49 protein-coding genes and 1 pseudogene are annotated in these 56,635 nt (G+C 72.5%); 21 read left to right on the forward strand and 29 right to left on the reverse strand.

The window, feature by feature from the left end; all coding sequences use genetic code 11:
* Positions 1-51: 51 nt before the first annotated feature.
* Positions 52-1,152, reverse strand: a complete 1,101-nt coding sequence (locus SZN_RS10730; RefSeq protein ID WP_007494164.1) for a citrate synthase 2 — start codon at positions 1,150-1,152, stop codon at positions 52-54.
* Positions 1,153-1,521: 369 nt separating this feature from the next.
* On the opposite strand from SZN_RS10730, the gene pdxH reads away from it, so the two are divergent.
* Positions 1,522-2,229, forward strand: a complete 708-nt coding sequence (pdxH, locus tag SZN_RS10735) for a pyridoxamine 5'-phosphate oxidase (protein ID WP_007494166.1) — start codon at positions 1,522-1,524, stop codon at positions 2,227-2,229.
* Positions 2,230-2,244: 15 nt separating this feature from the next.
* Here pdxH and SZN_RS10740 read toward each other — a convergent pair whose 3' ends face one another.
* The 7 genes from SZN_RS10740 to SZN_RS10770 form a co-directional block, all read right to left on the reverse strand.
* A complete protein-coding gene (locus SZN_RS10740; protein WP_043729880.1) occupies positions 2,245-2,868 on the reverse strand; it encodes a TetR/AcrR family transcriptional regulator in 624 nt (207 codons plus the stop codon).
* Positions 2,856-3,590: an enoyl-CoA hydratase family protein gene (locus SZN_RS10745; RefSeq protein WP_007494171.1), complete on the reverse strand. Its 735-nt coding sequence runs from the start codon at positions 3,588-3,590 to the stop codon at positions 2,856-2,858. The genes SZN_RS10740 and SZN_RS10745 overlap by 13 nt, the downstream gene beginning before the upstream one ends.
* Before the next feature lie 290 nt (positions 3,591-3,880).
* Positions 3,881-5,020, reverse strand: coding sequence for an acyl-CoA dehydrogenase family protein (locus SZN_RS10750; protein WP_007494173.1), 1,140 nt, complete (start codon positions 5,018-5,020; stop codon positions 3,881-3,883).
* A gap of 82 nt (positions 5,021-5,102) precedes the next feature.
* Complete coding sequence (locus tag SZN_RS10755) at positions 5,103-6,947, reverse strand: acetyl/propionyl/methylcrotonyl-CoA carboxylase subunit alpha (RefSeq protein ID WP_007494175.1); 1,845 nt, start codon at positions 6,945-6,947, stop codon at positions 5,103-5,105.
* Between the two features lie 10 nt (positions 6,948-6,957).
* Complete coding sequence (locus SZN_RS10760) at positions 6,958-8,556, reverse strand: acyl-CoA carboxylase subunit beta (protein WP_007494177.1); 1,599 nt, start codon at positions 8,554-8,556, stop codon at positions 6,958-6,960.
* Positions 8,553-10,238, reverse strand: coding sequence for an acyclic terpene utilization AtuA family protein (locus tag SZN_RS10765; RefSeq protein ID WP_007494179.1), 1,686 nt, complete (start codon positions 10,236-10,238; stop codon positions 8,553-8,555). Before SZN_RS10765 ends, SZN_RS10760 begins: the two co-directional genes overlap by 4 nt.
* On the reverse strand, positions 10,235-11,029 hold the full coding sequence (locus SZN_RS10770) for a TIGR03084 family metal-binding protein (protein ID WP_043729886.1): 795 nt from the start codon (positions 11,027-11,029) through the stop codon (positions 10,235-10,237). The genes SZN_RS10765 and SZN_RS10770 overlap by 4 nt, the downstream gene beginning before the upstream one ends.
* A gap of 471 nt (positions 11,030-11,500) precedes the next feature.
* On the opposite strand from SZN_RS10770, the gene SZN_RS10775 reads away from it, so the two are divergent.
* The 4 genes from SZN_RS10775 to SZN_RS10790 are packed head-to-tail and all read left to right on the forward strand — an operon-like array spanning position 11,501 to position 15,090.
* Entirely contained in the window at positions 11,501-12,340 is an 840-nt protein-coding gene (locus tag SZN_RS10775) for a transporter substrate-binding domain-containing protein (protein WP_007494183.1), read from the forward strand.
* Positions 12,341-12,362: 22 nt separating this feature from the next.
* A complete protein-coding gene (locus tag SZN_RS10780; RefSeq protein ID WP_007494185.1) occupies positions 12,363-13,010 on the forward strand; it encodes an amino acid ABC transporter permease in 648 nt (215 codons plus the stop codon).
* The gene (locus tag SZN_RS10785) at positions 13,007-13,855 is read left to right on the forward strand and encodes an amino acid ABC transporter ATP-binding protein (protein ID WP_007494187.1); all 849 of its coding nucleotides are present in this window, start codon (positions 13,007-13,009) and stop codon (positions 13,853-13,855) included. The genes SZN_RS10780 and SZN_RS10785 overlap by 4 nt, the downstream gene beginning before the upstream one ends.
* Positions 13,852-15,090, forward strand: a complete 1,239-nt coding sequence (locus tag SZN_RS10790; RefSeq protein WP_007494189.1) for an aminotransferase class V-fold PLP-dependent enzyme — start codon at positions 13,852-13,854, stop codon at positions 15,088-15,090. Before SZN_RS10785 ends, SZN_RS10790 begins: the two co-directional genes overlap by 4 nt.
* Positions 15,091-15,281: 191 nt before the next feature.
* On the opposite strand, the gene SZN_RS10795 is transcribed toward SZN_RS10790, so the two are convergent.
* From SZN_RS10795 to SZN_RS10815, 5 genes are all read right to left on the reverse strand, one after another.
* Positions 15,282-16,307: a C40 family peptidase gene (locus SZN_RS10795; protein ID WP_007494191.1), complete on the reverse strand. Its 1,026-nt coding sequence runs from the start codon at positions 16,305-16,307 to the stop codon at positions 15,282-15,284.
* 255 nt (positions 16,308-16,562) lie between these two features.
* Entirely contained in the window at positions 16,563-17,537 is a 975-nt protein-coding gene (locus tag SZN_RS10800) for an EamA family transporter (RefSeq protein WP_007494193.1), read from the reverse strand.
* A 183-nt stretch (positions 17,538-17,720) separates the two neighbouring features.
* Positions 17,721-18,692: an FAD-dependent oxidoreductase gene (locus tag SZN_RS10805; RefSeq protein ID WP_007494196.1), complete on the reverse strand. Its 972-nt coding sequence runs from the start codon at positions 18,690-18,692 to the stop codon at positions 17,721-17,723.
* 4 nt (positions 18,693-18,696) lie between these two features.
* Positions 18,697-19,266, reverse strand: a complete 570-nt coding sequence (locus SZN_RS10810; RefSeq protein ID WP_007494197.1) for a cysteine hydrolase family protein — start codon at positions 19,264-19,266, stop codon at positions 18,697-18,699.
* A 22-nt stretch (positions 19,267-19,288) separates the two neighbouring features.
* On the reverse strand, positions 19,289-20,422 hold the full coding sequence (locus SZN_RS10815) for a helix-turn-helix domain-containing protein (protein WP_007494198.1): 1,134 nt from the start codon (positions 20,420-20,422) through the stop codon (positions 19,289-19,291).
* Between the two features lie 208 nt (positions 20,423-20,630).
* On the opposite strand from SZN_RS10815, the gene SZN_RS10820 reads away from it, so the two are divergent.
* Genes SZN_RS10820 through SZN_RS10855 form a run of 8 tightly spaced genes read left to right on the forward strand, consistent with a single transcriptional unit; the run spans position 20,631 to position 27,943 of the window.
* A complete protein-coding gene (locus SZN_RS10820) occupies positions 20,631-21,098 on the forward strand; it encodes an NUDIX hydrolase (RefSeq protein ID WP_007494199.1) in 468 nt (155 codons plus the stop codon).
* A gap of 3 nt (positions 21,099-21,101) precedes the next feature.
* Positions 21,102-21,749, forward strand: coding sequence for a hypothetical protein (locus SZN_RS10825; RefSeq protein WP_007494200.1), 648 nt, complete (start codon positions 21,102-21,104; stop codon positions 21,747-21,749).
* A complete protein-coding gene (locus SZN_RS10830; protein WP_043729892.1) occupies positions 21,746-23,545 on the forward strand; it encodes a DUF4254 domain-containing protein in 1,800 nt (599 codons plus the stop codon). The genes SZN_RS10825 and SZN_RS10830 overlap by 4 nt, the downstream gene beginning before the upstream one ends.
* Positions 23,546-23,592: 47 nt before the next feature.
* Positions 23,593-24,168: a phosphoribosyltransferase domain-containing protein gene (locus tag SZN_RS10835; protein ID WP_007494202.1), complete on the forward strand. Its 576-nt coding sequence runs from the start codon at positions 23,593-23,595 to the stop codon at positions 24,166-24,168.
* Positions 24,165-25,325, forward strand: coding sequence for a glycosyltransferase family 9 protein (locus tag SZN_RS10840; protein WP_007494204.1), 1,161 nt, complete (start codon positions 24,165-24,167; stop codon positions 25,323-25,325). The genes SZN_RS10835 and SZN_RS10840 overlap by 4 nt, the downstream gene beginning before the upstream one ends.
* Positions 25,322-26,458, forward strand: a complete 1,137-nt coding sequence (locus SZN_RS10845) for a hypothetical protein (protein ID WP_007494206.1) — start codon at positions 25,322-25,324, stop codon at positions 26,456-26,458. Before SZN_RS10840 ends, SZN_RS10845 begins: the two co-directional genes overlap by 4 nt.
* The gene (locus SZN_RS10850; protein ID WP_007494208.1) at positions 26,443-27,204 is read left to right on the forward strand and encodes an SDR family NAD(P)-dependent oxidoreductase; all 762 of its coding nucleotides are present in this window, start codon (positions 26,443-26,445) and stop codon (positions 27,202-27,204) included. The genes SZN_RS10845 and SZN_RS10850 overlap by 16 nt, the downstream gene beginning before the upstream one ends.
* On the forward strand, positions 27,197-27,943 hold the full coding sequence (locus SZN_RS10855) for a histidine phosphatase family protein (protein WP_007494210.1): 747 nt from the start codon (positions 27,197-27,199) through the stop codon (positions 27,941-27,943). The genes SZN_RS10850 and SZN_RS10855 overlap by 8 nt, the downstream gene beginning before the upstream one ends.
* Here the strand turns inward: SZN_RS10855 and SZN_RS10860 are convergent.
* On the reverse strand, positions 27,940-30,825 hold the full coding sequence (locus SZN_RS10860; RefSeq protein WP_007494212.1) for an FAD-binding and (Fe-S)-binding domain-containing protein: 2,886 nt from the start codon (positions 30,823-30,825) through the stop codon (positions 27,940-27,942). The genes SZN_RS10855 and SZN_RS10860 overlap by 4 nt on opposite strands.
* Before the next feature lie 133 nt (positions 30,826-30,958).
* Between SZN_RS10860 and serC the strand changes: the two genes are divergently transcribed.
* On the forward strand, positions 30,959-32,077 hold the full coding sequence (gene serC, locus SZN_RS10865; protein ID WP_007494214.1) for a phosphoserine transaminase: 1,119 nt from the start codon (positions 30,959-30,961) through the stop codon (positions 32,075-32,077).
* An 85-nt stretch (positions 32,078-32,162) separates the two neighbouring features.
* Here the strand turns inward: serC and SZN_RS10870 are convergent, their stop codons facing one another.
* Complete coding sequence (locus tag SZN_RS10870; protein WP_007494216.1) at positions 32,163-32,984, reverse strand: ABC transporter permease; 822 nt, start codon at positions 32,982-32,984, stop codon at positions 32,163-32,165.
* Positions 32,981-33,955 carry a daunorubicin resistance protein DrrA family ABC transporter ATP-binding protein gene (locus SZN_RS10875; RefSeq protein ID WP_007494219.1) on the reverse strand — a complete coding sequence of 325 codons (975 nt, stop codon included), beginning with the start codon at positions 33,953-33,955 and terminating at the stop codon, positions 32,981-32,983. The genes SZN_RS10870 and SZN_RS10875 overlap by 4 nt, the downstream gene beginning before the upstream one ends.
* Positions 33,956-34,041: 86 nt before the next feature.
* Here SZN_RS10875 and SZN_RS10880 point away from each other — a divergent pair, with 86 nt between their 5' ends.
* The gene (locus SZN_RS10880) at positions 34,042-34,839 is read left to right on the forward strand and encodes a TetR/AcrR family transcriptional regulator (protein ID WP_007494220.1); all 798 of its coding nucleotides are present in this window, start codon (positions 34,042-34,044) and stop codon (positions 34,837-34,839) included.
* A 5-nt stretch (positions 34,840-34,844) separates the two neighbouring features.
* On the opposite strand, the gene SZN_RS10885 is transcribed toward SZN_RS10880, so the two are convergent.
* The gene (locus SZN_RS10885; protein ID WP_007494223.1) at positions 34,845-35,819 is read right to left on the reverse strand and encodes a hypothetical protein; all 975 of its coding nucleotides are present in this window, start codon (positions 35,817-35,819) and stop codon (positions 34,845-34,847) included.
* Between the two features lie 126 nt (positions 35,820-35,945).
* Here SZN_RS10885 and SZN_RS10890 point away from each other — a divergent pair, with 126 nt between their 5' ends.
* Together SZN_RS10890 and SZN_RS39685 are read left to right on the forward strand one after the other, a co-directional pair.
* On the forward strand, positions 35,946-36,623 hold the full coding sequence (locus tag SZN_RS10890) for an SGNH/GDSL hydrolase family protein (protein WP_007494225.1): 678 nt from the start codon (positions 35,946-35,948) through the stop codon (positions 36,621-36,623).
* A gap of 42 nt (positions 36,624-36,665) precedes the next feature.
* Positions 36,666-36,818 (forward strand): annotated as a pseudogene (locus SZN_RS39685) (aldo/keto reductase); the annotation flags it as partial.
* Positions 36,819-36,963: 145 nt separating this feature from the next.
* Here SZN_RS39685 and SZN_RS10895 read toward each other — a convergent pair.
* The 5 genes from SZN_RS10895 to SZN_RS10915 form a co-directional block, all read right to left on the reverse strand.
* Entirely contained in the window at positions 36,964-37,953 is a 990-nt protein-coding gene (locus SZN_RS10895) for an aldo/keto reductase (RefSeq protein WP_007494229.1), read from the reverse strand.
* A gap of 56 nt (positions 37,954-38,009) precedes the next feature.
* A complete protein-coding gene (locus tag SZN_RS10900) occupies positions 38,010-38,594 on the reverse strand; it encodes a recombinase family protein (protein WP_007494230.1) in 585 nt (194 codons plus the stop codon).
* A 588-nt stretch (positions 38,595-39,182) separates the two neighbouring features.
* Positions 39,183-39,734, reverse strand: a complete 552-nt coding sequence (locus SZN_RS10905) for a P-loop nucleotide/nucleoside kinase family protein (RefSeq protein ID WP_043729940.1) — start codon at positions 39,732-39,734, stop codon at positions 39,183-39,185.
* Positions 39,735-40,426: 692 nt separating this feature from the next.
* Positions 40,427-40,630, reverse strand: a complete 204-nt coding sequence (locus SZN_RS40020; protein WP_007494232.1) for a hypothetical protein — start codon at positions 40,628-40,630, stop codon at positions 40,427-40,429.
* Between the two features lie 252 nt (positions 40,631-40,882).
* On the reverse strand, positions 40,883-42,532 hold the full coding sequence (locus SZN_RS10915) for a recombinase family protein (RefSeq protein ID WP_043729901.1): 1,650 nt from the start codon (positions 42,530-42,532) through the stop codon (positions 40,883-40,885).
* Positions 42,533-42,616: 84 nt separating this feature from the next.
* Between SZN_RS10915 and SZN_RS10920 the strand changes: the two genes are divergently transcribed.
* Positions 42,617-43,471, forward strand: a complete 855-nt coding sequence (locus SZN_RS10920; RefSeq protein ID WP_078508528.1) for an aldo/keto reductase — start codon at positions 42,617-42,619, stop codon at positions 43,469-43,471.
* A gap of 146 nt (positions 43,472-43,617) precedes the next feature.
* Here the strand turns inward: SZN_RS10920 and thpR are convergent, their stop codons facing one another.
* From thpR to SZN_RS10935, 3 genes are all read right to left on the reverse strand, one after another.
* Positions 43,618-44,190, reverse strand: coding sequence for an RNA 2',3'-cyclic phosphodiesterase (thpR, locus tag SZN_RS10925; protein ID WP_007494235.1), 573 nt, complete (start codon positions 44,188-44,190; stop codon positions 43,618-43,620).
* 132 nt (positions 44,191-44,322) lie between these two features.
* On the reverse strand, positions 44,323-45,678 hold the full coding sequence (locus SZN_RS10930) for an MFS transporter (protein WP_086021361.1): 1,356 nt from the start codon (positions 45,676-45,678) through the stop codon (positions 44,323-44,325).
* 46 nt (positions 45,679-45,724) lie between these two features.
* A complete protein-coding gene (locus SZN_RS10935; RefSeq protein WP_007494237.1) occupies positions 45,725-46,162 on the reverse strand; it encodes a MarR family winged helix-turn-helix transcriptional regulator in 438 nt (145 codons plus the stop codon).
* Positions 46,163-46,317: 155 nt separating this feature from the next.
* Here SZN_RS10935 and SZN_RS10940 point away from each other — a divergent pair, with 155 nt between their 5' ends.
* Entirely contained in the window at positions 46,318-46,500 is a 183-nt protein-coding gene (locus SZN_RS10940) for a ribbon-helix-helix protein, CopG family (RefSeq protein WP_043729906.1), read from the forward strand.
* 27 nt (positions 46,501-46,527) lie between these two features.
* Here the strand turns inward: SZN_RS10940 and SZN_RS10945 are convergent, their stop codons facing one another.
* Positions 46,528-47,979: an NCS2 family permease gene (locus SZN_RS10945; RefSeq protein ID WP_007494241.1), complete on the reverse strand. Its 1,452-nt coding sequence runs from the start codon at positions 47,977-47,979 to the stop codon at positions 46,528-46,530.
* Positions 47,980-48,097: 118 nt separating this feature from the next.
* Between SZN_RS10945 and SZN_RS39690 the strand changes: the two genes are divergently transcribed.
* Entirely contained in the window at positions 48,098-48,460 is a 363-nt protein-coding gene (locus SZN_RS39690) for a DUF2530 domain-containing protein (RefSeq protein WP_007494242.1), read from the forward strand.
* Between the two features lie 192 nt (positions 48,461-48,652).
* Positions 48,653-51,049 carry an HAD-IC family P-type ATPase gene (locus SZN_RS10955; RefSeq protein ID WP_043729910.1) on the forward strand — a complete coding sequence of 799 codons (2,397 nt, stop codon included), beginning with the start codon at positions 48,653-48,655 and terminating at the stop codon, positions 51,047-51,049.
* A 16-nt stretch (positions 51,050-51,065) separates the two neighbouring features.
* Here the strand turns inward: SZN_RS10955 and SZN_RS10960 are convergent, their stop codons facing one another.
* From SZN_RS10960 to SZN_RS10970, 3 genes are all read right to left on the reverse strand, one after another.
* Complete coding sequence (locus SZN_RS10960; protein WP_007494244.1) at positions 51,066-51,980, reverse strand: hypothetical protein; 915 nt, start codon at positions 51,978-51,980, stop codon at positions 51,066-51,068.
* 180 nt (positions 51,981-52,160) lie between these two features.
* Entirely contained in the window at positions 52,161-52,919 is a 759-nt protein-coding gene (locus SZN_RS10965) for a hypothetical protein (RefSeq protein WP_043729914.1), read from the reverse strand.
* Positions 52,920-53,164: 245 nt separating this feature from the next.
* Positions 53,165-56,287, reverse strand: a complete 3,123-nt coding sequence (locus SZN_RS10970) for a sacsin N-terminal ATP-binding-like domain-containing protein (RefSeq protein WP_007494246.1) — start codon at positions 56,285-56,287, stop codon at positions 53,165-53,167.
* Between the last annotated feature and the right edge of the window lie 348 nt (positions 56,288-56,635).

Consider the following 56,635-nt stretch of genomic DNA (forward strand, 5'->3'; position numbering starts at 1 on the left):
CGGCCCGGCGTGGGGCCGCCGGGCCGCGGGGCGCCGGGCGGCCGGGCGGGCTCAGTGCGCGATGTCGGCGTAGCCCTCGACCTCGCGCGGGTCGCGGGTGCCGGGGCCGACGTAGCGGGCGGAGGGGCGGACGAGGCGGCCGGTGCGCTTCTGCTCCAGGATGTGCGCCGACCAGCCCGCCGTACGGGCGCAGCTGAACATGGACGTGAACATGTGCGCCGGGACCTCGGCGAAGTCCAGGACGATGGCCGCCCAGAACTCGACGTTGGTGGCGAGGACGCGGTCGGGACGGCGGCTGTGCAGCTCGGCCAGGGCCGCCTTCTCCAGGGCCTCGGCGACCTCGAAGCGCGGGGCCCCCAGCTCCCGCGCGGTGCGGCGCAGGACGCGGGCGCGCGGGTCCTCGGCGCGGTAGACGCGGTGGCCGAAGCCCATCAGGCGCTCGCCGCGGTCGAGGGTCCGGCGCACATAGGCGTCGGCGTCTCCGGTGCGCTCGATCTCCTCGATCATGTGCAGGACCCGCGAGGGGGCGCCGCCGTGCAGCGGGCCGGACATCGCGCCCACGGCGCCGGAGAGCGCCGCGGCCACGTCGGCGCCCGTGGAGGCGATCACGCGGGCGGTGAAGGTGGAGGCGTTCATGCCGTGCTCGGCGGCGGAGGTCCAGTAGGCGTCGACGGCGGCGACGTGCCGGGGGTCCGGCTCGCCGCGCCAGCGGATCATGAAGCGCTCGACGACGGACCGCGCCTTGTCGATCTCGCGCTGCGGGACCATCGGCAGCCCCTGGCCGCGCGCGGACTGGGCCACGTAGGACAGGGCCATGACGGCGGCGCGGGCCAGGTCGTCGCGGGCCCGGCCCTCGTCGATGTCCAGCAGGGGCCTCAGGCCCCAGACCGGCGCGAGCATGGCGAGGGCGGACTGGACGTCGACGCGGATGTCGCCGGAGTGCACGGGGATCGGGAACGGTTCGGCGGGCGGCAGGCCGGGGCGGAAGGCGCCGTCGACGAGCAGGCCCCAGACGTTGCCGAACGAGACGTGGCCGACCAGATCCTCGATGTCGACGCCCCGGTACCGCAGCGCGCCGCCCTCCTTGTCCGGTTCGGCGATCTCCGTCTCGAACGCGACGACTCCCTCTAGTCCGGGTACGAAGTCGGACATCAGGCGGCTCCTCGTGATGGGTGCGACGGATGGGGTTGCGGATGGTGCGAGCTGCGGGTGGTGCGAGTGGTGGGTGGTGCGAGCGGTGGGTGGTACGGGCACGGGTGGGCGGGCGCACGCGGGACGCACGCCCGGTGGATCCACGGTCACGGACCCGGACTCCGGCGCACCGGCCGGTCCGGGCCTCTGCGGACTCGCGGTCCGGGGCGTACCCCTGTGATGCCCCGTACGGCCCGCGCTCATCCGACCGGAACGTCATCGGGTCACCACAAGATATCCCTGAGTGCCACCTTTGGGGAGCCCTTGCGGCACTCAGTGCCACTCAATGCCACTCATTGACGTGGAACACCGGCGGACGGCGCGCGCCGCATGAGGCAGGATGACGGCGTGACCGACCGAGACGACCTCCCCCTCGATCCCGCCGAGCCGGTGCCCGACCCGGCCGCCATGCGCAAGCACTACCGCGCCGAGGGCCTCGCGGAGACGGACCTGGCCGCCACCCCGGTGGGGCAGTTCGCGCGCTGGTTCCGGCAGGCCGCGACGGAGGCCCGCCTCTTCGAGCCGAACGCGATGGTCGTCTCGACCGCGGACGCCGAGGGGCGCCCCGCCTCCCGCACGGTGCTGCTCAAGCAGTTCGACGAGCGGGGCTTCGTCTTCTACACCAACTACGACTCGCGCAAGGCCCGCGACCTCGCCGCGAACCCGTACGTGTCGCTGCTGTTCCCCTGGCACCCGATGGGCCGCCAGGTCCTCGTCTCGGGCGTCGCGCGGCGCACCGGACGCGACGAGACGGCCGCGTACTTCCGCACTCGCCCGCACGGCTCCCAGCTGGGCGCGTGGGCCAGCGCCCAGTCGTCGGTCATCGCCTCCCGCACCGAGCTGGACGCCTCCTACGCGGAGCTGGCCGCCCGCTATCCCGAGGGCGAGCGGGTGCCGGTCCCGCCGCACTGGGGCGGCTTCCGGGTGGCGCCGCGCACGGTGGAGTTCTGGCAGGGGCGGGAGAACCGGCTGCACGACCGGCTGCGCTACGTGGCCGGGCAGGACGGCAGCTGGCGGGTGGAGCGGCTGAGCCCCTGAGCGCGCCGCCCGCCGTCACCTCAGCGAGTCCTCCACCAGCGCCGACCACTGCGCCACCACGCGCGCGCGGCGCACGGCGTCGTCGGTGAGCAGATTGGCCAGGCCCAGGCCGCGGGCCATGTCCAGCAGGCCCTGGACCGTCTCCCGCACGCCGGGCCGGGACTCGTCGGCGCCGAGCAGGTCCACGGCGACGCGGTGGCTCTCGCGGCCCACCCGGGCCTCCAGCTCGGTGACCCGGGGGCGCAGCTGCTCCTCGTCGGAGGCGGCCACCCACAGATGCAGGGCGGCGCGGAACAGCGGGCCGGTGTAGAGGTCCACCAGGGCGGAGACGACGGCGTGCCGGTCGTCGGCGGCGCCCTCGGGGAAGAGCCGGCGCAGGGCCGTCGAGCGTTCCTCCGCGACGTACTCGACGGCCGCCGTGAAGAGGTCCTCGCGGGTCGGGAAGTGGTGCTGGGCCGCGCCGCGCGAGACGCCCGCGCGCTCGGCGACCGCGGAGACCGTGGAGCCCGCCCAGCCGTGCTCGGCCAGGCACGCCACGGCGGCCTCCAGGAGCCGCTGCCGGGTGGCGCGGCTGCGGTCCTGCTTGGGCACGCGGTCCGTGCGGTCCACGCGGTCGCCGACTGTGCTCACACCACCCACTCCGGATCCCGTCGTTCGAGGAAGGCCGTCATCCCCTCGCGGGCCTGGGGCGAGGAGAACAGCCGGGCCGAGAGCGCGGTCAGGGCGGCCGCGTCCCGGTCGAAGGTCTCCAGCACCTTAGCCGTGAGCAGCGTTTTCGTCTCGGCCAGGGCCTGCGGGCAGGAGCGGCGCAGCCCGTCCAGGACCGGGGCCAGCACCGCGTCGACGTCCTCGCCCGCCGCGGTCAGCAGGCCGACGCGGACCGCCTCGGCGGCGTCGAGGCGTTCACCGGTGAGGAAGTAGCGGGCCAGCGCGCGCGGGTCGGCGCGCGGCAGGACAGGCAGCGAGATCACCGCGGGGGCCACCCCGATGCGCACCTCGGTGAAGGCGAAGGTCGCCGTGTGCGAGGCGGCCGCGATGTCGCACGCGGCGAGCAGGCCGACGCCGCCCGCGCGTACGTGCCCGGTGACGCGGGCCACGACCGGTAGGGGCAGTGCGACGAGCTGCCGCAGCAGCGCCACCAGCGCGTCCGGCGCCGGGGGGTCGCGCAGGTCGGCGCCCGCGCAGAAGGTGGTGCCGGTGTGGGTGAGGACGACCGCGCGGACGCCGGCGTCCTGCGCGCAGTCCGCGAGGGCGTCCGAGAGCGCGGCCACCAGGGCCGCCGAGAGCGCGTTGCGGGTGTCCGGGGAGTCGAGGCTCAGGGTCTGCACGCCGCGGGTGCGGGTGCGGCCGATCGGTGTCATGTGCGCTCCGTGGGTTCTCGGGCGGCCCGCGGTTCGCGGCGCGGGGCACGGCGTCGGGGAAGGCGGACCGGCGGACCGGCTCGCCGGGGGCGGCGTGTTCGGCGGCGTGCGCCGCCACCGCGTCCCCGGCCGGCCGGCGCCCGGCCGGCGCCCGGCGGACGACGGGGGCGTGCGGGATCTCGTCGCCGGCGTCGTGGCGGGCGGGGGAGTTCCGCGGCCGGGACGTCCGCGTACCCGCCGTGGAACGCGGTTCCTCCTCGTGCGGCGGCACGGGCGCCCCCGGGGGCCGTTCAGTACGACTTGGGCAGGCCCAGGGTCTGGTGCGAGACGTAGTTGAGGATCATCTCCCGGCTCACCGGGGCGATCCGGGAGACGCGGGCCGCGGTGATCAGCGAGGCGAGCCCGAACTCGCGGGTGAGTCCGTTGCCGCCGAGGGTGTGCACGGCCTGGTCGACGGCCCTCACACAGGCTTCCCCGGCCGCGTACTTGGCCATGTTGGCGGCCTCCCCCGCGCCGGCGTCGTCCCCGGCGTCGTAGAGACCGGCCGCCTTCTGCATCATCAGGCGGGCCAGTTCGAGGTCGATGTGGGCCTGGGCGAGGGGGTGCGCGATGGCCTGGTGGGCGCCGATGGGGGCCTTCCAGACGGTGCGCTCGCGGGCGTACTCCACGGCCCTGGCCAGGGCGTGGCGGCCCATGCCGATCGCGAAGGCGGCCGTCATCACGCGCTCGGGGTTGAGTCCGGCGAACAGCTGGAGCAGGCCCGCGTCCTCGTCGCCGACGAGGGCGTCGGCGGGCAGCCGGACCTCGTCCAGGGTCAGCTCGAACTGCTTCTCGGCGGCGTCGAGTTCCATGTCGATCTGCCGCCGCCGGAAGCCCTCCGTCTCCCGCGGGACGATGAACAGGCAGGGCTTGAGGCTGCCGGTGCGCGCGTCCGCGGTCCGGCCGACGATCAGGGTGGCGTCGGCGATGTCGACGCCGGATATGAAGACCTTGCGCCCGGTGAGCAGCCAGTCCCCGGTCGCCTCCTCGCGGCGGGCGGTGGTGGTGATGCGGTGGCTGTTGGAGCCGGCGTCGGGCTCGGTGATGCCGAAGGCCATGGTGCGGGTGCCGTCGGCGAGGCCGGGGAGCCACCGGCGCTTCTGGTCCTCGGTGCCGAAGCGGGCGATGACCGTGCCGCAGATCGCCGGGGAGACGACCATCATCAGCAACGGGCAGCCGGCGGCGCCGAGTTCTTCGAGGACGAGGGAGAGTTCGGCGATGCCGCCGCCTCCGCCGCCGTACTCCTCGGGCAGGTTGACGCCGAGGTAGCCGAGTTTCGCGGCCTCCGACCAGAGGGCTTCCCGGTCGTAGGCGCGGCCGTGGCGTCTGCCCAGGGCGGCTACCGCGGATCGCAGGGCCTTGTGTTCCTCGGTTTCGACGATGGCGGGCATGGGGCTCCTTCCGGGGGCGGGTCTGCTGTGGCTGGTCGCGCTCACGCGGCGGCGGCCGCGCGTCCGGTGCGGTCCGGCGTGCCTACGGGGCCGGCTGCACCACTGCCAGGAGGGCGCCGACGGTCACCTGGCGGCCGGGGGCGGCGTGCAGGGCGCTGAGCGTTCCCGAGGCCGGGGCCGAGATCCGGTGCTCCATCTTCATCGCCTCCAGCCACAGCAGGGGCTGACCGGCCTCGACTGCCGAGCCCTCCGTCAGGCCCTCGGCGACGCGCACCACGGTTCCCGGCATCGGCGCGAGCAGCGAGCCCGGCGCGTGCTGGGCCGCCGCCTCGGGGAAGCGGGGCAGCGCGGTCAGCCGGTCGGCGTTGACGTGGATCTCGTCGCCGTACCGCGCGACCTCGAACGTCCGCCGTACGCCGTCGGCTTCGAGGACGACGAGAGCGGCGTCGGCGTGCACGACGCGCACCCCGTCGGCCGCCAGGCCCGCGCGGGTGTGGTGGTAGCGGACCTCGGTCTCCTCCCCCGCGAGGAGGTAGCGCTTGGTCTGCGGCCGGGAGGGGAGGTTGCGGAAGCCGCCGAAGCGGGAGCGGCCGTGGGCGTCGGCGAGGGCCGCGGCGAGGGGGGCGAGCGGGTCGGGGGCGGGCTCGGTGAGTTCGGCGAGGTGGCGGCCGTAGAAGCCGGTGTCCATGCGCGCGGTGGTGAACTCCTCGTGCCGCAGGGAGCGGACGAGGAGGTCGCGGTTGGTGGGCGGGCCGTGGACGGCGGCGCGCTCCAGGGCCCCGGCGAGGGCGCGGACGGCCTCCGCGCGGGTGGGGGCGTGGGCGACGGCCTTGGCGAGCATCGGGTCGTAGTGGACGCCGATCTCGTCGCCGTCGGTGAAGCCGGAGTCCAGGCGGATGCCGCCGGGGACGGCGAGCCGGTGCAGGGTGCCGGTCTGCGGGGCCCAGTCGCGGGCCGGGTCCTCGGCGTACAGGCGGGCCTCGACGGCGTGGCCGCGCGCGGGCGGCGGTGCCTCGTCCAGGGCGTGCCCCTCGGCGACGCGGATCTGGAGGGCGACCAGGTCCACCCCGTACACGGCCTCGGTGACGGGGTGTTCGACCTGGAGGCGGGTGTTCATCTCCAGGAAGTGCGCGTCGCCCGCGGCGACGAGGAACTCGACGGTGCCGGCGCCGGTGTAGCCGACGGCCCGTGCGGCGCGGACCGCCATCTCGTGCAGGGACGCGGTGAGTTCGGGTGGCAGGCCGGGCGCGGGTGCCTCCTCGATCACCTTCTGGTGGCGGCGCTGGAGGGAGCAGTCCCGGGTGCCCAGGACCCAGACCGTGCCGTGGGTGTCGGCGAGGATCTGCACCTCGACGTGCCGGCCGTCCTCCAGGTAGGGCTCGACGAAGACCTCGCCGTCGCCGAAGGCTCCGCGGGCCTCGGCGCGCGCTCCGTCGAGTGCGGCGTCCAGGTCGGCGAGCCGGCGCACCACCCGCATCCCGCGTCCGCCGCCGCCCGCGGCGGCCTTCACCAGGACCGGCAGGTCGGCCTCGGTGACCTCGCGCAGCGGCTCGACGCCCATCAGCTCCTTGGCGCGCGTCTTGGACGCCATGGCCTCGATCGCCTCCGGCGAGGGGCCGATCCAGGTGAGTCCGGCGTCCAGGACCCGGCGGGCGAAGCCGGGGTTCTCGGAGAGGAAGCCGTAGCCGGGGTGCACGGCGTCGGCGCCCGCGGTGAGGGCCGCCCGCACGATCAGGTCGCCGCGCAGGTAGGTGTCGGAGGGCGCCGCACCCGGCAGCCGTACCGCGGTGTCGGCCGCGCGCGTGTGCAGGGCGCCGGCGTCGGCGTCCGCGTACACGGCGACCGTGCGGATGCCCGCCGCGCGGCAGGTGCGGAAGACCCGGCAGGCGATCTCGCCCCGGTTGGCCACGAGGACAGAAGTGATCACGGGTGGTTCCTCACATCCGGAAGACGCCGAAGCCACCGCGCGCGCCCTCGTAGGGCGCGGTGTGGAGGGCGGACAGGCACACGCCGAGGACCGTGCGGGTGTCGCGGGGGTCGATGACCCCGTCGTCGTACAGCCGCCCGGACAGGAACATCGGCAGGGACTCGGACTCGATCTGCTGCTCCACCATGGCCCGCAGCGCCGCGTCGCCCTCCTCGTCGTACGGCAGTCCCTTCGCGGCGGCCGACTGGCGGGCGACGATCGACAGGACGCCGGCGAGCTGCTGCGGGCCCATGACGGCCGACTTGGCGCTGGGCCACGCGAACAGGAAGCGGGGGTCGTAGGCGCGGCCGCACATGCCGTAGTGGCCGGCGCCGTAGGAGGCGCCCATGAGGACGGACAGGTGCGGTACGCGGCTGTTGCTGACCGCGTTGATCATCATGGCGCCGTGCTTGATGATGCCGCCCTGCTCGTAGCGGCTGCCGACCATGTAGCCGGTGGTGTTGTGCAGGAACAGCAGCGGGATGTCGCGCTGGTTGGCGAGCTGGATGAACTGGGCGGCCTTCTGCGACTCCTCGCTGAACAGCACGCCCTGGGCGTTCGCCAGCACGCCGACCGGATAGCCGTGCAGCGCCGCCCAGCCGGTGACCAGGCTGGTGCCGTACAGCGGCTTGAACTCGTCGAAGTCGGAGGCGTCGACGACGCGGGCGACGACCTCGCGCGGGTCGAAGGGGGTGCGCAGATCGCCGGGGACGATGCCGAGGAGGTCCTCGGGGTCGTACCTGGGGGGCTCGGCCGGGCCCGGATCGGGGTACGCCTTGCGGTGGTTGAGGCGGGCGACCACGCGCCGCGCCCGGTGCAGGGCGTCGGGTTCGTCGGCGGCGAAGTGGTCCGCGAGGCCGGACACGCGCGCGTGCATCTCGGCGCCGCCGAGGGACTCGTCGTCGCTCTCCTCGCCGGTGGCCATCTTCACCAGGGGCGGCCCGCCGAGGAACACCTTGGCGCGCTCCTTGACCATGATCACGTGGTCGGACAGGCCGGGCACGTAGGCGCCGCCCGCCGTCGAGTTGCCGAAGACGACCGCGACGGTGGGGATGCCGGCCGCCGACAGCCGCGTCAGGTCCCGGAAGATCGCGCCGCCGGGGATGAAGATCTCCTTCTGCGAGGGCAGGTCGGCGCCGCCGGACTCCACGAGGCTGATCACGGGCAGCCGGTTGGCGAGGGCGATGTCGTTGGCGCGCAGGGCCTTCTTCAGCGACCAGGGGTTGCTCGCGCCGCCGCGCACGGTCGGGTCGTTGGCGGTGATCAGGCACTCCACGCCCGCGACGGTGCCGATGCCGGTGACCAGGGAGGCGCCGACGGTGTGGTCGCTGCCCCAGGCGGCCAGCGGGGACAGTTCGAGGAACGGCGTGTCCGGATCGAGCAGCAGCTCGATCCGCTCGCGGGCGGGCAGCTTGCCCCGGCCGCGGTGGCGTTCGGCGTACTTGGGGCCGCCGCCCGCGAGGGCCTTGGCGTGCTCGGCGTCCAGGGCGGCGAGCTTGTCGAGCATGGCCTCGCGGTTGGCCCGGTGGCCGGGGTCGTCGGTGTCCAGGGTGGACGGCAGGACGGTCACAGCAGACTCTCCGGGATGTCCAGGTGGCGGGAGCGCAGCCATTCGCCGAGGGCCTTGGCCTGCGGGTCGAAGCGGTGCTGGGCGGCGACGCCCGCGCCGAGGATCGCCTCGACGGTGAAGTTCAGGGCGCGCAGCCGGGGCAGGACGTGCCGGGTCACGGCGAGGTCGCGGCTCTCGGGGACCAGCTCCTGGAACCTGGCGGCCGTCAGCTCGTGCGCGAGCCAGCGCCAGGCGTCGTCGGTGCGCGCCCAGACGCCGACGTTGGCGTCGCCGCCCTTGTCCCCGCTGCGGGCCCCGGCGAGGAGCCCGAGCGGCGCGCGCCGGGTGGGCCCGGCGGGCCAGGGCGGCGGCAGCGCGGGCTCCGGGACCTCCTCGGGTACGGCGGTCGCGGGGGCCGGCGGCACCTCGATCCGCCGCCCGTCGTGCAGGACGGCGGTGTGGCCGACCTCGCCGCGGGGGACGTACGCGCCCTCGAAGACGCCGTAGGCGGTGCCCTTGCCGGGGGGCGCGAGGACATGGAAGCCGGGGTAGCTGGCGAGGGCGAGTTCCACGGCGGCCGCGCCCAGCGCCCGTCCGGCGCGTTCCTGGTCCGGGTCGCGCACCACCAGCCTGAGCAGCGCGGCGGCGGTCTCCTCGGTGGGCGCGTCGGGCCGGTCGGTGCGCACCAGGTCCCAACGGACCTCTGCGGGAGGTGATTTGGTGAGGGCCTGCGCCATCTGCCCTTGTACGAGTGCGGCCTTGGCCTCGATGTCGAGCCCGGTGAGCACGAAGACGACCTCGTTGCGGAAGCCGCCGAGCCGGTTGACGCCGACCTTGAGGTCCGGCGGCGGCGCCTCGCCCCGCACGCCCTCGATCCGCACCCGGTCGGGGCCGTCCCGCGTGAGCCGTACGGTGTCCAGCCGGGCGGTGACGTCCGGTCCCGGGTAGCGGGCGCCCGCCGTCTCGTAGAGCAGCTGCGCGGTGACCGTGCCGGCGTCGACGAAGCCGCCGGTGCCGGGGTGCTTGGTGATGACGCAGCTGCCGTCCTCGTGCAGCTCGGCCAGCGGGAAGCCGGGGCGGGTGACGTCGCCCTCGCCGAAGAAGGGGTAGTTGCCGCCGGTCGCCTGCGTCCCGCACTCCAGCACGTGCCCGGCGACGACGGCGCCCGCGAGCCGGTCGTGGTCGCCCGGCCGCCAGCCGAAGTGGGCGGCGGCCGGGCCGGTGACGAGGGCGGCGTCGGTGACCCGTCCGGTGACCACGACGTCCGCGCCCCGGTCCAGGCAGGCCGCGACGCCGAAGCCGCCGAGGTAGGCGTGGGCGGCGAGCGCGCCCGGGAAGCGGCCGGTGAGGTCGTCCCCCTCGACGTGCGCGACGCGTGCGGGCACCCCGAGCCGGCCGGCCAACGCGCGTACGGCGTCCGCGAGTCCGGCCGGGTTGAGCCCGCCGGCGTTGGCGACGATCCGCACGCCCCGCTCGTGCGCGAGGCCCAGGCACTCCTCCAGTTGCCGCAGGAAGGTGCGGGCGTATCCGGCGCCGGGGTCCTTCAGCCGGTCCCGGGCGAGGATCAGCATGGTCAGCTCGGCGAGGTAGTCGCCGGTGACGACGTCCAGTTCGCCGCCGGTGAGCATCTCGCGCAGGGCGTCGAAGCGGTCGCCGTAGAAGCCGGAGGCGTTGCCGATCCGCAGCGGGCGGGCGGGGCTCACCGGGCGTCCCCCTTCGGGGCGCGGCCCGCGCCGGGCGGTCCCGCGAAGACCTGGGCGATGTCGAACCAGCGCTCCGCGTCGGGGCCTTCGGCGCGCAGGGCGAGGTCGGCGCGGTGGGCGCGCTGGGTGACCAGGAGGCAGAAGTCGAGCGCCGGTCCGGTGACGCGCTGTTCGGCGTCCTGCGGGCCGTAGGTCCACAACTGGCCCGACGGGGAGGTCAGTTCGATACGGAAGGGCTCGTGCGGGACCGGCAGGCCGTTGGCCCCGAAGGCGAAGTCCCGGGTGCGCACCCCGATGAACACCACGTGCCGCAGCCGGTCGGTGGGGGCGCGCACCACCCCCAGCGCGTCGGCGACGTCCGTGCCGTGGGCCCAGGTCTCCATCAGCCGGGCGGTGGCCATGGAGGCGCCCGACATGGGCGGCCCGTACCAGGGGAACCTGACGCCCCGCGGTGCCGCGCGCAGCGCGGTGTCCAGGGCCCGCCGCCCCTCGCGCCAGCGCGCCAGCAGCACGTCGGGCGGCAGGGCGGCCCCCTCCGCCGCCCCGTCGTCGACGAACGAACCCGGGGTCACCAGCGCCTTCTCGACCAGGGTGTGGAAGGCGTCCACGTCCGTCACCGCCAGCAGCGCCGAGCGGTCCGTCCAGGCGAGGTGCGCGATCTGGTGGGCGACGCTCCAGCCCGGCGCCGGGGTGGCGAGCGCCCACCGCTCGGGGCCCAAGGCGGCGACGAGCCGGTCGAGTTCCTCGCTCTCCTCGCGCAGATCGTCGAACACGGGCGTCGGATCGGACACGGTGCGCTCCCTCGGGGCACGGCGGTGTGCGGGGTCGTGCGGTGTGGTGAGGAGCATGGCAGCGGCACTCAAAACAAGCAAGCGTGCTTGCATTAATTCCGCCGTTCACCGGGCGGCGCCGGGGGGAAGCATCCCGGGGTGGCGCGGTCCGGCACACACGGCGGCCGCGCCTGCCGATGCTCCGGTGCCGCGGTCCGGCCGGAGCCCTCCGCGGCCTCGACGCCCCTTCGCCGCCGGGGAGTTCAGGCTGCGCGAGTCGCCGTTCGAACACCGTGTTTCTCCGCGGTAAATACCCCTCAGGGGTACTTGACGCCCGGTGTGGTAAGGAGCACTCTTCCTGTGCGCCCCTCACATCCGACGAGCGACCGCCTCCGCCCTCCCCTCTCCGGTACCCCTCCCGCGCCCCGCGCCGGGCCGGGGACCGAGCCCCCCGCACAGGGCGGCGACCGCCGTACAGGAAGGACCGCGACCATGCCGATCACCGCGCATCCCACCCGATGCCGTCGCCTTGCCCTCACCCTCGCCGCCGGGTCCGTGCTGGCCGCAGGCTGCTCGGCCGGCTCCCCCGCCGGCACCCTCGACGACGCCCGCTCCAAGGGCACCCTCAGAGTCGCCCTCACCCAGGCCAACCCACCCTGGAACTTCCTCAAGGACGACAAACCGGCCGGCTACGACGTCGACGTGGCCCGCGAGCTGGCCAAGCGGCTCGGCATCGGCAAGGTCGAGTTCGTGGGCTCCGACTTCGGCAGCTTCATCGGCGGGGTGCGGGCCGGCCGGTTCGACATCGTCGTCTCCGGCCAGACCATCACCGACGCGCGCAAGAAGCAGGTCGGCTTCTCCCGGCCCTACCAGGTCAACGGCATCGCCGTGTTCGTCGGCCGCGGCAACACCTCGGTGAGCGGTCCGTCCGGGCTCGAAGGCCGGACCATCGCCGTCAGCGAGGGCACCACCCAGGCCGAGTTCGCCCGGACGAACATCCCCGGCGCCCGCGTCAAGACGTACCGCAACGCCACGTTCGCCCTCACCGACGTCGGACGCGGCAGGGCCGACGCCGCGCTCGTCTCCAAGTTCCAGGGCGCCTACCTCGCCGACAAGAACGACCTGAGCGTCAAGGCGGTCGGCGCGCTGCTGGAGACCGAGGTCAACGGCATGACGTTCCGCAAGGACCAGAAGGACTTCAAGCAGAAGGTCGACGGCGCCCTCGGCGACATGATCGTCGACGGCACCCTGACCACCATCTCCCGCCGCTGGCTCGGCGGCCTCGACATGGCCGCCGAACTGCGCCGGCTGCCCGCGGGCACGTCCCGCTGACGCCCCAGGAGGAGAGACCGCCATGGATCTGGTCGTCCAGGACTTCCCCCAACTCCTCGAAGCCATGGGCATCACGCTGCTGCTCGGCGTGGTGTCGTTCGTCCTCGGCTGCGCGCTCGGACTGCCCCTCGCGCTGGCGCGGATATCGGGGTACCGCCTGCTGAGGGGAGTCGCCATCGCCTATGTGTCGGTGTTCCGCGGCACACCGCTGCTCATCCAGATCATGCTCGTGTACTACGGACTTCCGCAGCTCGGCGTGATGATCGAACCGGTCCCGTCCGCGATCCTCGCCCTCACGCTGTACGCGGCGGCCTACCTCAGCGAGAACTTCCGCGCGGGCGTCATCGCCGTCGACCGCGGCCAGTGGGAGGCCGCCCAGTCGATGGGCATGCCGTACGGCAGGCTGCTCCGGCGGATCGTCGCCCCGCAGGCCGTCCGGGTCGCGCTGCCGCCGATCGGCAGCCGGTTCATCGCGCTGATGAAGGACACCTCGCTCGCCTCCGTGGTCACCGTGGTCGAACTGACCCGGGCCGCCGAGAGCATCGGCAGCTCGACCTTCCGCTACATGGAGGCGTTCGCCGTGGCCGGCCTGGCCTACTGGCTGATCAACACCCTGCTCTCCGTGGGCCAGGGGGCCCTGGAGCGCCGACTGGGGAGGGCGTACGCATGAGGGACGACGACAAGGGCGGCGGAGCGGACCGGATCGCGATACGCGCCCTGCACAAGCGCTTCGGCGCCCTGGAGGTGCTCAAGGGCGTCGACCTGACCGTGGCCCGCGGCGAGGTGGTCGTGGTCATGGGCCCCTCGGGCTCCGGCAAGACCACCCTGATCCGGTGCATGAACCTGCTGGAGGAGCCCGACGCCGGCACCGTCACCGTGTGCGGCCGCACCGTGGAGTGCGGGGGCGCGATGCGCAGGCGCGAGCGTGCCCGGCAGGTGCGGGCGATCCGGCACCGTACCGCGATGGTCTTCCAGCAGTTCAACCTCTTCCCGCACCTGACCGCCCTCGGCAACGTCGCCGAGGGGCCGCTGTCGGTGCGCGGGATGCCCAGGGAGGCCGCCCGGGTGCTGGGCCTCGGCCTGCTCGACCGGGTCGGGCTCGCCGACAAGGCCGACGAGTACCCCGCCCGCCTCTCCGGCGGCCAGAAGCAGCGCGTGGCCATCGCGAGGGCGCTGGCGATGGAGCCGGAGGTCGTCCTCTTCGACGAGCCGACCTCGGCGCTCGACCCCGAACTGCACGCGGAGGTCCTCGCCGTGATGCGGGAACTGGCCCGCGACGGCATGACCATGGTCGTCGTCACCCACGAGGTGCAGTTCGCCCGGGAGGCCGCCGACCGCGTGGTCTTCATGGACGGCGGTGTGGTCCTGGAGTCCGGGCCGCCGCAGGAGTTCCTGAACCACCCCGTCCACCCGCGCGCCCAGGCGTTCCTGCGGCTGGTCGCGCACGACACCCCCGCGCCGCCCCCCGGCGGGGAACCGCCGGCCCGGCCGGCCCGATGGGAGCACGCCAGGTGAGGACGACACCGGACGCCGAACGGACCGCCGCGCACGCCTCGCCGCCCGGCGGCGGCCTCACACCCGAGGACGTCGCGCTGGCCCGCGCCGACACCCCGGGCTGCGCCAAGGTGACCCACTTCAACAACGCCGGGGCCGCCCTGATGCCCCGTCAGGTGGTGGAGGCGGTCACCGACCACCTCTATCTGGAGGCGGAGAACGGCGGTTACGAGGCCGCCGCCCTCGCCGCCGACGGCATCGAGGCGGTCTACGACTCGGCCGCCCGCCTCATCGGCTGCGACCGGGACGAGATCGCGCTCGTCGACAACGCCACCCGGGCCTGGGACATGGCCTTCTACGGCATCCCGTTCCGGCCCGGCGACCGCGTGCTGACCAGCATGGCCGAGTACGGCAGCAACTTCATCGCCTACCTCCAGGTCGCCGAGCGCCACGGAGTGCGGGTCGAGGTCGTCCCCAACGACGAGCACGGCCAGATCTCCCTCGACGCGCTGCGGGCGACCGTCGACGAACGGGTCCGGGTCATCTCCGTCACCCATGTCCCCACCAACGGCGGACTGGTGAACCCCGCCGCCGAGATCGGCGCCGTGGCACGCCGGGCGGGCGCCCTCTACCTGCTGGACGCCTGCCAGTCGGTGGGCCAACTCGACGTCGACGTACGGGAGATCGGCTGCGACCTGCTCTCCACCACCGGCCGCAAGTATCTGCGCGCCCCGCGCGGGACCGGACTGCTCTACGTACGCCGGGAGATCCTGGACCGGCTCGTCCCGCCGGTGCTCGACCTGCACGCGGCCACCTGGACGGCCCGCGACCGCTACGAGATGCGGCCCGACGCCCGCCGCTTCGAGACGTGGGAGGCCAACTACGCGGCGCTGCTGGGCCTGGGCGCCGCCATGGACCACGCCCTCGGCTGGGGCCTCGGCCGGATCGAGCGCCGGGTCACCGCCCTCGCGGCGGTCCTGCGCGCCGCCCTCGACGAGATCCCCGGGGTGCGGATCAGGGACCTCGGGCTGCGGCGCTGCGGCATCACCACGTTCACCGTGGACGGCTTCCCGGCGGAGGCGGTGAAGGCGTCACTGGCCGCCCAGGGCATCAACGTCAGCGTCTCGCGCACCGCGTCCACCCGCCTGGACATGGACGACCGCGGACTGGAAGAGGTCGTCAGGGCGTCGGTCCACTACTACAACACCGAGGAGGAGGCGGACCGCCTGGCACGGACGGTACGCGCGCTGCGCTGAACTCGGCGCCGGCCTCGCAGACGGGCGGGCCGGTGAGCGAGACCTCCGCCGCCGACCGGCCCTCTCGCCTCGACCGGGCCCGTGCGCGGCTGTGGGTGGGGACGGCGCCGGGCAAGGACGGCGAGCACGACTGCGCGTCACACAGGCGGCGACCCACGGTGGGCGGACCCCACGCGCTCTTCGAGCCCCGCTCAGGGCCGGGAGGCGGCGAAGAACGGCATGTAGCTGATCGGCGTGATCTCCACGGTCTTGCCGGTGCGCGGGGCGTGGATGGCCTTGCCGTTGCCGATGTACATGCCGTTGTGCTGGTTGTCGTTGTACCAGTAGATGATGTCGCCGGGCTGGAGGTCGGCCTTGGAGACCTTGCGCCCGGAGTCGTACATCTGCTTGACGGTGCGCGGCAGGGAGACGCCCGCCGTGCGCCAGGCGGCGCCGATCAGGCCCGAGCAGTCGAAGGAGTCGGGGCCGGTGGCGCCCCACTCGTAGGGCTTGCCGAGCTGGGCGTAGGCGAACTCGATGGCGGTCTTGGCGCGGCCGCTCGCGGGGCCGTTGTAGCTGGCGGGCGCCTTGCTGATGCCGGCCGCGGCGGACTCGCGCTGCTGGTCGGCCGCCATCTTCGCGCGCTGGGCGGAGGTGAGGCTGTTCAGCAGCTTGCGGGCCTTGGTGAGCTTGGCCTGGACCTGGTCCTTCTTCTCCTTGGCCTCGGCCCGCGCGTCCGCCAGCGCCTTGAGCTGCTTGGCGGCCGACTCGCGCTCCTGGGTGATCTGGCGCTGCACGTCCTGCATGGCCCGCAGCGCGGCGGCCTGCCGCTCGCTGGTGCGGCCCATGGCCTGCGCCTTCTCCAGGTACTCGTCGGGGTCGCTGGAGAGGAAGAGCTGCACGCTGGAGTCGACGGCGCCGGAGCGGTACTGGGCGGCGGCCAGGGTGCCCGCCTTCTCGCGCAGGTCGTTCATCTCCTGCTGCTTGCGGGCCAGGCGGTCCTGGGCGCCGTCGACCTCGCGCTGGAGCTTCTTCTGCTGTTCGAGGACGCCGTTGTACTGCTCGGTGGGGCCGGTGGCCTCCTCGTAGAGCTTCTCCACCTGCTTGCGGACCTCGTCGACGGAGGGCTGCGGAGCGGCGAAGCTCTGGGTCGGCAGCAGTCCCACGGCGCCGACGGAGAGGCCGAGGGTGGCTATGCGGGCCCGGCTCGGCGGCTTCGGCTTGCGGTGGCTTCCCATCGTGGGGCTCTCCCTGGCACGTCGGTGTCCCGGACCTCGGTGAACCGGGCGACGCGCTGCGGCCGCCGGGTCGGTGCCACGGCAGGAGCCGGGCGGGCAGGCGACTGAAAACCTAGCGGCGTCAACATGTTTATCGCAAGGTTTTCCTCATCACACACGTCTCACCCGCGCGCCCGCGTGGCGGGTTGACCTTGCCCGACGCGCTGCCACCAGCCGCCGTCTCACCCCGCGCGCCCGCGTGACGGTGACGCGCCGTCAGCCGGGCTGGGGTCCCGCCGCCCGCGCGTCCGCCGGCTCGGCGCGGCGTGCCCTGGACCGCCCCACCTGGGTGCGCACCGCCCCCATGCTCGCCACGACGACCAGGGCGATGGCCAGGGCCTGTACGGCGGACAGGGCCTGGTCGAGGATAAGGAAGCCGGCGCCCGCGGCGACCGCCGGCTCCAGGCTCATCAGGACCGCGAACGTGGCCGCGGGCATCCGCCGCAGGGCGAGCAGTTCGAGCGTGTACGGCAGGACCGAGGAGAGGACCGCGACGGCCGCGCCCAGCGCGAGGGTCACCGGGTCGAGGAGTTTCGCGCCGGACTCGGCGAGCCCCAGGGGCAGGAACAGCACGGCTCCCACCGCCATCGCGAGCGCGAGCCCGTCGGCCTGGGGGAAGCGCCGGCCGGTACGGGCGCTGAAGACGATGTAGGCGGCCCACATGGCTCCGGCGGCCAGGGCGAAGGCGACACCGAGCGGGTCGAGACCGCCGAAGCCCTCGCCGCCGAGGAGGAAGACGCCGCCGAGGGCGAGTCCGGCCCAGAGGAGGTTGACCGCCCGGCGGGAGGACACCACGGACAGGGCGAGCGGTCCGAGCACCTCCAGGGTGACCGCGGGGCCCAGCGGGATGCGGGCCACCGACTGGTAGAAGAGGCCGTTCATCGCGGCCATGGTGGCACCGAAGACGATCACCGTGCCCCAGTCGGCGCGGGAGTGGCCGCGCAGCCGGGGCCGGCAGACCACCAGCAGCACCAGGGCCGCGACCAGCAGGCGCAGGGCCACCACGCCGAGCGCGCCGGCCCGCGGCATCAGGCCGACCGCGAGGGCGCCGCCGAACTGGACCGAGATCCCCCCGGCGAGCACCAGGCCCACGGGGCCGAGGGAGGCCCAGTCGCGCGGGCCGCGGCCCGCCGGCTCGGCGGTCCGGGTGAGGGCCGCCTCGGACAGGGCGGCGGCTTCAGGGGTGCTCACGGGCGTTCCAGTGCTTGACTCGGGGGGTGTACATCGCGCTGTACCGGCCGGTCCAGGGTAATGGACTCCGTCAGGTGTGTGAACCCGGTGTGCCACTGTCCCGGAGTGTGGACAGGGGGCCGCCCCGCGGCGCGGTCCGGCGGCGCGCCGGGTACAGGCCCGGCGCCCAGGGAAGCACCCGGTTCAGCGGGAGGTCCCACTCCCGGAGGTACTCGACGGCCTCACCGCCGGACCCTCTCTGTCAGCCTCGGATGAGACGTCCCTGGCCGCGTAGTAGGCGTGCAGTGCGGCATCGCTGCCTGATCCCAGGGCGGTCATGATCCGTTGGAAGCGGGCGGAGCGGAGGTCGCCGGCCACGATGACGCGGGGGTGCTGGTCGGTCGGCGGGCAGTATCCGTCCGGGCCCCGGGTCAGATCGCCGGGCGGCGCGGTCGGGGCGTTGCCGATGCTGAGATAGGCCGAATCCGCTGTGATCGTCCGCCGCGTGCCGTCCTGGCCCACTGCTTCCGCCCACACCGGTGTGCCCTCTTCGGCCTTCAACGTCAGGTGCGCGACGGGAACGAGGGCGACGCGGGGATCGTCCCGGATTTCCTCGATCTTGTACGCGTCGGCTGCCGGGTACGCCACGAGCAGGCGGGTGTCTGTGGTCGGGTGGGCGCGCAGGAACGTGCCGATCGGGCGGTCACCACCCAGGACGAGGAGGGTGCGCCCCTGAGCGTCGTCGGCTTCGGCCTCCCAGAGCGGGGGCAGGACACGGCCGCTGGGGGCGGTGATCCAGGTGACGTCGTGCGGCCGGAGCGGGCCGACGCCGGTGGCGACGACGGCGTACGGAGCCGTGAGACGTACACCGGTGTCGACCGTGACGGTCACCCGGTCGTCATCGGCACGGAGTTCGGTGACCCGCCTGCCGAGTTCGAGGCGGCACAGCTCGGTGCCCTTCAGCTCCGCCACGATGGCGTCGGCCAGGTCGGCGCCGTTGGTGTGGCCGCCGAGGACGTTGTTCAAGGCCGGGATCCGGTAGAGATTGCGGCACAGCCGGTCCGGCTCGACCAGGACCGAGCGCATGCCCACGCCGGCGGCCATACGGGCGGCGGCGCAGCCGGCCGGCCCTCCGCCGATGATGATCAGGTCGGTGTCGAGCGGTGTGTCGGCCATGAGGCTATTCCAGCACCGGGTCCGCCACACGCGTAGCGAGTTGGCCCATCACATGCTCGACGTCCACGAGTTGGCCTGTTCCGATCAGGCGCCGGGCGACGAGCAGACCGGCGTCGTGGATGTCCGGGCCGGCGTCGCTGGCGCAGGCGTCCGTGACGATCCAGGGTGCGTATCCGTGCTCGAAGGCGTCTGCGGCGGACTTCAGAACGCAGCTCTCGGTGGCGATTCCGCAGAAGACGAGGTCGGTCCAGCCGGCCCGTCGCATCAGTTCTGCGGCCTCGGGTGTGAAGAGCGTGTATCCGGTCTTGTCGACGCCTGCGTGCGCGTGGCCCGCCGCCTCGGCGAGCTCGGGAACGATGTCGGTCTCGGGTGGTTCCTGGAGCCTGCGCCATTGGAAGAAGCGCTCGTAGGGGCTGTCGGGATAGTTGAAGTACCGGGTGAAGACGACAGGGCGCCCGGCGGCGGACCATCTGGCGGCGAGGTCGGCGACGGCGGGCACGACGTGGCGACTGTGATGGTTCACGAAGCCGTTCTGCATGTCGATCACGACCAGTGCGGCGCTGCTGATGTCCATCGGCTCTCACTCCTGCCCGTTCTCAGCCGGCGCTCTCGCGCAGAGCTTCCTGCGCGGTGCGCAGCCGTTCGGCCAATCCGCTGGTCTTCATGATGGCCTCCCGCATCAGGACGTGTTGTGCGGTCTCCTGAGCGCGGGCGGTGGTGAGCCGGGAGGCGGCGGCGCGCAGGAATCGCCAGCCGTACCGCTCCGGCATGGAGGGGTCCTGACCGTCCTCGACCATCTGCTGAATGTGGCGGGTGAAACACCACAGGGCCTGGACGGTCAGCTCGCAGGCGACCAGTTCGTCGGTGGTGAGGCTGCGCTCGCTGGAGTGGGAGGCGTAGGCGACGCCGGACCAGCCTGCGTAGGCGGTGGACACTCCCCGTACACCGAAGGAAACGATGTCCGGGTGGTCGAAACCGGTGGCAAGAAGCGACTCCTCGACCGTGCAGGCCAAGGGCGCGGGACCACCCTGCGCCCCGCGGTCGACCAGAACCGAGGGAGTGGAGAGCAGGCGCAGCGCGGTGTCGTAGGCGCCTCCGGCCCACGGACCGGAGGTGAGGCAGTAGAGGGAAAGGACGTATTCGGGGTTGGGGGCCCCGGCGTGGTCCCCTTCGAGGAGTTCGCGGATCTTGTCCCGGGCCCAGGGAAGGTCGGACGCGTAGGAGCGGTAGCGCCAGACGGCCAGGTCGGTCAGCGCGGCGGGTTCGTGCGGCTGGACAAGGTGGAAGACGGCTACCCCGCATGCGAAGACGTGCAGGACACAGCTCTGCGCCTCGGGGTGGTCCAGTCGGGTCGAGGAGGACTCCAACCACTGGGCGCCCTCACTCGGTGTCAGATGCTCCCGGAGTCGGCCAGCGCGCTCGACACCGATGAAGACCGGCAGAAACTTGTGGGAGTCGACTTCTATCCGTCCCGTGACAGGTGCAGCCGCGTCACTCATTTCCAGCGCTTCCGCGAACCGGGTTCTCGCGTCGTCGGGTGCGCGACCGAGCGCGGTGTCGAGAATTCCCTGAGACTCGGCGCGAGGCTGGTAGCCGGCGCCGCCTGCCTCCCAGTTCGACACCGTGCGGTCGCTGACCCCCAGGTACGCGGCGAAGTCCCGCAGGCTCATGCGCAGGGCGTCGCGTAGCAGCCGGGCTTCCCGACCGGACCATCTCTGCACCGTGACCACCGTGGCACCCCCTGCCCATCACCCGGTGGAACGACCAAACGACCAGCGTAGCCAGCCTTGTTCAGCAGTGCTGCGGCATTGCTGCAGCATCCGTACATCACACTCCGCAACCGTCTTGCTCCATGCTGAATCCACCGCGCCGGGGCCGGTCACCGCCAGGCGGCACCTCCGCGTTCTCTCCTGCACCACCACCAGAAGGAGCACCGGCATGACCGACATCGTCAAGCGCAACGCCCGCGCCATCCTCCTCGACGGCGACGAACTGGTCCTGATCAAGCGCACCAAGCCGGGCAGGGAGCCGTACTGGGTGACGGTCGGCGGAGGGGTCGAGACGGACGACGCGACCATCGAATCGGCTCTGCACCGCGAGGTGTTCGAGGAGATCGGCGGCAAGCTGGCACGCGCCGAACTGGTCCACCTGATCACCGACCAGTTGGAGGGCGGCGTCGGCGTCCAGCACATCTTCGCCGCGCGCCTGGAGTCGATGGACCTGGCCGCGCGTACGGGAACGGAGTTTGCGAAGCCGGAACGGGGCGAGTACGAGGTGGTACGCGTCCCCTTCACCGGCGAGGCGGTCCGCGAACTGAACCTGATGCCTCCGGAGCTCGCCGAGTTCCTCGCCGCCAACACGTGCGCGATCACCTCCGTCCTCAACACCCCGATCCGCGAGGCGTGAGCGATGACGCGAGCCCCGGACTTCGTCAGCCTCAACGGCCCTGACAACGTCGGCAAGACGACCCACTTGGTGCGGCTGGCCGAACGGTGGAACGCCTTCCAGCCGCTGGGCGCGGTCCACGAGCACGATCCCGAGCCCTGGGCGCGGGTGGCCACCGGCGACTACGCCCGGTGGTGGTTCGAGACGTCCACGACCGTCGAGCTGACCGAGATGCTGCTCGCCGGTCATGCCAAGCGGGCCGCCGCACGCGAGACCGGGCGTACGGGTCTGCTGGACCGGGGCCTGCCCATGCTTCTCGCCGTGGCCGCTGCGACCTGCGTGGTCAAGGACAGGCTGACCGTCGGCGAGGCGTTCAGGACCGTAACGGGAATCGCCGGTTCGCGGGCTGCCACACCCGAGACGTCCATCCTCCTGCTCCCGTCATCCGACGCCGAGCGCAGCTACGCCATCACCAGCGCCCGCGAGGGCCGCCCCTGGACCGGGATCTACCCGGAGTACCAGAAGACGCTGCATGCGGTTCTGCTCCACCAGGTCGACCATGGTGCGTTCACCGCGGTCGTCAACTGCGAGGACCGCCCCTTGGACGCCGTGCACTGCGACGTGCTCGATCGCCTCGGCCTCAGCCGACTCACCGACGGGAGTCCCCGATGACGCAGAACTCCCCGCCCCTGGTGCTACCACCCAGTTTGTCCCGCACCGTGGCAGCGCTACCGGACAAGGACCGGAACCGCCTGGACGACACCATCACCCGGCTCCACACCGTCAACGGGCGCCTGTGGGACACCGAGGACCGGGTGCGCGGCGCTTTACTCTCGGCCGCCAAGGTCGCCGACTGCAAGCGGGAGATCGACCAGCTCAACGCCGAACGGAACCTGCTCGCCGAGCGGGCTGACGAGGTCCTCGGCTCGCTGGCCGACGCGGGCCGCGCCGACGCACCGCTGCACACCGAGACGCTCGCCTCCGTCGTCGACCGCCTCTCGGTCCTGACACTGAGGATCTGGCACAGCGAACGGGCAGCTGCACGGGACGAGCTGGCACGCCGACGTGTCCCCGCCCTTCACGGGCAACGGGAGGAGCTGTGCGCCGCCCTCGACGCGCTGGTCTCCGACGTCGTCGCAGGCCGCCGACGGCTCCCCGTACCGGCTCGCTTCAAACTGTACGGCCGGGACGACGCCGGCCCCTCAGAGATCAAGCCGAGTCGGCGTCTGCGCCGGGTCCTCGCCTTCGGTGGGCTGAGCGAGTGCGGCAAGAGCACCAGCGCCGAGTTCGTCCAACGCACCTGCGGTGCGCAACGCTTCAAGATCGGCTTCCTGTTGCGGCAGGCGGCGCACCGGGAGGGTCTCGCGGACCCGTACGCCCTGTCGCCCCGTCGGCAGGCCGAGCTGCTGCTCGGTGAGCTAAACCGTTTCGCGGACGCGCACATCGACACGGAGCTGTTCACCATCGAGTCCGTCCACGACGACGCCTCGATCGCCGAGCTCAAGCGACTCATGGGCGACGCACTCCAGATCGTCTACCTGGACGCCTCCTTCGCCGTTCGCGTCGAGCGGTCGGGCACTCCGGCCCAGGCCATCGCCGCGAAGGACGAGATCAAGACGAGCCGTGGCGCCCATCAGGTCGCCGCGCTCGCCGACCACGTCATCGACAACACAGGCAGCATCGCCGCCCTCCGCGCCCGGCTCCGGCGCATCGCCGCCCCGCCCACCTCCACGGCGCTGCGCGCGGCCACTCCGTACGGGCTGGGACTGCCTGCCGCCGTAGCCTCGGCGACGGCCGACTTCACCGACGCGGTACGGGCTTACGGCCCCGGCGTACGGCTCGCCACCCTGACCGGCAGCCCCGGCGAGGGCAGCTGGATCGCCGACTGGTCCGACCTGGACCTCCTCGTGATCGCCGAGCACGAGGCCATCGGCCGGGTCCACGAAGCCCTGGAGCAGTACCGGACGGCCCTCGGCGGTGCGGCCTCCCTCGGCCCCACGCTCGTGACCCCCGGCGAACTGACTGCCCGGCGCCTCACCCCGCGCCTGGCGTTCGTCCTCCACCAGCTCCAGCAGGGCAGCCCCGTCCTGCACGCCGTACCCGGCCTCGAACTGCCGACGATCACCCAAGGCGAGCTGGCGTTCGCCGCTGTCCGGGAACTCCCCCAGGTCATCCTGACCATGCGCCGTCTGCGCGCCGACGCGCGGCCGACCACACTGCGGCAGCTCTACAAGCACCTCGTGCTCGCCTGCCGTCTGATCCTGCGCGAGCACAACCAGTGGGAGTCCGGCCCCGATCGGATCCTCGCCGCAGCCTCCCGCATGCCGGGCCTGACGGCTCTCTCGGTGCCCTCTCTGGCCGAGATCTCCAGCGCTTGGCGCGACGGCGAGGCCGGCCTCGTCCTCAAGCCCGTCACCATGGCCGTCGACCAGCTCCTCACCTGGTACGCCGTCCAGCTCGCCGCCTGAACAGGCTCCCTCTCCCTCCTCGTTCTCCGTCCGACAGGAGCTTCGCCATGCCCGAAACCATCGCCGTGCCGCCCTTCACCGCCCAGATCGTCGAACGGCTCAGCGTCGGAGCCACGAGCCGCCGCGAGCGCGTCATCCATTCCTTGGACGGCCTGGAGAACCCGGTCCACCCCGAGACCCTCGCCCACACAGGAGCCGGCCTCTGGCGTCTACTCCAGGAGCAGGTGCCGGACGGACTCGGCTCCGTGGACTTCCTCCTCGGCCTGGACGCCGGCGGCATCCTGCCGACCGTTGCCCTCGCCAGCGCCGCTCAGCTCCCGTACAAGATCGCCTGGAAGCTGCACCTCCCGCTCGACGGCGCGGTCCGCTTCAGCGAGCCCCACGCGATGCGCACCGACGTCTTCGCGTACGGCATCACTCCCGGGCAGCGCATCGTCGTCGTGGACGACGAGATCACCACCGGCCGGACCCTGGCTGACCTCACCCGTCGCCTCCGCGAGGCCGGCGCCGCCCCGCTGGTGGCGGCCTGCCTGGTGGAGGACACGACCCGCGGAGCCCGCGACCTGCTCACCGACCTCGGTCTGCCGCTCGTCTCGCTCACCACGATCGAGGGCGCGGAATGACAGCTCTGGCCCCGGCGGGGATCCGGTTCCACCACGGTTCCCTGATCATCCCAGCCGGGGCCGTCCACACCACCCCGCTCGGGTACGACCGGGACAGCGTTCCCGTCGGCGCACCGCTACCCCTGGCTGCCTCCGCCGAGCTTGTCCACCGCCTGAGCGGGTGCGGCGAGATCGTCGTGGCCTTCGAGGGGAAGCTCGGTGACACGCTCCTCGCACTGTCGGGGGTCCGCGCGGTCCTCGATTGGATGCGGCTGCGGTCGGTACGCGTGGCCGTCCGGGCGGTGGGTCCGTACGCGGGGCTGATCGCCCGCATGGGGCTGATCACGCAGCCCCAGGCCAGCGCTCCCAGCGGCTGGCGAGCCGTGATCGGCGACCGCACGGGCGTTGAGGCGCACGGCTCGGAGGCGGCGGTGAGCCTGGTGCTCGACCCAGCCGCCCCGCCGTGCTGGTCGAGCGACGGCCGCGCCCACCCGGACCTGCCCGCCCGCCACTACCTGGCTCTGGAGCGCCGCCTCGGCATCCGCCTGCCCGGCACGGCTCCGTTCGCTCCCACCCTCGCGACCGGGCCGAACAAGCTCGCGGAGGAACTGCGCTCGGTGGGCTGGCTGGGCGGTCTGACCATCGCCGCCATCACCGCCACCAGTTGGCCGGAGCGCAAGGACTACACCGCCCAGCGCTACATCGCCCTCGCCGAACACATCGCCGAGGCACAGCAGGCCCAGGCCCGGCTGCTGCTCATCGGCGGCAACCCAGGCCACGGCCTCCGCGTCACGGCGGAGGCTCCCCGGCGTCACGTGCAAGCCGTCCTCATCGACGGGATGCCAGCCGACGGCCTCGTCGACCTCTTCCCCCACTGCCACCTGATCGTCGGCAACGACACCGGCCTCACCCACCTCGCCGCGATGACGCGCGGCGGCCGGGATGGCGGTGGCCCGCCAGTCATCGGCCTGTACGCGCGTCATAGCCATAGCAAGTGGCGCACCGGCCTGCCGCACCATCACGCCGTCGCCACCCACCTGTCCGACCGCATGCACCAGGGCGACCTCTGCCCCGTCCGCGACGCCATCGCCCCGGACACGGACGTGCACATGGACGCCTTCCCGCCCGCCACGCTGGCCCAGTTCGGCCTCGAACTACTCAACGAGGTGGGGCGATGACCTTCCAGCCTCTCTTTCGGGTCGGGCCGGTGCGACGCTTCACCCGCAACCTGCTCTGCCCGGTCGACCTCTTCGGCCACTCGCTGCTCCTGAAATACACCCGCAACCCGGCCGAGGCCGGCGAGGAGATCCACGGCCACGCCCGCCTGGCCCGGCACTATCGTGTCCCCGCCCTCCACACCCACCTGCGCGTACCGGGCGGACACCTCCTCGCGTACGAACGCCTGCCCGGCGGCACCGACCAGGGACTTCTGCTCGACCTTCTCAACACAGACGGGCCTGCCAGCCACCTCCACACCTACATGGACCAGCTCACGGCCGCGTACCAGGAGGTCATCCTCACAACGGCATGGCCAGCCGATCCGGCGCACGTCGTCCGCAAGCTGTACTGGGACCGCGCGGCACCCGGCGGCCGACTCGACACGTACTACGCCGGCAAGGAATTCCTGATCGCCGACGGCCTCGTCGACATCCCGGTATCCCGCCTCAACACCTACGCCCTGAAGATCAACGGCCGCCGACACCACCTGGATTGGGCCGCCACCCTCCGCTGGCTGCGCGCGCACTTCGCCACGGCAGAGCCGGTCTGGGCGGCCCTCACCCAAGGCGACCCCACCGACGTCAACCTCGCCCATCCGCTCGCCTGGTTCGACTACGACACCGCGGGAATGAACAGCATCCCCGGCGAGTTCGCCAACTTCCTCTGGTACGCCTCCGTTCTCGGCGGCTGGCTCGTACCCACCTACAACCCGACCGCCTTCGCCGACCACCCCGCCGCCTTCACCCACGTCCCGGCCAACACCCCCGAGATCCGACGAGCGGCGATCGACCACACCACCAGCACCATCCACATCGACTACACGCCGCGCCTCTCTGCACCTCGGCGAGCCGCCGTGACCGCGTACTGGAACAAGCTCGTACGACCGGTCGCGGACCGTCTCTGGCCCGGCGAGGACCTGGCGAACCTGCTCCGCCCCTACCTCGCCATGCGCATCCTCGGCGTCTACAACCTGGCCGGCCTGGCCTCCGAGGACCGGCTCGTCCTGCTCGCCCGTCTTGTCGAGGCCATGAGCCCCGCCTTCGACCCCACCACCTACTTCTGCCCGCTGGAGTCGCCATGCCCGGCCCCCTGAACGCCCGCACCGCCCTGGTCAGCGGAGCCACCGGCGGCCTCGGCTCGGCCATCGCCCGCCGTCTCGCTGCCGACGGCGCCACCGTCGCCCTCGCGCACCTCGACGTCGACCTGGCCGCAGCCGAGCTCACCGCCCACATCACCGGCAGCGGTGGCACCGCAATCAGCCTGGCAGCCGACCTCCGCGACGCCGAGGCCGTGCGCGCCCTCTGTCACCAGGCCCACGACCAGCTCGGCCCGATCGACATCCTGGTCAGCAACGCCGGCGCCTACTCGCGCCGCCCGTGGAGGGAGACAACGCCAGCTCACTGGGACGAGGCACTGGCCTCTAACCTGACCAGCCACTACCTCCTCACCCACGAGCTGACCCCTGCCATGGCGGCCGTCGGCTGGGGCCGGATCATCACCATCAGCTCGGTCCTCGCCACGGCGGGCCGTCACGACCTCGCCAGCTACATCAGTGCCAAGGCTGGCCTCGAAGGGCTCACCCGTGCCCTCGCACGCGAACTCGGCCCAGCCGGCATCACCGTGAACTGTGTCGCCCCCGGTTCCATCCGCGTCCCCGCTGAGGACACCGTCGTCGACGATCCGGAAGCCATGACCGCCCGGCAGCTCGCCCGCCAGTGCGTCCAGCGCCGGGGCCGCCCGGAGGACATCGCCGCGGCCGTCGCCTTCCTCGCCACCGAGGACGCTGGCTTCATCACCGGCCAGACCCTGCGCGTCGACGGAGGCTGGATCCTTGGCTGACATCTGGCTCATGCGCCACGGCGCCTACGAAGGCCACCGCCCCGGCTACCACGCCCCGCACGAGGCCGCCCTCACGCAGGAGGGCCGCGACCAGGTCCGCCGCTCCCTCCCCCTCCCCGAGGACATCACAGCGATCGTCACCAGCCCGATGCCCCGCGCCCGCCAGACCGCCACCCTCGTCTCGCACCTCACGGGCCTGCCGATCGTGGCCATCTCCGGCCTCCTTGCCGAATGGCGCGCCCCGAGCATCGTCCTCGGCCGCACCGCCGAGACCTATCCACCGGCCTACCGAGCCTGGCGAGCTCGGCGCCTCGCCAACCCCTCCCTACGCTGCGAAGACGGCGAAAGCCTCATCGACCTCCACACCCGCGCCCGCCACTGCGCCGCCTTCCTCCACCACAGCGCTGGACGCCACGGCCCCCTCGTAGCGGTCTCCCACACGCTGCTCTTGGGCGTCCTCACCCACCTTCAGGAGGGCCCCGCCGCCTTCACAACCGCCGCCAAAACGCCCTGGCAGTTCGCCGAGCGCCACCTGCTGCCTGCTGCCTGCTGCCTGCTGCCTGCTGCCTGCTGCCTGCCCACCAACGCATGGCACCTGGCCTTCAGCGGCCTGCCCAATAGTTGGCCGACGGCCGATGCTCCCGGTTCCGCTTGTCCCCTTGCCCGAGCCTGCATGCCGAAAGCACGCACCGGACGCCGCTCCTTGACGGGCAAACCCTGCCTGCCGCGGCACTATTAGCCACCGCCTCCGCCCCCCGGGCCCGCCCCCTCCAGCGCCTCCGCCAGCACCTCCGCGAGGTGCCGCGCCCGCGCGCCGGCCAACTGCTCCACCTGGGTGCGGCAGGAGTAACCGTCGGCAAGCACCACGGCCGACTCCCCGGCCGCCCGGACCGACGGCAGCAGGTGCTCCTCCGCGCAGGCCACCGAGACCTCGTGGTGGCCCCTGGTGAAGCCGAAGTCGCCCGCCAGGCCGCAGCAGCCGCCGCTCAGCTCCCCCGCGAGGCCCGCCGCCTCGCGCAGGCGCCGGTCGGCCGCGTCGCCGAGGACGGCGTGCTGGTGGCAGTGCGTCTGCCCCACCGCGGGGCGCGCCACGGACGGCGGCGTCCACCGCGGGGCGTGCCGCTCCAGCGCCTCGGCGAACGTCAGCACCCGGTCGGCCAGCTGCCGGGCCCGCGGGTCCCCGTGCAGCAGCTCCGGCAGGTCGGCGCGCAGGGCCGCCGCGCAGCTCGGCTCCAGGACCACCACCGGCGCGCCGGTCCCGAGGACCGGTTCCATCAGGTCGAGCGTGTCCCGCAGCACGGCACGGGCGCGGTCGAGCTGTCCGGTGGAGAGGTACGTCAACCCGCAGCACACCCGCCGGCGCCCCCGAAGGAGTGACATCGGGTCCCTCGCGACGGACACGCCCTCGCCGTCGCGCGGGGGCCGCAGCCGCCGGGTGGGCGGCAGCGCCACCCGCAGCCCGGCCGCCTCCAGGACGCGGACGGCCGCCCGGCCGACGCCCGGCGAGAGGTGCTCGGTGAAGGTGTCCGGCCACAGGATCACGAGGTCGCCGCCCGCGCCGTTCCCGGGCCGCGCGTGCCACCACCGGCTGAAGGCGACCGGCGCCAGCCGGGGGACGGCCCGCTCGGGCGCGATCCCGCCGAGCCGCTTCGCCGCCCACGCGAGGGGCCGTACGGCCGCGAGGGCGTTGACGAGCCGCGCCGTGCGCGTACGGTCCACCAGGCGCAGCCACCGGGGCAGCCGGCCCAGGGTGAGATGCGCGGCCGGGCGGCGCCGCCCCGCGTAGTGGTGGTGCAGGAACTCCGCCTTGTACGTGGCCATGTCGACGCCGACCGGGCAGTCGGAGCGGCATCCCTTGCAGCCCAGGCACAGGTCCAGGGCGTCACGCACCTCGGCCGAGCGCCACCCGTCGGTCACCAGTTCCCCGGCGAGCATCTCGTGCAGCAGCCGGGCACGCCCGCGCGTGGAGTGCTCCTCCTCGCCGGTCGCGCGGAACGACGGGCACATCACGGCGGGGCCGGCCGCCGTCGTCGTACGGCACTTGGCGACGCCGACGCAGCGGCGCACGGCCGCCGAGAAGTCGCCGCCGTCGGCCGGGTAGCCGAAGACCACGTCGACCGGCTCCCGGGGCAGGACGGCGAAGCGCAGGCCGGCGTCGAGCGGGGCGGGGCGCACCAGCATTCCCGGGTTGAGCAGGTCGTCCGGGTCCCAGACGCCCTTGGCCCGCTCGAAGAGGCGGACCATCTGCGCGCCGTACATCCTCGGCAGCAGCTCGGCGCGCGCCTGGCCGTCCCCGTGCTCCCCGGACAGCGAGCCCCCGTGCGCGACGACGACCCCGGCGAGCTCCTCCGAGAACCGCCGGAAGCGGGCGACGCCCTCCTTCGTCAGCAGGTCGAAGTCGATCCGGACGTGGATGCAGCCGTCCCCGAAGTGCCCGTACGGCGTCCCGCGCAGCCCGTGCGCGCCCAGCAGCGCGCGGAAGTCGCGCAGATACGCCCCGAGCCGCTGCGGCGGCACCGCGCAGTCCTCCCAGCCGGGCCACGCCTCCGTCCCGTCCGGCATCCGCGTCGCCGTGCCGCTCGCGTCCTCGCGGACGCGCCACAGGGCCCGCTGCCGGGCGGGGTCGGTGACCACCGCCGAGCCGGTCACGTCCGCGGCCCGCACGACGGCCTCGGCACGCGCGCGTGCCTCCCCCTGCGAGTCGCCGCCCGTCTCCACGAACAGCCAGGCGGCGCCCCGGGGCAGCAGGTCCGCCGAGGGCACCAGGTCGGCCGCCATCCCCTCCACGGTCAGCGGCCCGTACGGCAGCAGTCCGGCCGCCGCCTCCGCGGCCGCGCTCTCGTCGCCGTAGCCCAGCACGGCGAGCGCCCGCGCGCGGGGCGCCTCCACCAGTCCCACGACCGCCTCGGTGAGGATGCCGAGGGTGCCCTCGCTGCCGCAGAAGGACCGCGCGACGTCGGCGCCGCGCTCGGGCAGCAGCGCGTCGAGCGCGTATCCGGAGATCCGGCGGGGCAGTTCGGGAAAGCCGGTCCGCAGCCGCGCCCGCTCCTCCTCCACCAGCGCGCGCAGGCCCTCGGGCGCCCCGGCCCACCCGGGTCCGAGGCGCAGCCGCTCGCCGCGCGCGCTGAGGACGTCCAGCGCGCGCACGCTGTCGGCGGTGGTCCCCCAGGCCACCGAGTGCGCGCCGCAGGAGTTGTTGCCGATCATGCCGCCGAGGGTGCAGCGGCTGTGGGTGGAGGGGTCGGGCCCGAAGCACAGGCCGTGCGGGGCGGCGGCGTCCTGGAGCCGGTCCAGCACGAGCCCCGGCTGGACGACGGCGGTGCGCGCCGCGGGGTCCAGCGACACGAGCCGGTTCATGTGCCGGGTGAAGTCGAGGACCACGCCGGTGCCGGTGGCCTGGCCCGCGATGGACGTCCCGCCGCCCCGCGCCACGACCGGGACCCCGCGCTCGCGGCACACCGCCAGCACGGCGGCCACGTCGTCGGCGTCGCGGGGCGCGACCACCCCCAGCGGAACACGCCGGTAGTTGGACGCGTCCATGGTCACCAACGCCCGCGCCGCGGCCCCGAACCCGACCTCGCCCCGGACGGCCGCGCGCAGTTGCGCCTCAAGTTCCGCCATGGGTCCACTCAACCAGCCCGGCCGGCGTCGGGGCGGGCGCGGTGCTCCGGGGTCACCGCCGGGTCACGGCTGCCGCGTCTCATCCGACGGACGAGGGTGCACCGGGCCGTGCCGGAACGGCTACGCTCCCCACGTGGCTGAGATCCAGATTCCCGCTGACATCAAGCCCGCCGACGGTCGTTTCGGCGCGGGCCCCTCCAAGGTGCGGACGGAAGCGCTGGACGCGCTGGCCGCGACCGGAGCCTCCCTCCTCGGCACCTCCCACCGCCAGGCCCCCGTCAAGAACCTGGTCGGCCAGGTGCGCGAGGGCATCCGCGAGCTGTTCCGGCTCCCCGAGGGCTACGAGGTCGTCCTCGGCAACGGCGGCTCGACCGCCTTCTGGGACATCGCGACCCACGGCCTGATCGAGAACAGGTCGCAGCACCTCACCTTCGGCGAGTTCAGCTCGAAGTTCGCGAAGGCCGCCAAGCTCGCCCCGTGGCTCGCCGACCCGTCCGTCGTCGCCGCCGACCCGGGCACCCACCCGGAGCCGGCCGCCGAGGCGGGCGTCGACGTGTACGCCTTCACCCACAACGAGACCTCGACCGGCGTCGCCATGCCGATCCGGCGCGTGGCCGGCGCGGACGAGGGCTCCCTGGTCCTGGTCGACGCCACCTCCGGCGCCGGCGGCCTGCCGGTGGACATCGCCGAGACGGACGTCTACTACTTCGCGCCGCAGAAGTCCTTCGCCTCCGACGGCGGTCTGTGGATCGGCGTGTTCTCCCCGGCCGCGATCGAGCGCGCCGAGCGCGTCCACGCCTCCGGGCGGCACGTCCCGGAGTTCTTCTCGCTGCCGACGGCGATCGACAACTCCCGCAAGAACCAGACGTACAACACCCCGGCCCTCGCGACCCTCTTCCTGCTCAACCAGCAGCTGGAGTGGATCAACGGCCAGGGCGGTCTGGACTTCGCGGTCGGCCGCACCGCGACGTCCTCCCGGACGCTGTACGGCTGGGCCGAGGACGCCAAGTACGCCAACCCGTTCGTCACCGACCCGGCCAAGCGCTCGCAGGTCATCGGCACGATCGACTTCGCGGACGAGATCGACGCCGCGGCCGTCGCCAAGGTCCTGCGCGCCAACGGCGTCGTCGACACCGAGCCCTACCGCAAGCTCGGCCGCAACCAGCTGCGCGTGGCGATGTTCCCGGCGGTCGACCCGGCGGACGTCGAGGCCCTGACGAAGTGCGTCGACTTCGTCATCGAGAAGCTGTAGCCAGACCCCCGCGAAGGGCGCCCCGCGACGGTCCGCGGGGCGCCCTTCGCACGTCACCGGGCCCGCGGCCCGCACTGCCGGGCCGTCACCTGCTCAGCCGCTGGAACCTGCGGACGGCGAGCGGCAGGAACAGTGCCGTCAGGACCACCGGCCAGACCCCCGCCATCAGCAGGGCGTGCTGCTCGATCCAGGAGTCGCCCGCCCCGCCCGGCGTCCCGAACAGCTCGCGCGTGGCCGCGGCCGTCGAGGAGATGGGGTTCCAGGCCGCCACCCAGCCCAGCCAGTCGGGCATCAGCTGCGGGGCGACGAAGACGCTGGAGATCATCGTGAGCGGGAAGGCGACCGCGAACAGCCCGCCCGCGGCCTCCGGGTTGGGCACCATCAGCCCCAGCCACACCCCGGTCCAGATCAGCGCGAACCGCAGCCACAGCAGCAGGGCGAACGCGCCGAGGAAGCCGAACCCGCCGTCCGGCCGCCAGCCCATCGCGAGGGCCGTCAGCATCATGATCGCCAACTCGGCGCAGGCGGTGAGCAGATCGGTGATCCCGCGCCCGGCGACCACCGCGGAGGAGGCCATCGGCATGGAGCGGAACCGGTCGATGACGCCCTTGGTGGCGTCGTGGACGACCATGGTCGCGGTGTTGATGAAGCCGAACGCCATCGTCATCACGAACATGCCCGGCATCAGGAAGTCCTTGTAGTCCCCGCCTCCCGGCACCTGCATGGCGCTGCCGAAGACATAGCCGTACAGCAGCACGGACACGATCGGGAAGCCGAGCTGCCAGAGGATGTTGACCGGCTGGCGCCGGTAGTGGGTCAGGCCCCGGCGCACGATGTTCCCGACGTCGGCGAGGGTCCAGTACAGCCTGCCGCGGTCGCGCGGCGCGCTCAGGTCCACTGCGGTCATGCCGCGGCCCCCTCGGTGGTCTTGTCCGTACGCTGTCCGGTCAGGCGCAGGAAGACGTCGTCGAGGCTGGGCCTGCGCAGCCCGATGTCCTCGACCCGGACGCCCTCGTCCTGGAGCGTGCGCGCGACCTCGGTCAGGGCGGCGACCCGGTCGAGGACGGGCGCGTGCACCCGCAACTCGCCTTCCTCCGCCTCGGGTTCGCCGTCCGAGACCCGGGCGACGACCTTCACGGCCCGCGGCAGGTCGGACCGCTCGGCCACCACGACCTCGATCCGGTCGCCACCGACGCGGTTCTTCAGCCCGTCCGGGGTGTCGTCGGCGATGGACCGGCCCCGGTCGATGACGGTGACGCGCGAGGCCAGCCGGTCGGCCTCCTCCAGATACTGCGTGGTCAGCAGGACGGTCGTGCCGCCGGCCACCAACGCCCTCACGGCGTCCCAGACCTCGCCGCGGCCGCGCGGGTCGAGTCCGGTCGTCGGCTCGTCGAGGAAGAGCACGGCCGGCGCCAGGATCATCGACGCCGCGAGGTCCAGGCGGCGCCGCATGCCGCCGCTGTACTCGCCGACACCCTTGTCCGCCGCGTCGGCCAGGTCGAACCGCGCCAGCAGTTCGGCCGCGCGCGCACGGGCCCGCCTGCCGCCCAGGTGGAAGAGCCTGCCGAACATCTCCAGGTTCTGCCGCCCGGTCAGCACCTCGTCCACGGCCGCGTACTGCCCGGTGAGGCCGATCCGCGACCGCACCTCGCGCTGCCGCCGCGCCACGTCCAGGCCCGCCACCGCCGCCCGGCCGCCGTCCAGCCGGATCAGCGTGGACAGGATGCGCACGGCGGTGGTCTTGCCCGCGCCGTTCGGCCCGAGCAGGCCGTGCACGGTGCCCTCCCGCACGGCCAGGTCGAAGCCGTCGAGCGCGCGCTTGCCGCCGTAGCGCTTCTCCAGCCCCTCGGCCCGCACCGCGAGTCCGTCGTCGCCCATGGGTCCCCCTCTCCTTCATTGAGTACACCGTACTCGATAACGCGTACATCGTACTCAGTTTTTGGCGGGGGCCTAAGCTGAACCGCATGACGAGCGGCAAGGGCGGTACGGAGACCAGCGGCAGCGGCGACGTCGTGCGCACCATGGAGCTGCTGTGGGACACCGGCCGGCGACCGAGCCGCGGGCCCAAGCCCGCCCTCACCCTGGACCGCATCGTGGCGGCTGCCGTCCGGGTCGCGGACGCCGAGGGCCTGGAGGCGGTGTCCATGCGCCGGGTCGCCGCCGAGGTCGGCACCGGCACCATGTCGCTCTACCGGTACGTCCCCGGCAAGGGCGAACTGCTCGACCTGATGCTCGACCGCGTCCAGCGCCCCTCGCGGGACCCGGCCGACCCCGGCACGGACGGCTGGCGCACCGCCCTGGAGGCGATGGCCCGCGCGACCCTCGACCTCTACCGCCGCCACCCCTGGCTGCTCCAGGTCAACCAGTCACGCCCGATCCTCGGCCCGAGCGCCCTGGAGAGCACGGAGGCGATGCTCGCCCGCATCAAGCCGACGGGGCTGAGCGACCCGGAGCTGATCTCGGCGATCGTCATGATCGACGCCTATGTCGCCGGGGCCGCGCGCACCCAGCTCTACCAGCGGGAGGCCGAGCACCGGACCGGCCTGACGGACACCGAGTTCTGGCAGGCGCAGGCGCCGACGCTGGAGAAGGCCATGGCCTCCGGCCGCTACCCCCTGCTCGCCTCCCTCGACGAGGGCACCTGGGGCGGCGGCTTCGACCACTTCGAGTTCGGGCTCCAGCGCATCCTGGACGGCCTGGAGGTGTTCGTGGCCCGCCGCCCGGGGACGGACGGCGCCCCGCCCCCGCCCGCCGCCGGATAGCCGCCTCAGCCCCGGCGGAACAGCCGCCGCAGCCCGAAGAGCGCCACGACCGCCACCAGCACGGCGACGCCGCCGACCTTGATGTCCCCGCCCGCGCCGCCGCCCCCGCCACCGCCGCCGGCACCCCCCGAGGACGCCGGCCCCCCGCCGGAGGACGCCCCGGAGGAGCCCGGGGCGTCCTTCGCGACCACCGCGCTGTCCGCGCCCTCGCTGCCCAGCATGAGCTTGGTCCCGTCGACCGAGTAGGTGGCCGACTCCCCCTGCCCGAGCGGCACGCTGATGCGCTCGCGCCGCTTGAGCTTCCCGCCGTTCCAGTCGTAGGCGATGCCGCCGAAGTACCCGCGCACGGCGAGCGTCCCGCCGTCCGGCGAGAAGGCGGCGTCGGTGGCCCACAGGTCGACGGGCGTGGTGGGCCGGAAGACGTTCGCGCCCGACGGGGAGAGCCTGGCCGGCCCCTCGTACAGGTGCCCGCCGTTCTCCTGCTTGTCGATGATGTACACGCGCCCGGTCCTGGGATGCACCACCATCGACTCGGCGTCGCGGCTCCCGTCGGAGTACTTCACCACGTACTGCGTGGCCCGGATCGTCTGGTCCTTCAGCACCTTGGGCTCGGGCAGCCGGTAGATCCACACGTACGGCCACTGCACGCCGTCGTTGTCGCCGATGTCGCCGACGTAGAGCTGGTTGTCCGGGCCCATGGAGATCGCCTCGACGTCCCGCGGGGTGCCCACGCCGGTCATGGTGATCCTGGCGACGGTCCTGCCGGTGGCGCTGTCGACGGCGTAGAGGAAGGCGCCCTCGTCCTGGTCGTTGTGGGTCCAGTAGACGCCCTTGTGCTGGCGGGAGGCGGCCAGGCCGCTGGACTCGGTGATCCGCGGGTCCCCGATCGTGAAGTCCCGGTCGCCGTCGGCGGCGGACGCGGGCACGGTGAACGCGGCGGTGATCAGGACCCCGGCGAGCAGGGCGAGCGGTCGGCGCATGTCCCAAGCCTGCCATCAGGCGCGGCGGTTCGGCGGCGGAGGGCCCTCCGGGGCCCGCCCGGCGCGTGGCGGGCTTCACACCCCGCCGGTCCCTGCCACCGGGCGGAGATCGTCCATCATGAGCGGATGCTCAGGTTCATGCCCGTCGGCGACTCCATGACCATCGGCAGCGCCGGCGAACACACGTGGCGCTACCGCATGTGGCAGCACCTGCGCGACACGTACGGCGGTCCCTTCGCGCTGGTCGGCCCGCGCGAGGCGCTGCACGACAAGGCGACCGACACGCCCACGTCGTACGAGTACGCCGACCCCGCCTTCCCCCGCGCCCACCTGGCCGGCTGGGGCGAGGGCTGGGTGCACATGGCCCCGCTGATCGGCGAGGCGGTGCGCGCGCACCGGGCCGACGTGCTGCTGGTCTCGCTGGGCCTGATCGACCTCGGCTTCTACACCGACGCGGAGCAGACGGCCCACAACGTAAGGGAGTTCGTCGCCGGCGCGCGCTCGGCGAACCCGCGGGTGCGCGTCGTCGCCCTGCCGGTGATCCCGAACGTCCGCGCCGAGACCGACGCCCCCTTCGCCGCGCAGGTCGCCCGCTTCAACGAACTGCTGGCCAAGGCGGTCGCCGACCTGGACGAGCCCCGCTCGCCCCTGCTCCTGGCCTCCCCGCCGCCGTCGTACGACATCACCTTCGACACCTACGACGGCACCCACCCGAACGCGCGCGGCGAGCACCTGATCGCGGAGGCGTTCGCGGGGGCGATGCACCAGGCGTGGGACCTGGGCGAGCCCTACACCCCCCGCTGACCCCTTGCCCGGAGCGCACTCCACACCGCTAGCGTGGCTGCCATGGAGTACACGCAGCTCGGACGCACGGGACTCAAGGTCAGCCGACTCGTCCTCGGCACGATGAACTTCGGTCCGCAGACCGGCGAGGCCGACAGCCACGCGATCATGGACGCGGCGCTCGACGCCGGCATCAACTACTTCGACACCGCCAACCGGCAATTTTGACGCCAGGTTCCGCAGCAGCGCATCGCTGACGCTCACCGCTCCTGCGGACCCCGAGTGGAAACGACGAAGCCGCCGCCTCCCACTCGCCTCGAACGCAAGCAGAAGGCGACGACTCCGACACAGACCCGCTACCTCACCATGCGAAGGCTTCGGGAGACGGTCCGGGACCGGGGAAGATCTCGTCCAGAGACGTCAGCAGTTCCTCGCTCAGCTCCAGCTGTAGGGCGCGCAGCGCCGAGTCCAGCTGCTCCTGCGTGCGAGGGCCGACGATCGGGCCGGTGACGCCGGGGCGGGTCAGCAGCCAGGCCAGTGCCGCCTCACCGGGCTCGAGGCCGTGCTTGTCGAGGAGGTTCTCGTACGCCTGGATCTGCTCGCGTGTCTTGGTGTCCTTGAGCGCGTCGGCAGCGCGGCCGCTCGCCCGGCGCCCCTGTGTGGCCTCCTTCTTGAGGACGCCGCCGAGCAGTCCTCCGTGCAGCGGAGACCAGGGGATGACACCGAGGCCGTAGTCCTGCGCGGCCGGGATGACCTCCATCTCGGCGCGGCGCTCAGCGAGGTTGTAGAGGCACTGCTCGCTGACCAGGCCCATGCGGCCGCGCCGGGCGGCGGTCTCGTTTGCCTGGGCGATCTTGTAGCCGGGGAAGTTGGACGACCCCGCGTAGAGGATCTTGCCCTGCTGGACCAGGACGTCGATCGCCTGCCAGATCTCCTCGAACGGCGTCGACCGGTCGATGTGATGGAACTGGTAGATGTCGATGTAGTCGGTCTGCAGCCGCTTGAGGGACGCGTCGACGGCCCGTCGGATGTTCACCGCGGAGAGCTTGTCGTGGTTGGGCCAGACGTCCCCGTCGCCCGCCATGTTCCCGTACACCTTGGTGGCGAGGACGACCTTGTCGCGCCGCCCGCCACCCTGGGCGAACCAAGTTCCGATGATCTCCTCGGTGCGGCCCTTGTTCTCACCCCACCCATAGACGTTGGCCGTATCCAGAATGTTCAGACCCGCGTCGAGAGCGGCGTCCATGATGCCGTGGCTGGTTGATTCGTCTGTCTGCGGACCGAAGTTCATCGTGCCGAGAACGAGTCGGCTGACCTTGAGTCCGGTGCGTCCGAGCTGGGTGTACTTCATGGGCCACAAGCCAACTGCTTCGAGTCCGCTCCAGGCAAGGGCATCAGGTTCCGCCGTCAGGAGTCGTCTCCGAGGTGCCGGTACAGCGTGGCCCGGGAGACGCCCAGAGCCTTGGCGATGGCACTGACGCTCTCTCCCTTCGCCTTCCTCGCGCGGGCCACGGTCAGCACGTCCTCGTTCACGACGGACGGCCGTCCGCCGGTACGCCCCTGCGCCTTGGCTGCGTCGAGTCCGGCGCGGGTGCGCTCCATGATGAGGCTGCGCTCGAACTCCGCCATGGCTCCTACCACCTGGAGCATGAGACGGCCATCGGCCGTGCTGGGGTCGATGTTGGCCAGTGCACCCGTGAGCACCTTGAACCCGATACCACGCTCCCGAAGCGTGTCGACCATGGTCACAAGGTCGATGAGCGACCGGGCGAAGCGGTCGAGCTTCCACACGCACAGAGTGTCGCCGGCGCGGGCGTAGTCGAGTGCTGACCGCAGCTCCGGCCGATCGGTGTTCTTGCCCGATGCTCTGTCCTCGAAGATCCGGGCGCAGCCTGCGGCCGTCAGCGCGTCGTGCTGCAACTGCGCTTCCTGGTCATCGGTGGAGACGCGGGCGTAACCGATGAGCTGACCGATGATCGTGTTCGTCGTCACGGCCGAGACTGTCTCAGAACTCATCTCAATACGTCAAGCCTGAGACTGGAGTTTCGAGACGGGTTTTGAACAGCGCTACACACCCCCTTCAGGAACGCTTGCCATCCCGTCTCACAAACCTTGGTTTTCGAGACGGCCGTTACTGGTCACACGGCGCCACGGTCGGGTGTCGCACCTCTGCCCGGTGTCGGACAGTGCTGCGCCCCGGTCGCCACGGCAAGGGGCTGTGGGCTTGTCTGCCGGTCTGTCGCTTCGCTCTCGCCGACTACCGAGGGCGCGGCCTGTCGACCGCTCACGCGGGTGCACAGCCGTTCGCCTTCCAAGGGATGCAGGGCCAGCCTGTCGACGGCGGAGCGAAGGCAGGGGCTCACGCTTGCCGGATCGACAGTGAACTTGCCGGATCGACAGTGAAGAGGAGGGCCGAGACAAGGCGAGAGGCCAACAGCGGAGAGGGGTGGGGTATGACCCCTTGGCGGGCGCTTGCCGACCGCCGGGTCTTACCGGCTCAAATCCTGCCACGGTTTCAGGGTCCTTCAGGTCGGCCCCTCCTCCAGGCAGTACGTGGCTGACCACAGACCACCACCGCGATCATGCACCGCGCGTCCCACCGGACCGGACCCGGACCAGCACCTGGTCGGCAAGCTCCTGCGGAGTCAACTCGCCGTCCAGAAAAACCGTGTCGCTGGGCAGGGCGTCGACTGCGGCCATGCACGACTCGATCCTGTCCTTGCACCAGCGCCGTACCCGTTCATCCTGCTCGGGGGTGTCTGGAGTGAAGCTCCGGCCCTCGATCCGCTTCTCCAGGACCTCTCGGGGGACCTTGAGGAAGAAGTGGTGAACACCGATGCCCGCATCCTCCAGAGCGTTGAAGATCTCATCGGCATACCCGGAGTTGACCAAAGTCATGGGGACAAGGATCGGACGGTGGTACTCCTCAACCAGCCCCACCGCCAGGTCGGCCACCTGCCGTCGCCACAACCGAAGATCCTGGAAGTCGCCGGTCGGCACCTCCACGATCTCCCGCAGCACAAAGCCGATCATCTCCGGGTCGTAGACCAGCGCCTCCGGCCAGCGCGGACGCAACTCGTCCACCAGCGTGCTCTTCCCGCTGCCGAACGCACCGTTCACCCAAACGATCAAAGCGATCTTCTCCCCCGTTGCCATGCCCGCGCGTCGGACCCCGGTGTGTTGGATCAGCATCCCGCTCGGATGGCTGGGGGTAAATTCCATCGGCGGAACATGCCCGAAAGATCGCTGAGCGGTGCCGAATCCCACCGTCAAGCGGGATCGGTTCACGGTGTCGAAACCACTTGCGCTGCCTCCTTGGCGACGGCGGGGGAGAGCAAGGAACGGAGCCTGACGGCCCTGCCTGTGGGGGCGCGGCAGCGCCTCCCTTGGTCTTGCTCCTGTCGGCCCCGGCGGGGCCGCTCTGTCGTAGCGGCTGCAGACTGTGGCGGCCGTTCGGCCGCCCATGCTCTCTACCGCTTCGCCGATGCCCGTCTTTTAGGGGCGCTACCGCGCCCCTACTGCGCTTGCCGTAGATCGAACGAGGCTTCCCTCTGTCGGCCCCCTTCGGGGCCGCAAGTGAGGACAAGAAGAAGAGAGAGGAAGCGAACGTTTCCGCAGGCCACTGGCAATGCCGGTACACGCCTGGCGTGTGCTGGCTACACGTACGATGTGTTGTTCACCGGTCTTGATGGACGCGGCACGGCACCGGAGCGCCCTTCCCCTTCTGGAAGAGGTGAGAACCAAGAACAAGGCAAGCGGCTCCCGACCGGGGCGATACAAGGTCGAGCCTCTTGGCGCGTGCGATCGCGTTGTTCGTGCTCTGGTCAGACAGGGGTTTTGCCGTCCTTGCCGAGGAGGGTGGCCAGCTTCCCAGGGGCGAAGGCTGCGTGCCCGTGACGGTCGGCCCATCCGATGGCGGCGAAGTGGACACGGTAGGCCAGCGGGTGTAGAGGGTCCTGCGCCTTGCGCTGGTATTCGCGCTGGGAGACTCCGCCCCACGGGCGGTCATGACCGAAGCTGATGGCCACTGGTTCGCGGCTCCTTCCTGTGAGGCGCACGAGGGTGCGCCGGCGACCCCGCCGGACGGCGGGACATGTGTCTCCCTTCTTCGCGGGGGTGCCGTGCGGGAGGCACGGCGCTTCACAGGTTGGGCGCCCAGGGCATCGGGCCTGGACTCGGTCTCTTGCGGTCGGGAGCGACGGCGGCGACCTGCCGGGCATCCTACAAACGCGCAGGAGGGCCCCGACCACAGGGCCCTCCTCGTCGCATGCAGTTGTCGGTCAGCCTTCGCTGTGGACCGCCGCCATGTTGCGCAGACGCTGCTTGAAGTCCATGGGGATCAGAACCTGAACCCTCCCGACTGGGTGTTGCCACATCCCGTCATGGCCATCGGGAGCCATGAGCTGCGCGGCGGTCATCCCGGGAATCGGCTCGGCATGGATGACGGCCTTGACCCCTGCGGCGCGTAGCTCCCTGCCCTTTTCGTGCTGGGTCGACAACGTGCTCCACCGTTCCCGGTAGGTCTCTCCTGTCGGGATCTCCTCCCAGGTGTCCGGGCGCGTGGGCTGCGCGATGAGCTGTTCACGTCGCGCGTCCAACCGCTTGTACGCCTCCCGGTACTCCTGCTTGCCCAGCTCACTGGAGTAGAGGCCCGCCTCGCGGTCCTCCCTCAGGTCCGAGAGGGCGCGGTTCACTTCCTCGATGTCGCGCGTGTAGTCCACGCCCGGCCGGAAGACCTTCCGGACGATCTCGACGTCCCCGGCAGCGAGGAGGAACGCTTTCCCCACGGCGTCCTCCAGCGTGTGCGCCGCGATGCCCTTGCTTCCGGTCGGACACGGCTTGTGCGTGGTACGGGAGGCGCATCGGTAGTAGGGCCAGTTACGGCCAGGGGCGAGATACGCCGGCTCCCCACATGTGCAGAACGCGACCTGGAGCAAGGGCGACCCACCCTTGCGGTTGCCGTTGCGCTTGCTGGTGTTCTCGTCCAGCTTCTTGTTGGCCAGCTCCCACTCCTCGTGCGTGATCAGAGGCTCCGCGCGCTGGAGGGGCTGGCCGTCCGCGTCCCGGACGACCCGGCGTCGTGTCGTCTTCTCCCCGTCGACCATCACCTCCTCGGACACCTCCATCTGCCCCAGGATGCAGCGGGAACGTACGACCTTGGCCGTGTTCGCGGCGGTCCAGCGGCTTCCCTTCGGGGTCTTGCCGTTACGGATCATCTGGGCGTCGAGTGACGTCGGGGTCTTCGACACGTCCTCGTTGAGCCACTGCGCGATGCTGTTCGCCGACTCGCCCGCGATGAGACGGCGGACGATCTCACGGAGCGTCCCGGCCGTGTCGGTCCCGTAGTCGTCCGGGACGAGCTTCCATCCGTCGCCGGTCTCCTGTTTCTCCTCCCGGTAACCGTACGGAGTTCGGCCGCCGCGCCAGCGCCCCTCCTTCACCAGGTGGTTGTACGAGGACTTGGCCCGCGCCTTGATGGCTTCGAGCTCCCCTTCCGCGAAGGACGCGATCAGGCTGAGGAGGAGCTTCCCCATCTGCGTGTTGAGGTTGATCCCGTCCTCGACGGTGGCGACCTCCTTGCCGTTCTTCTCGCACCACTCCAGGAGGGCGTGCACGTGGAGCACGCGTCGCGAGAGACGGTCGATCTTCAGCGCGCAGATGATGTCGTACTCGTCGGCGCGCGACTCCTCCACCGCGATCCGGTGCTCGATCGCGCTGACCTCCTTCCCGATGGTCGAGGGAAGCCACTTGCCGAACTCCGGACGCTTCCACGGCTCTACCCCGCCGGACACGTCGATGTCCTCGACCCACCCCACGACGACGTGCCCCTCCTGATCGGCCCATCGCTGGATGGACCGACGCTGACGCTCCGGCGATGTGGTCTCGTCCGACACCCTCGACAGACGGATCACACCCAGAACTCTCGCCATGCTCGTTCTCCCTCTCCCCTGTGTCACGCATCGCGCACAAGGGGTGACGGTATGCGGTTCGGATCATGGCGTCAAAATTGATCTTTGAACACCGCAAACGTGTACGGATGGGGCGAGGACAAGGGCCGTACCGAGTCGATCATCGGGAGCTGGTTCGCGAAGGGCGGCGAGCGGCGCGACAAGGTCGTGCTCGCCACCAAGGTCTACGGCAACATGGCCGCCGACGGCGAGGCGTGGCCCAACCACGACAAGCTGTCCGCGGTCAACATCCGCCGGGCCGTGGACGCCTCGCTGAAGCGGCTCGGGACCGACTACATCGACGTCTACCAGTTCCATCACATCGACCGCTCGACGCCGTTCGAGGAGATCTGGCAGGCGGTCGACGTCCTGGTCCAGCAGGGCAAGGTCCTCTACGCCGGGTCGTCCAACTTCCCCGGCTACAAGATCGCGCAGGCCAACGAGATCGCGGCCCGGCGCGGCGGCACCATCGGCCTGGTCAGCGAGCAGTGCCTGTACAACCTCTTCGAGCGGCGTGCCGAGATGGAGGTCGTGCCCGCCGCTCAGGAGTACGGGCTCGGTGTCATCCCCTGGTCGCCGCTGCACGGCGGGCTCCTCGGCGGCGTGCTGAAGAAGGCCGCGGAGGGCGGGCGCCGGGCGTCCGGGCGGGCCGCCGACACGCTGGCCGACCCCGCGGCCCGCGCGAGGATCCAGGCGTACGAGGATCTGCTCGACAAGCACGGGCTGGAGCCCGGCGAGGTCGCCCTGGCCTGGCTGCTGACCCGGCCCGGTGTGACCGGCCCGATCGTCGGCCCGCGGACCGCCGGTCAGCTGGAGTCGGCGCTGCGGGCGGTGGAGCTGGAGCTGGGCGAGGAGCTGCTGGCCGGGCTGGACGAGGTCTTCCCGGGCCCGGGGCCGTCCCCGGAGGCGTTCGCCTGGTAGGGACGCCCGGCCGGGCCCGTCGCGGTGGCGGGCGGAGCGCGCGGCGGCTACCCGCCGAACGCCGCCGCCACCGCGACGAGGACGAACATCAGCACGAGTGCACCGGCCATGATCCGGTTCCGGGTTTTCGGGTCCACGGTCCGAGACTAACCGGCCCCGCCGAGCGGCCGGCGGGCGACCGTCTCGTAGCGGGGCCGTGCGCCCGGCTCCGTGGAGCGGGGCAGGCGGCTGCGGACCAGCGCCAGCTCCCCCACCGTCCAGGTGCGGGTGCCGAACGGGGCGAGGGCGTCGAGGCAGGGCCGCAGGTCCAGCGGCTCCCGGCTGCGCGCGAGCGTCAGGTGGGCCCGGTAGCGGCGGTGCTCCCCCATGGGCACCCCCGCCTTGCGGGCCGCGGCCTCGCTGCGGTCCGCGAGCAGGCGCAGGGCGGGCAGGTCGCCCTCGGCGCCCGCCCACAGCGTCCGCCCGTGCCCGAACTGCCCCGCGCCGCGCAGCGCCAGCGGGAAGGCGGGGGTGCGGTGGGCGGCGCGCTCCAGGCGGGCCGACAGGCCGGGGAGGAGGTCGTCCCCGACCTCGCCGTAGAAGGCGAGGGTGAGGTGCCAGCCGGAGGGCGCGGTCCAGCGCAGCCGGTCCGCGCCGGGCAGCGCGCGCAGCCGGCCGACGGCGGCGGCGAGTTCGCCGGCGACGTCGTCGGGGGGCAGCACCGCGGCGAAGAGTCTCATGCCCCCAGTCTCGCCGCCGGGTCCCGTCCCCCGGGGCCGGACCGGGGGACGGGACCCGGGTCGTACGAGCGGGGTCCGCGCGCCCCGGGCCGGGCCCCGGGGACGGACCCGGCGGCGGACCGGGCGACGCGCCTACGCCGCCGCCGCGGCCAGCCGTTCGCGCTCGCGGGGCACGAAGCGCACGTGCGGATGGCCGCGGTGCCAGCCGACCGACAGCCGCAGGCCGCCGACGCGGGCCAGGACCAGGGCGATCGCGACGGCCGCCGCGGCCGTCACGGCGCCGCCGGCCGCCAGGCCCGCCCGGACGCCGTACGCGTCCGTGATCCAGCCCGCGATGGGCGCGCCCACGGGCGCGCCGCCCATGAAGACCATCATGTAGAGGGCCATGACCCGGCCCCGCATGACGGGGTCGGTGCTCATCTGGATGCTGCTGTTGGCGGTGACGTTCACCGTCATGCCGAACATGCCGATCGGCACCATGAGCAGGGCGAACAGCCACAGCGAGGGGGCGAGGGCGGCGACGATCTCCATCGCGCCGAACGCCACCGCGCCCACGACGAGCACCCGCATCCGGGCCGTGCCGCGCCGGGCGGCGAGCAGGGCGCCCGCGACCGATCCGACGGCCATCAGGGTGTTGAAGAGGCTGTAGGAGCCGGCGCCGGCGTCGAAGACGTCGTCGGCGAAGGCGGACAGGTAGACGGGGAAGTTGAAGCCGAAGGTGCTGACGAATCCCGCGAGGACGATGGTCCAGATCAGCTCGGGGCGTCCGGCGACGTAGCGCAGTCCCTCGCGCAGCTGCCCCTTGCCGCGCGGGGCGCGCTGGACGGCGTGCAGCTCACGTGCCCGCATCAGCAGCAGACCGGCGATGGGCGCGACGAAGGAGAGCCCGTTGGCGAGGAACGCCCAGCCGGTGCCGACGCCGGTGATCAGCAGGCCGGCCACGGCGGGGCCGACGAGCCGGGCCGACTGGAAGTTCGCGGAGTTCAGGCTGACGGCGTTCTGGAGCTGGCCGGGGCCGACCATCTCGGCGACGAACGACTGGCGGGCCGGGTTGTCCACGACGGTGGCCAGTCCGACGGCGAAGGCGGCCAGGTAGACGTGCCAGACCTGGACCTGTCCGGTGAGGGTCAGCGCGGCGAGCGCGATGCCGGTGAGGGCCATGGCGGACTGGGTGACCAGGAGGGTGCCGCGCTTGGGCAGCCGGTCGACGAGGACACCGCCGTAGAGGCCGAAGAGGAGCATCGGCAGGAACTGCAGGGCCGTGGTGATGCCGACGGCGGTGGCGGAGCCGGTGAGGCTGAGCACCAGCCAGTCCTGGGCGATGCGCTGCATCCAGGTGCCGGTGTTGGAGACGACCTGGCCGAGGAAGAACAGCCGGTAGTTGCGGACCTTCAGCGAGCTGAACATCGAGGAGGTGCGCTCGGGTACGGGCGGGGAGTGGTCGGTGTGTGGTGCGGGGGCGGAAGCTGCTCCGGGTCCCGTACTCAACAGGGTTCGCCTCCTTGTCGACGGCGCCTTCGGCCGTGCGTGGTCCCTACAGGTGTGCGAGCTTCTCCAGCACGGGGGCGGCGGCGCGCAGGGCGGCCCACTCGTCCTCGTCGAGGCCCTCGACCAGGGTGGCCAGGAAGGCGTTGCGCTTGCGGCGGCTCTCCTCGAGCATCGCCTCGGCCTGCTCCGTCTTCGTGACGACCTTCTGGCGCCGGTCCTCGGGGTGCGGCTCCAGGCGGACCAGGCCCTTGGACTCCAGGAGCGCGACGATGCGGGTCATCGACGGCGGCTGGACGTGCTCCTTGCGGGCCAGCTCACCCGGGGTGGCCTTGCCGCAGAGGGAGAGGGTGCCCAGCACCGACATCTCGGTGGGGCTCAGCGACTCGTCGACCCGCTGGTGCTTGAGCCGGCGCGACAGCCGCATCACGGCGGAGCGCAGGGAGTTCACGGCGGCAGCGTCGTCGCCATGGGTAAGGTCCGACATGGTATTTAGCGTAACTCATTACTCTCGCTAAGGACCACTCGGGGCGCGCATCAATGCCCGTGACACCGGCCACTGAAGCGTCACATCACTCATTTGGGTGATCCGGCGGCGGAACGTCACACACCGCACCGAAGAGTGCCGCGACCCTCGTCTGCATGGGGACCAGCGTGCTCAGCCTGCGAATAGACCATGAGCTGCTCGAACGGCTCCGACAGCATGCCGCGAGAAGGGGTATGAGCGTCCAGGACTATGTCGTGCGCACGCTCGTGCGCGACGACTTCGACGAGCGGTTCCAGTCCGCCGTCGAGGAGACGGAGCGGTTCTACGGGGTCACCTGACGGCCCCCGCGGAACCGCTCCGCGCGCTCAGGTCAGGCCCAGGGCCGGCATCAGGTAGTAGAAGCCGAAGACCGCCGCCACGACGTACATCGCGACGGGCACCTCCCGGCCGCGGCCGGCCGCCAGGCGCAGCACGGCGAAGGTGAGGAAGCCCATGCCGATGCCGTTGGTGATCGAGTAGGTGAACGGCATCATCACCATCGTCACGAACGCCGGGATCGCGAGGGTGTAGTCGGCCCAGTCGATCTCCTTGACGGAGTTCGCGAGGATCAGGAAGCCGACCGCGAGCAGGGCCGGGGTGGCCGCCTGGGACGGGACCATCGTGGCGACGGGCGTGAGGAACAGCGCCAGGCCGAACAGGGCGCCGGTGACGACGTTCGCCAGGCCCGTGCGCGCGCCCTCGCCGACACCGGCCGTGGACTCCACGAAGGCGGTGGTGGCCGAGGAGGAGCTGGCGCCGCCCGCGGCGACGGCGATGCCGTCGACGAACAGCACCTTGTTGATGCCCGGCATCTGCCCCTGGGCGTCGGTCAGCTTCGCCTCGTCGCTGACGCCCATGATCGTGCCCATGGCGTCGAAGAAGCAGGACAGCAGGACGGTGAAGACGAACAGCACGCCGGTGAGCACACCGACCTTGCCGAAGCCGCCGAACAGGCTGACCTGGCCGATCAGCCCGAAGTCGGGGCTGGCCACGGGGTTGCCCGGCCACTTCGGGGCGGTGAGCCCCCACGAGGGGACCTTCGCGACGGACTCGATGACGACGGCGACCACGGTCGTCGTGACGATCGAGATCAGGATCGCGCCGGGGACCTTGCGCACGATCAGCGCGAGCGTGAGCAGCGCGCCCAGGACGAAGACCAGGACCGGCCAGCCGTCGAGGTGGCCGTCGGCGCCGAGCTGGAGCGGGACCGTGGTCTGGGCCGCGTCCGGGATGCGGGAGACGAAACCGGAGTCCACCAGCCCGATCAGCATGATGAACAGGCCGATACCGATGGAGATGGCCTTGCGCAGGCCGTACGGCACGGCGTTCATCACGCGCTCGCGCAGTCCGGTGGCGACGAGCAGCATCACGATGAAGCCGGCGAGGACGACCATGCCCATGGCGTCGGGCCAGGACATCCGGGGCGCGAGCTGGAGGGCGACGACCGAGTTCACGCCGAGGCCGGCGGCGAGCGCGATCGGCACGTTGCCGATGACGCCCATCAGCAGCGTGGTGAAGGCCGCGGTGAGGGCGGTCGCGGTGACCAGCTGACCGTTGTCCAGCTGGTTGCCGTACATGTCCTTCGCGCTGCCGAGGATGATCGGGTTCAGCACGATGATGTACGCCATCGCGAAGAAGGTGGCGAGACCGCCGCGGATCTCGCGCGGCACGGTGCTGCCGCGCTCGGAGATCTTGAAGTAGCGGTCGAGTGCGCCGTGGGCGGGCCCGGCTCCCGGCTGTTCCGGAGTGGGGGCCTTGGCAGGAGCCGAGGTGGGCATACTGTTGGAGTTTCCTACGAAGAGAAGTGGTCAGACACAAACCTTTTCAGTATGAACATATAAGGCCCCGTACGCATATCTCCGCGCGTAGAACCGCACGCCTCGTAAGCTGTGTCCCATGGCGAAGTGGACCCCCAAGCACGAGGCGCCGGAGCCCCTGGAGGGGCCCGTGGTCGCGACCATCACCGGCGGCACGATCATCTGGTTCGTCCTCTTCGTCGTCCAGCTCCCCTTCTACGGCTGGTTCGCCGACCACGGCCACACCTGGTGGGTGTGGACCTGCCTGGCCGGCGGCGGGCTCGGGCTGATCGGCATCTGGTACGTGCGCCGGAGGGACGCCGCGATCAGGTGGGCGGCGGCGCCCCCGGAGCCGGACGGCTCGGGTCCGGGGTCCGCGGGTCCGGGGTCCACGGGTCCGGGGTCCACGGGGCCGGGGTCCACGGGGCCGGGGGCCTCCGGGCCGGGTGTCGTGAGCCGGTGAGCCCTTCCGGTCGCCGCGCCGGTGGACGCTTCCGGCGGCCGAGCCGGTGAATCCTTCCGGTCACTGAGCCGTGAGCCCTTCCGGTCGCGGCATCGGCGCCGTACGACTCCGGGACGACACCCCTCCTCCCCGGGTCGGAACTTCTCGCCCCTCGGCGGGTGAACGCCCCGCTCCGCACGTACCGTCGAAGGCATGACGCATGCCGACCCTGGCACCGAAGTGGGCGAACCCGCGCACCCCGCCTCCGTCACGGTCGCGGCGAGCGGGCTGACCGCTGCCGAAGTGGCCGAGCGGGTCGGCCGCGGCCAGGTCAACGACGTACCGGTGCGCAGCAGCCGGTCGATGGCCGAGATCGTGCGGGCCAACGTCTTCACCCGGTTCAACGCGATCATCGGCGTGCTCTGGCTGATCATGCTCTTCGTCGCGCCGATCCAGGACAGCCTGTTCGGCTTCGTGATCATCGCCAACACCGGTATCGGCATCGTGCAGGAGTGGCGGGCGAAGAAGACCCTCGACTCCCTCGCGGTGATCGGCGAGGCGCGGCCGAGGGTGCGGCGGGACGGCGCGTCCGCCGAGGTCGCCACCTCCGGGATCGTCCTCGACGACCTGATCGAGATCGGGCCGGGCGACAAGGCGGTCGTGGACGGGGTGTGCGTCGAGGCCGACGGGCTGGAGATCGACGAGTCCCTGCTCACCGGCGAGGCCGACCCCGTCGTCAAACGCCCCGGGGACCGGGTCCTGTCCGGCAGCTTCGTGGTCGCGGGCGGCGGCGCCTTCCAGGCCACCAAGGTCGGCCGGGAGGCGTACGCGGCCCAGCTCGCCGAGGAGGCGTCGCGCTTCACCCTCGTCCACTCCGAGCTGCGCTCCGGCATCTCCACCATCCTCAAGTACGTGACGTGGATGATGGTCCCGGCCGCGACCGGCCTGATCATCACGCAGATCGCCGTGAAGCAGAACGCGCTGGACGACTCGATCGCCCGGACCGTCGGCGGCATCGTCCCCATGGTCCCCGAGGGGCTGGTGCTGCTGACCTCCGTCGCGTTCGCGATCGGCGTCGTCCGGCTCGGCCGCAAGCAGTGCCTGGTGCAGGAACTCCCCGCCATCGAGGGCCTCGCGCGCGTCGACACCGTCTGCCTGGACAAGACGGGCACCCTCACCGAGGGCGGCATGGACGTCACCGGGCTGCGTCCGCTCGGCGGCCACGACGAGGGGCACGTCCGCACGGTGCTGGGCGCCCTCGGCACCTCCGACCCCCGCCCCAACGCCTCCCTCCAGGCCGTCATCGACGCGTATCCCGACGGCCGGGGCTGGCGCGCCACCGGGGCGCTGCCGTTCTCCTCGGCCCGCAAGTACAGCGGCGCCACCTTCGGCGAGGGCGACGCCGGGGGCGGCACCTGGCTGCTGGGCGCCCCGGACGTACTGCTGCCCGCCGGCGATCCGGCGCTGGCCGAAACCGACCGCCTCAACGAGCAGGGCCTGCGGGTGCTGCTGCTGGCGCGGGCCGGCCGCGGGCTGGACGATCCCGACGTGGCGAAGGGGGCCGAGCCCGCCGCCCTCGTCGTACTGGAGCAGCGGCTGCGCCCGGACGCCGCCGACACCCTGCGCTACTTCGCCGAGCAGAACGTCCACGCGAAGGTGATCTCCGGGGACAACGCGGTGTCCGTCGGCGCGGTGGCGGGCAAGCTGGGCCTGGCCGGGACGACGGTCGACGCGCGCGAGCTGCCCCGGGACCGCGACGCCATGGCGGGCGCCATCGACGCGGCCACCGTGTTCGGGCGGGTCACCCCGCGGCAGAAGCGGGACATGGTGGGCGCGCTCCAGTCGCGCGGCCACACCGTCGCGATGACCGGTGACGGCGTCAACGACGTCCTCGCGCTGAAGGACGCCGACATCGGGGTGGCGATGGGCTCGGGGTCGGAGGCGACCCGGGCCGTGGCGCAGATCGTGCTGCTCGACAACAGCTTCGCCGCGCTGCCGTCGGTGGTCGCCGAGGGACGGCGGGTCATCGGCAACATCACCCGCGTCGCGACGCTGTTCCTGGTGAAGACGGTGTACTCGGTACTGCTGGCGCTGCTGGTGGTGTTCTCGCAGGTGGAGTACCCGTTCCTGCCGCGCCATCTGACGCTGCTCTCCACCCTGACCATCGGCGTGCCGGCCTTCTTCCTGGCGCTCGCGCCCAACAAGGAGCGGGCCAGGCCGCATTTCGTGCGGCGGGTGATGCGGTACGCGATCCCGGGCGGCGCGCTGGCCGCGGCGGCGACCTTCGTGACGTATCTGATCGCCCGTCACCACTACACGGGGGCGGGATCGCTGAACGCCGAGACGAGCGCCGCCACGCTGACGCTCTTCCTGATCTCGCTCTACGTGCTGGCCATCGTCGCCCGGCCCTACACCTGGTGGCGCCTCGCGCTGGTGGCCGCGATGGGCTTCGCGTTCCTGCTGGTCCTGGTCGTGCCGTGGCTCCAGGAGTTCTTCGCGCTGCGGCTGGTCGGGATGACCATGCCGTGGATCGCGGTCGGCGTCGCGGCGGTGTCGGCGGTCGCCCTGGAGTTCGTCTGGAGGTGGGTCGACCGCCGGTTCCCCGCGTAGCCGGGCGTCGTCCCCGCTAGCGCACGTCGACGAAGTCACCCGTGGCGTTGACCGCCGGGGTGGTCGTGGTGCCCGCGAACGAGTAGCGGAAGTAGCCGTCGCCCGCGGCCGTGACGGTCGTGCGCAGCTCGCCCGTGGAGTTGGTCGTGACCGTCCTGACCGTGCTGTAGGTGTCGCTGCCCTTCTTGCGGAACTGGAGCTTCACCGGCTGGCCCGTGTAGCCGCGGTAGGTGTTGTCCTCCCAGTTGGCGCGGGAGAGCTTGCCGGTGACCGTGATCGGCTTGCCCTTCTTCACCGGCTCCGGCGAGGCGTTGACCGTCAGCTTGGAGTAGCGCTGGACGGTGGTGCCGCCGAGGCCGCTCTGGCTCCGGTAGCCGACCTCGGTGATGTCGAACTCCTCGGCGGAGGGGTCCTGGCCGTTGAAGGCGGTGGCCTCGGCGGCGGCCTTCCAGGCGCCGGCGTCGGTGTTGACCAGGTCGTGGACGCCCGGACCCGGGTAGATGTCGACGGTGCCCTTGCAGGTGGCGGTGGTCGCGGTGACGGCGGTGCACTTCGCCGGCTTGTCGCCGAGGAGCCAGGCGTCGGGGGCGGTGAACGAGCCCCGGTAGATGATCGGGTCCGTGATGAAGTCGGCGGCCTTGATGTCGACGTCCGCGCCGTGCGTCAGCGTGTAGGTGACGGACGTCGAGACGCGGTTGGTCGTGCCGACCTTGATCGTCCTGGCGATCTTGAAGTCGGAGAAGGAGACGTTCAGGGCGTACGGCCCGCCCACCCGGCTCCCGGCCTTGGCGGACGCGGCCTGCGCCGCCTGGCGGATCGTCGCGACGTCGGCCCGCGTCGGGGCCGGGCCGTCGGCCTGCGCGGCCGGAACCGCGAGGGCGGAGAGGGCCAGGGCGCCGGAGACGGCCGCCACGGTGGCTCTGATGCGCATGCGTTCCCCTGATGCGTAGCGGGCCCCGCCGGTCACGTCGGGGCCCGGGTGGTCGAGGGGTCTGTTGACCCGTGTGATCAGACATGCGCCCGGCGGCCGCGGTTGTCCGGCCGCGCGGAAAACCGGGTGACCTTCGTCACGAACCCCCGGACCGCGCCCGGGAGTTCGCGACACATGCCGCTACCGCACGTCGACGTAGTCACCCGCGGCGCTGACGGCCGCGGTGGTCGTGGTCCCCGCGAACGAGTAGCGGAAGTAGCCGTCCTGGCCCGCCGTGACCGTCGTGCGCAGGTCGCCCGTCGCGTTCGACTTGACGGTCTTCAGCGTGGTGTAGGTGCTGCTGCCCTTCTTGCGGAACTGCAGCTTCACCGACTGGCCCGTGTAGCCGCGGTACTTGAGGCTCTCCCAGTCGGCGCGGGAGAGCTTGCCGGTGACCGTGATCGGCTTGCCCTTCTTCACCGGCTCCGGCGAGGCGTTCACCGTCAGCTGCGAGGCCCGCTGGAACATGAAGGAGCCGGCCTTCTCCTTCCAGATGAAGTCGCCGTCCTCGGCGTCGACCATCGCGTCGACGTACCAGGTGCCGGCGGAGGCGTTGGTGAGGTAGTCCACCTTCGGGTCCACCAGGAACGACGCGGTGCACGTGGAGGTCGTGGACCCGGTCGCCGTGCAGGTGGGCCTGGAGGTCGAGAAGTACCCGTAGTCGGGGCCCGTGAGGGTGAACTCGTCCGCGCCCCGGATGCCGGAGTCGTCCCGCGCCGTCACGCTGACCTTGATGGTCTTCGGGCTCGAAACACCCACGTTCAGCCGGTTGTCGCCGTCCACGACGACCTTGGTGATCGTCGTGTCGCCGACGCCGGAGTCGGCCTGTGCTGCCGGGACGGCCAGGGCGGACAGGGCCAGGGCGCCGGAGACGGCGGCCACGGTGGCTCGAATGCGCATGCGTTCCCCACGGGGAGAAGGGGGACCGGCCCTGGTCGCGCCGCGTGGCACGCGGCGCGCGACCGGGTCCCGAGTGATCGTCGAGCCTGTTGGCTCGGTGATCAGATCACCGAAGGGGGCGAAAGGTTGTACGACTCGTGAAGTTCTCGTACCCACGTGTGCGGGCGGGGACGGCCGTGGGGCGGGGGCACGGCTGCCTCCCGCCGTCCGCGGCGGACGGACCACCCCGGCGGGTGGTCCGGAGGTCAGTCGAACCAGCGGTCACGGGCCAGTTCGGGGGTGCGGGACGGGTCCTCCAGGAGGGCCGCCACCTCGAAGCGGCGCGGCCACTGGCCGGACGCCCAGGCCAGGCCCGCGGCCACGCCCTCCAGGGTCGAGGCGTGCAGCGTGCCGTCGTCGGCCAGCCGCCAGTCGATCTCCACGCCGTCGACGACGAGTTCGCCGTGCTCGGCGTACGACGCCGGCGTGCGCGCGCCCAGCAGCACCCGCACCGGCTCCGGCACCTCGTGCGCGGTGCCCTCGCTCGTCACCTCCCCGGTGACCGACTCGCTCAGCCGCCGCACCTGGAACAGCTCGGCCAGCTCCGCGGCCCGCGCGGGCCGCACCGGCAGCAGCGGGACACCTGCGGTGAAGGGCAGCAGGTCCGGGGAGTCCACGACCACCGCCCCGGCCGCGTCCACCACCTCGACCCGCCCGTCCACCACGGCCCGCAGCTCGTCCGGCAGAGTCACCTGGTCGGGGTCCAGGTCGGCCAACGCCCCATAGAGGGCGTGCAGTTGCGCGGCGGTGACCGAGCGGGCCGGGTCGGCGAGCCGGTCCAGCAGCTCGGCGGCCCCGCCCGGCTCGTCGAGCAGCGCGGCGACGGAGGTGCGCACCCCCAGCGCCCGCAGCACCTGCTCGTCGTCGAACCCGGTCGCGTCCGCCTCGTCGTACAGACCCCGCAGCAGCGGGTCGCCGCCGAAGGCCAGCAGTCCGGCGGGCCTGCGGCCGTCCAGCACCGGCTGCCCGCGCAACCACCAGGCGGTGTAAGGCCGTACGACCTCGTGCGTGCCGTCCGGCAGGAGAATCCGCACCTGCTGGGTCAGCGCGTCCCTCAGCGGCGGCCGGGCAAGCATCGCCAGGGCCTGGGGCCACTTGTCGTCGTCCACCAGATCGAGGTCGCGTACGGCGATCAGCTCGGTGGCCACCGGCGGCACCGGCGTGTCCGGGAACCGGTCCAGGATGTCCTCGCACCAGACGTCGACGGCGTCCAGCAGGCCCGCGTCGTCGGGTTCGGCGAAGTCGCCCTCGCGCGGCTCCAGTTCGTCCGGGTCCAGCACCACGTCCGTGGCGCGTACGAGGGCGAAGCCGGCCAGCACGCCACAGGCCGCGAGCGGCTGCTCGCCCCAGGTGCGCGCCAGCTCCGCGTCGGCGAAGGCGAGTTCGCCCTCCCGCATCACCTGGGCGAACGCGCTGCCGGGCAGGACGAGTTCACCGGCCGGCGCGAGTTCCCCCTCCTCGTCCGGGAGGGCCAGCGCGCCGAGCCACGGCTCGTCACCGGGCTCCAGTCCGGCGTCGCGCACCAACGCGAGGACGGTGTCGGCCAGTTCCTCGGCGCCGGGGGCGTCCTCCTCCCAGTCCAGCCCGCCGTCGTCGTCCAGCGAGGCGGCGACGGCCGCCCTGACCTGAGGCGTCGTCAGCACCGCGCGGGCCGTGGCGGGCAGGGCGCCGAGCTTCTCCAGCAGGGGGTGCGCGGCCTGCGGGTGGGCCACCTTCAGGCCGAGCCGGGCCAGCGTCTCCGGTTCGACGGAAGCGCCGTCGGAGGACGGGAGCAGCACCTGCCGCGGGCCGATGGTGGTGCGGCCGTCGGCCAGCGGCACCGGCAGCCCGGACAGCCGGTCCGGGTCGACGCCCGCGAGGCTGTCGTAGAGCCGCCGCCACCAGCCGGGCTCCTTCTCCAGCCCGGCCAGCCGGTCGATCGCGTCGGCCAGCGGCACCCGGGCGACCCCGAGCGTGCGCAGCTCCACGCGCCGCTCCAGGCCCGCGGGCAGCAGGGTCGGCAGCACCTCGGCCAGCACCCGCACGGTGTCCGCGCCGGCGCCCTCGACGACCTCGGCCTCCCGCGGCCGCAGCGACCGCGGCAGCTCGGCGTCGTCCTCGGGCGGCTCCAGGGCGGGCGGCAGGAACGACGTGCGCGGCAGCCGCTCCAGGACCGCCTGGCGCAGCGCGCCGTCCAGTTCGCCCTTGCCCAGCGGGCCCGGCACCAGGTCGATGAGGCCCGCGTCCACCGGGCGCCAGTGCGCGAGCAGTTCCGCGTAGGCGTCCGCCGCGCGCTGCACGAGGAAGTCGGTGAGCGGGCCGGGCGCCGCGTGCCGGCGGGTGGTGTCCAGCGGGAAGGAGGCGATGAGCAGGGCCGGCACCCCGAGGGCCTCGTCGCTGGGGGTGGGCGCGTGCACGACGGGCGCCGTGCGCGGCCGGGCGGGCGTGCCGTCGGCGGCGTCCACGGGCACCGCCCAGGTCAGCGACCAGTGCGGGCGCAGACGCTCCTCGACCGGCCGGTCGGCGAGCAGTTCGGGACCCAGCGGACCGCCCGCGGCGGCCGTACGCCAGTGGGTGACCCCGCCCGCGGAGTCCTCCACGACCGTGAAGGGGCCGTCGGCGCGGCGGCGCACGGTACGGGGCTCGCCGTCGCCCACCTCGATCACCACCTCCTCCAGACCGGGCAGGGCGAGGAGCAGCGCGTCGTCGACGGCGCGCAGCAGCCGCTCGGCGAGACCGGCGGCGGCGGTGTCGCGCAGCGGCAGGATCACGACGGTGTCGTACGGGTCGGGGGCGGTGCCCTCGGCGGCGAAGGGGAGCCGCAGCAGCGGCACATGGCCGTCGCGGCGCCGGATCTCCTCGCCCAGCCCCGCGCTGCCGCCCGCGGTCTCCAGGGCCAGGTCCCGGGCCTCGGCGAGCGCCCACCGCACACCGCCGTGCCGGCCGACGACGGCGGGCTCGTCCGTGACCGCGAGCACGGAGGCGAAACCGACGCCGAAGCGGCCCACGGAGTCCGTGTCCCGCTTCGCGGACGCGCGCAGCGTGGACAGCGACTCGACGCCGGCCGCGTCCAGCGGGGCGCCGGTGTTGGCGGCGAAGAGAACACCCTCGCGAAGGGTCAGCCGCAGCCGGCCGGGCACCCCGGCCCGGCCCGCGGCGTCGGCGGCGTTCTGCGCCAGCTCCACGACGAGCCGGTCCCGGTACCCGCCGAGGACGAGGTCCTCCTCGGCGTTGGCGTCCTCCCGGAAGCGGGCCGGGCCGGCGGCCCAGGCATCGAGCACACCACGACGCAGACGGGCCGTACCGAACGGGTCCGCGCCCTCACCAGCGGGCCGCACGAACTTGCTCACGATGCCACTCTCCTCGTCGGCGTGACCATGAAGGTACCGCGACGGGAAACCCCCCGCGGCCCACGCCCACGGCCCGCCCGGCCGCCCCGGCGCCGGGTGCCACCCGCCCCGCGCCGACCACGGGACCGACGGCTCGGAGGCCGGGCCGGAAGGGGGCTGACGGCTCTCGCCGGGAGGGGTGCGCCCTCGTCCACCGGGGTGGGCGGGGTCCGCTGTCCGGGTTCCGCCGGGCACCGCACGCCACCGCGCCGGAGCCGCCCGGACCCGGCGAACGCCGACGCCGTACGTCCCGGCCGCCCGGCGACACGCCGCCCGCCCGGCACCGACCCCTCCCGCGGACCGCGCGGA

This window comes from Streptomyces zinciresistens K42 (genome assembly GCF_000225525.1).
Lineage (GTDB): Bacteria > Actinomycetota > Actinomycetes > Streptomycetales > Streptomycetaceae > Streptomyces > Streptomyces zinciresistens.

What these genes read in the sequence shown, in the direction of transcription:
- SZN_RS10935 (WP_007494237.1), bottom strand. Translation starts at nt 46,162, where the DNA reads ATGTCGGACCTTACCCATGGCGACGACGCTGCCGCCGTGAACTCCCTG.
- pdxH (WP_007494166.1), top strand. Translation starts at nt 1,522, where the DNA reads ATGAGGCAGGATGACGGCGTGACCGACCGAGACGACCTCCCCCTCGAT.
- SZN_RS10830 (WP_043729892.1), top strand. Translation starts at nt 21,746, where the DNA reads ATGACGCAGAACTCCCCGCCCCTGGTGCTACCACCCAGTTTGTCCCGC.
- SZN_RS10860 (WP_007494212.1), bottom strand. Translation starts at nt 30,825, where the DNA reads ATGGCGGAACTTGAGGCGCAACTGCGCGCGGCCGTCCGGGGCGAGGTC.
- SZN_RS10895 (WP_007494229.1), bottom strand. Translation starts at nt 37,953, where the DNA reads ATGAAGTACACCCAGCTCGGACGCACCGGACTCAAGGTCAGCCGACTC.
- SZN_RS10810 (WP_007494197.1), bottom strand. Translation starts at nt 19,266, where the DNA reads ATGGACATCAGCAGCGCCGCACTGGTCGTGATCGACATGCAGAACGGC.
- SZN_RS10795 (WP_007494191.1), bottom strand. Translation starts at nt 16,307, where the DNA reads ATGGGAAGCCACCGCAAGCCGAAGCCGCCGAGCCGGGCCCGCATAGCC.
- SZN_RS10915 (WP_043729901.1), bottom strand. Translation starts at nt 42,532, where the DNA reads ATGGCGAGAGTTCTGGGTGTGATCCGTCTGTCGAGGGTGTCGGACGAG.
- SZN_RS10745 (WP_007494171.1), bottom strand. Translation starts at nt 3,590, where the DNA reads ATGACACCGATCGGCCGCACCCGCACCCGCGGCGTGCAGACCCTGAGC.
- SZN_RS10850 (WP_007494208.1), top strand. Translation starts at nt 26,443, where the DNA reads ATGCCCGGCCCCCTGAACGCCCGCACCGCCCTGGTCAGCGGAGCCACC.
- SZN_RS10730 (WP_007494164.1), bottom strand. Translation starts at nt 1,152, where the DNA reads ATGTCCGACTTCGTACCCGGACTAGAGGGAGTCGTCGCGTTCGAGACG.
- SZN_RS10890 (WP_007494225.1), top strand. Translation starts at nt 35,946, where the DNA reads ATGCTCAGGTTCATGCCCGTCGGCGACTCCATGACCATCGGCAGCGCC.
- thpR (WP_007494235.1), bottom strand. Translation starts at nt 44,190, where the DNA reads ATGAGACTCTTCGCCGCGGTGCTGCCCCCCGACGACGTCGCCGGCGAA.
- SZN_RS10940 (WP_043729906.1), top strand. Translation starts at nt 46,318, where the DNA reads ATGGGGACCAGCGTGCTCAGCCTGCGAATAGACCATGAGCTGCTCGAA.
- SZN_RS10820 (WP_007494199.1), top strand. Translation starts at nt 20,631, where the DNA reads ATGACCGACATCGTCAAGCGCAACGCCCGCGCCATCCTCCTCGACGGC.
- SZN_RS10870 (WP_007494216.1), bottom strand. Translation starts at nt 32,984, where the DNA reads ATGACCGCAGTGGACCTGAGCGCGCCGCGCGACCGCGGCAGGCTGTAC.
- SZN_RS39690 (WP_007494242.1), top strand. Translation starts at nt 48,098, where the DNA reads ATGGCGAAGTGGACCCCCAAGCACGAGGCGCCGGAGCCCCTGGAGGGG.
- SZN_RS10825 (WP_007494200.1), top strand. Translation starts at nt 21,102, where the DNA reads ATGACGCGAGCCCCGGACTTCGTCAGCCTCAACGGCCCTGACAACGTC.
- SZN_RS10965 (WP_043729914.1), bottom strand. Translation starts at nt 52,919, where the DNA reads ATGCGCATTCGAGCCACCGTGGCCGCCGTCTCCGGCGCCCTGGCCCTG.
- SZN_RS10780 (WP_007494185.1), top strand. Translation starts at nt 12,363, where the DNA reads ATGGATCTGGTCGTCCAGGACTTCCCCCAACTCCTCGAAGCCATGGGC.
- SZN_RS10785 (WP_007494187.1), top strand. Translation starts at nt 13,007, where the DNA reads ATGAGGGACGACGACAAGGGCGGCGGAGCGGACCGGATCGCGATACGC.
- SZN_RS10955 (WP_043729910.1), top strand. Translation starts at nt 48,653, where the DNA reads ATGACGCATGCCGACCCTGGCACCGAAGTGGGCGAACCCGCGCACCCC.
- SZN_RS10960 (WP_007494244.1), bottom strand. Translation starts at nt 51,980, where the DNA reads ATGCGCATCAGAGCCACCGTGGCGGCCGTCTCCGGCGCCCTGGCCCTC.
- SZN_RS10845 (WP_007494206.1), top strand. Translation starts at nt 25,322, where the DNA reads ATGACCTTCCAGCCTCTCTTTCGGGTCGGGCCGGTGCGACGCTTCACC.
- SZN_RS10885 (WP_007494223.1), bottom strand. Translation starts at nt 35,819, where the DNA reads ATGCGCCGACCGCTCGCCCTGCTCGCCGGGGTCCTGATCACCGCCGCG.
- SZN_RS10875 (WP_007494219.1), bottom strand. Translation starts at nt 33,955, where the DNA reads ATGGGCGACGACGGACTCGCGGTGCGGGCCGAGGGGCTGGAGAAGCGC.
- SZN_RS10805 (WP_007494196.1), bottom strand. Translation starts at nt 18,692, where the DNA reads ATGGCCGACACACCGCTCGACACCGACCTGATCATCATCGGCGGAGGG.
- SZN_RS10835 (WP_007494202.1), top strand. Translation starts at nt 23,593, where the DNA reads ATGCCCGAAACCATCGCCGTGCCGCCCTTCACCGCCCAGATCGTCGAA.
- SZN_RS10775 (WP_007494183.1), top strand. Translation starts at nt 11,501, where the DNA reads ATGCCGATCACCGCGCATCCCACCCGATGCCGTCGCCTTGCCCTCACC.
- SZN_RS10750 (WP_007494173.1), bottom strand. Translation starts at nt 5,020, where the DNA reads ATGCCCGCCATCGTCGAAACCGAGGAACACAAGGCCCTGCGATCCGCG.
- SZN_RS10840 (WP_007494204.1), top strand. Translation starts at nt 24,165, where the DNA reads ATGACAGCTCTGGCCCCGGCGGGGATCCGGTTCCACCACGGTTCCCTG.
- SZN_RS10880 (WP_007494220.1), top strand. Translation starts at nt 34,042, where the DNA reads ATGACGAGCGGCAAGGGCGGTACGGAGACCAGCGGCAGCGGCGACGTC.
- SZN_RS10945 (WP_007494241.1), bottom strand. Translation starts at nt 47,979, where the DNA reads ATGCCCACCTCGGCTCCTGCCAAGGCCCCCACTCCGGAACAGCCGGGA.